At 71.4% G+C, this 56,033-nt stretch carries 54 protein-coding genes and 1 pseudogene (2 of these 55 running past the window's edge); 19 read left to right on the forward strand and 36 right to left on the reverse strand.

The features are described from left to right. The 9 genes from IE178_RS24595 to IE178_RS24635 all read right to left on the reverse strand — a co-directional run. A protein-coding gene (locus IE178_RS24595; RefSeq protein ID WP_193513810.1) for a glycoside hydrolase family 43 protein crosses the window boundary here: on the reverse strand, positions 1 to 1,170 show its 5' portion. Its footprint begins 363 nt before the window's first position; 1,170 of the gene's 1,533 nt are visible here — the first part of the coding sequence; its start codon is at positions 1,168 to 1,170; its stop codon lies beyond the left edge, outside the window. Then, complete coding sequence (locus IE178_RS24600; protein ID WP_184763565.1) at positions 1,167 to 2,012, reverse strand: DUF6807 domain-containing protein; 846 nt, start codon at positions 2,010 to 2,012, stop codon at positions 1,167 to 1,169. The genes IE178_RS24595 and IE178_RS24600 overlap by 4 nt, the downstream gene beginning before the upstream one ends. Then, a complete protein-coding gene (locus tag IE178_RS24605; protein ID WP_193513811.1) occupies positions 2,009 to 3,190 on the reverse strand; it encodes a Gfo/Idh/MocA family protein in 1,182 nt (393 codons plus the stop codon). The genes IE178_RS24600 and IE178_RS24605 overlap by 4 nt, the downstream gene beginning before the upstream one ends. Further along, positions 3,187 to 4,083 (reverse strand): carbohydrate ABC transporter permease, encoded by an 897-nt coding sequence (locus IE178_RS24610; protein WP_193513812.1) that lies wholly within the window; start codon positions 4,081 to 4,083, stop codon positions 3,187 to 3,189. Before IE178_RS24610 ends, IE178_RS24605 begins: the two co-directional genes overlap by 4 nt. Continuing rightward, the gene (locus tag IE178_RS24615) at positions 4,080 to 5,015 is read right to left on the reverse strand and encodes a carbohydrate ABC transporter permease (RefSeq protein ID WP_184763562.1); all 936 of its coding nucleotides are present in this window, start codon (positions 5,013 to 5,015) and stop codon (positions 4,080 to 4,082) included. The genes IE178_RS24610 and IE178_RS24615 overlap by 4 nt, the downstream gene beginning before the upstream one ends. Before the next feature lie 97 nt (positions 5,016 to 5,112). Then, positions 5,113 to 6,855, reverse strand: coding sequence for an L-arabinonate dehydratase (gene araD, locus IE178_RS24620; protein WP_184763561.1), 1,743 nt, complete (start codon positions 6,853 to 6,855; stop codon positions 5,113 to 5,115). Then, the gene (locus IE178_RS24625; protein WP_193513813.1) at positions 6,852 to 7,760 is read right to left on the reverse strand and encodes a dihydrodipicolinate synthase family protein; all 909 of its coding nucleotides are present in this window, start codon (positions 7,758 to 7,760) and stop codon (positions 6,852 to 6,854) included. The genes araD and IE178_RS24625 overlap by 4 nt, the downstream gene beginning before the upstream one ends. Further along, positions 7,757 to 8,452: a GntR family transcriptional regulator gene (locus IE178_RS24630; protein WP_184763559.1), complete on the reverse strand. Its 696-nt coding sequence runs from the start codon at positions 8,450 to 8,452 to the stop codon at positions 7,757 to 7,759. Before IE178_RS24630 ends, IE178_RS24625 begins: the two co-directional genes overlap by 4 nt. Positions 8,453 to 9,177: 725 nt before the next feature. Continuing rightward, on the reverse strand, positions 9,178 to 9,765 hold the full coding sequence (locus tag IE178_RS24635) for a TIGR03086 family metal-binding protein (protein ID WP_184763558.1): 588 nt from the start codon (positions 9,763 to 9,765) through the stop codon (positions 9,178 to 9,180). A 172-nt stretch (positions 9,766 to 9,937) separates the two neighbouring features. On the opposite strand from IE178_RS24635, the gene IE178_RS24640 reads away from it, so the two are divergent. Further along, complete coding sequence (locus IE178_RS24640; RefSeq protein WP_193513814.1) at positions 9,938 to 11,188, forward strand: MFS transporter; 1,251 nt, start codon at positions 9,938 to 9,940, stop codon at positions 11,186 to 11,188. A 112-nt stretch (positions 11,189 to 11,300) separates the two neighbouring features. On the opposite strand, the gene IE178_RS24645 is transcribed toward IE178_RS24640, so the two are convergent. Both IE178_RS24645 and IE178_RS24650 read right to left on the reverse strand, forming a co-directional pair. Then, complete coding sequence (locus tag IE178_RS24645) at positions 11,301 to 12,464, reverse strand: hypothetical protein (protein WP_193513815.1); 1,164 nt, start codon at positions 12,462 to 12,464, stop codon at positions 11,301 to 11,303. Then, entirely contained in the window at positions 12,461 to 13,402 is a 942-nt protein-coding gene (locus IE178_RS24650) for a 5-dehydro-4-deoxyglucarate dehydratase (RefSeq protein ID WP_193513816.1), read from the reverse strand. Before IE178_RS24650 ends, IE178_RS24645 begins: the two co-directional genes overlap by 4 nt. Before the next feature lie 241 nt (positions 13,403 to 13,643). On the opposite strand from IE178_RS24650, the gene IE178_RS24655 reads away from it, so the two are divergent. From IE178_RS24655 to IE178_RS24685, 7 genes are all read left to right on the forward strand, one after another. Continuing rightward, positions 13,644 to 14,453, forward strand: coding sequence for an NAD-dependent epimerase/dehydratase family protein (locus IE178_RS24655; RefSeq protein ID WP_184763554.1), 810 nt, complete (start codon positions 13,644 to 13,646; stop codon positions 14,451 to 14,453). A 422-nt stretch (positions 14,454 to 14,875) separates the two neighbouring features. Further along, the gene (locus IE178_RS24660) at positions 14,876 to 15,646 is read left to right on the forward strand and encodes a DeoR/GlpR family DNA-binding transcription regulator (protein WP_184763553.1); all 771 of its coding nucleotides are present in this window, start codon (positions 14,876 to 14,878) and stop codon (positions 15,644 to 15,646) included. A gap of 98 nt (positions 15,647 to 15,744) precedes the next feature. Continuing rightward, positions 15,745 to 17,118, forward strand: coding sequence for an ABC transporter substrate-binding protein (locus IE178_RS24665; RefSeq protein WP_184763552.1), 1,374 nt, complete (start codon positions 15,745 to 15,747; stop codon positions 17,116 to 17,118). Continuing rightward, a complete protein-coding gene (locus IE178_RS24670; protein WP_184763551.1) occupies positions 17,115 to 18,056 on the forward strand; it encodes a carbohydrate ABC transporter permease in 942 nt (313 codons plus the stop codon). The genes IE178_RS24665 and IE178_RS24670 overlap by 4 nt, the downstream gene beginning before the upstream one ends. Beyond that, positions 18,053 to 18,904 carry a carbohydrate ABC transporter permease gene (locus IE178_RS24675; RefSeq protein ID WP_184763550.1) on the forward strand — a complete coding sequence of 284 codons (852 nt, stop codon included), beginning with the start codon at positions 18,053 to 18,055 and terminating at the stop codon, positions 18,902 to 18,904. Before IE178_RS24670 ends, IE178_RS24675 begins: the two co-directional genes overlap by 4 nt. Continuing rightward, the gene (locus IE178_RS24680; RefSeq protein ID WP_184763549.1) at positions 18,901 to 19,890 is read left to right on the forward strand and encodes a zinc-dependent alcohol dehydrogenase family protein; all 990 of its coding nucleotides are present in this window, start codon (positions 18,901 to 18,903) and stop codon (positions 19,888 to 19,890) included. The genes IE178_RS24675 and IE178_RS24680 overlap by 4 nt, the downstream gene beginning before the upstream one ends. A gap of 167 nt (positions 19,891 to 20,057) precedes the next feature. After that, positions 20,058 to 21,275, forward strand: a complete 1,218-nt coding sequence (locus IE178_RS24685; RefSeq protein ID WP_184763692.1) for a TerD family protein — start codon at positions 20,058 to 20,060, stop codon at positions 21,273 to 21,275. A gap of 48 nt (positions 21,276 to 21,323) precedes the next feature. Here the strand turns inward: IE178_RS24685 and IE178_RS24690 are convergent, their stop codons facing one another. The 4 genes and pseudogenes from IE178_RS24690 to IE178_RS24700 form a co-directional block, all read right to left on the reverse strand. Further along, the gene (locus IE178_RS24690) at positions 21,324 to 21,893 is read right to left on the reverse strand and encodes a TetR/AcrR family transcriptional regulator (protein WP_193513817.1); all 570 of its coding nucleotides are present in this window, start codon (positions 21,891 to 21,893) and stop codon (positions 21,324 to 21,326) included. 89 nt (positions 21,894 to 21,982) lie between these two features. Next, positions 21,983 to 22,143: pseudogene (locus IE178_RS36180) on the reverse strand (TROVE domain-containing protein); the annotation flags it as partial. Between the two features lie 69 nt (positions 22,144 to 22,212). Then, positions 22,213 to 23,670, reverse strand: a complete 1,458-nt coding sequence (locus IE178_RS24695) for an alkaline phosphatase PhoX (RefSeq protein ID WP_193513818.1) — start codon at positions 23,668 to 23,670, stop codon at positions 22,213 to 22,215. A 183-nt stretch (positions 23,671 to 23,853) separates the two neighbouring features. Next, positions 23,854 to 25,296 carry a hypothetical protein gene (locus IE178_RS24700; RefSeq protein WP_193513819.1) on the reverse strand — a complete coding sequence of 481 codons (1,443 nt, stop codon included), beginning with the start codon at positions 25,294 to 25,296 and terminating at the stop codon, positions 23,854 to 23,856. A gap of 215 nt (positions 25,297 to 25,511) precedes the next feature. On the opposite strand from IE178_RS24700, the gene IE178_RS24705 reads away from it, so the two are divergent. Continuing rightward, on the forward strand, positions 25,512 to 27,347 hold the full coding sequence (locus IE178_RS24705; protein WP_193513820.1) for a DUF8508 domain-containing protein: 1,836 nt from the start codon (positions 25,512 to 25,514) through the stop codon (positions 27,345 to 27,347). A gap of 19 nt (positions 27,348 to 27,366) precedes the next feature. Here the strand turns inward: IE178_RS24705 and IE178_RS24710 are convergent, their stop codons facing one another. The 3 genes from IE178_RS24710 to IE178_RS24720 all read right to left on the reverse strand — a co-directional run bounded on the left by IE178_RS24710 (position 27,367) and on the right by IE178_RS24720 (position 29,005). Then, entirely contained in the window at positions 27,367 to 28,068 is a 702-nt protein-coding gene (locus IE178_RS24710) for an antibiotic biosynthesis monooxygenase (protein ID WP_193513821.1), read from the reverse strand. A gap of 167 nt (positions 28,069 to 28,235) precedes the next feature. Then, a complete protein-coding gene (locus IE178_RS24715) occupies positions 28,236 to 28,592 on the reverse strand; it encodes a DUF3618 domain-containing protein (protein ID WP_221492182.1) in 357 nt (118 codons plus the stop codon). Beyond that, positions 28,589 to 29,005, reverse strand: coding sequence for a phage holin family protein (locus IE178_RS24720; protein ID WP_184763543.1), 417 nt, complete (start codon positions 29,003 to 29,005; stop codon positions 28,589 to 28,591). The genes IE178_RS24715 and IE178_RS24720 overlap by 4 nt, the downstream gene beginning before the upstream one ends. A gap of 131 nt (positions 29,006 to 29,136) precedes the next feature. Between IE178_RS24720 and dapA the strand changes: the two genes are divergently transcribed. After that, a complete protein-coding gene (dapA, locus tag IE178_RS24725) occupies positions 29,137 to 30,021 on the forward strand; it encodes a 4-hydroxy-tetrahydrodipicolinate synthase (RefSeq protein WP_193513822.1) in 885 nt (294 codons plus the stop codon). 158 nt (positions 30,022 to 30,179) lie between these two features. Here dapA and IE178_RS24730 read toward each other — a convergent pair whose 3' ends face one another. From IE178_RS24730 to IE178_RS24780, 11 genes are all read right to left on the reverse strand, one after another. Beyond that, positions 30,180 to 30,419: a hypothetical protein gene (locus IE178_RS24730; RefSeq protein ID WP_229876411.1), complete on the reverse strand. Its 240-nt coding sequence runs from the start codon at positions 30,417 to 30,419 to the stop codon at positions 30,180 to 30,182. 133 nt (positions 30,420 to 30,552) lie between these two features. Continuing rightward, positions 30,553 to 31,542 (reverse strand): 2,3,4,5-tetrahydropyridine-2,6-dicarboxylate N-succinyltransferase, encoded by a 990-nt coding sequence (dapD, locus tag IE178_RS24735; RefSeq protein WP_193513823.1) that lies wholly within the window; start codon positions 31,540 to 31,542, stop codon positions 30,553 to 30,555. Between the two features lie 184 nt (positions 31,543 to 31,726). Next, positions 31,727 to 32,047 (reverse strand): DMT family transporter, encoded by a 321-nt coding sequence (locus IE178_RS24740; RefSeq protein ID WP_184763540.1) that lies wholly within the window; start codon positions 32,045 to 32,047, stop codon positions 31,727 to 31,729. Between the two features lie 91 nt (positions 32,048 to 32,138). Continuing rightward, positions 32,139 to 32,471, reverse strand: coding sequence for a metal-sulfur cluster assembly factor (locus IE178_RS24745; RefSeq protein ID WP_129797254.1), 333 nt, complete (start codon positions 32,469 to 32,471; stop codon positions 32,139 to 32,141). After that, positions 32,468 to 32,932 (reverse strand): Fe-S cluster assembly sulfur transfer protein SufU, encoded by a 465-nt coding sequence (gene sufU, locus IE178_RS24750; RefSeq protein WP_184763539.1) that lies wholly within the window; start codon positions 32,930 to 32,932, stop codon positions 32,468 to 32,470. The genes IE178_RS24745 and sufU overlap by 4 nt, the downstream gene beginning before the upstream one ends. 11 nt (positions 32,933 to 32,943) lie before the next feature. Beyond that, entirely contained in the window at positions 32,944 to 34,200 is a 1,257-nt protein-coding gene (locus tag IE178_RS24755) for a cysteine desulfurase (protein ID WP_184763538.1), read from the reverse strand. Further along, on the reverse strand, positions 34,197 to 34,961 hold the full coding sequence (gene sufC, locus IE178_RS24760) for a Fe-S cluster assembly ATPase SufC (protein WP_184763537.1): 765 nt from the start codon (positions 34,959 to 34,961) through the stop codon (positions 34,197 to 34,199). Before sufC ends, IE178_RS24755 begins: the two co-directional genes overlap by 4 nt. 7 nt (positions 34,962 to 34,968) lie before the next feature. Beyond that, positions 34,969 to 35,286, reverse strand: a complete 318-nt coding sequence (locus IE178_RS24765) for a non-heme iron oxygenase ferredoxin subunit (RefSeq protein WP_184763536.1) — start codon at positions 35,284 to 35,286, stop codon at positions 34,969 to 34,971. Beyond that, a complete protein-coding gene (sufD, locus tag IE178_RS24770) occupies positions 35,283 to 36,503 on the reverse strand; it encodes a Fe-S cluster assembly protein SufD (protein ID WP_193513824.1) in 1,221 nt (406 codons plus the stop codon). The genes IE178_RS24765 and sufD overlap by 4 nt, the downstream gene beginning before the upstream one ends. Before the next feature lie 56 nt (positions 36,504 to 36,559). Beyond that, the gene (gene sufB, locus IE178_RS24775) at positions 36,560 to 37,981 is read right to left on the reverse strand and encodes a Fe-S cluster assembly protein SufB (RefSeq protein WP_184763534.1); all 1,422 of its coding nucleotides are present in this window, start codon (positions 37,979 to 37,981) and stop codon (positions 36,560 to 36,562) included. Further along, positions 37,978 to 38,691, reverse strand: coding sequence for a helix-turn-helix transcriptional regulator (locus IE178_RS24780; protein ID WP_184763533.1), 714 nt, complete (start codon positions 38,689 to 38,691; stop codon positions 37,978 to 37,980). Before IE178_RS24780 ends, sufB begins: the two co-directional genes overlap by 4 nt. Positions 38,692 to 38,851: 160 nt before the next feature. Here IE178_RS24780 and IE178_RS24785 point away from each other — a divergent pair, with 160 nt between their 5' ends. The 4 genes from IE178_RS24785 to IE178_RS24800 are packed head-to-tail and all read left to right on the forward strand — an operon-like array spanning position 38,852 to position 42,472. Continuing rightward, positions 38,852 to 39,664 carry an AAC(3) family N-acetyltransferase gene (locus IE178_RS24785; RefSeq protein ID WP_184763532.1) on the forward strand — a complete coding sequence of 271 codons (813 nt, stop codon included), beginning with the start codon at positions 38,852 to 38,854 and terminating at the stop codon, positions 39,662 to 39,664. Positions 39,665 to 39,695: 31 nt separating this feature from the next. Beyond that, complete coding sequence (locus IE178_RS24790; RefSeq protein ID WP_193513825.1) at positions 39,696 to 40,619, forward strand: ABC transporter ATP-binding protein; 924 nt, start codon at positions 39,696 to 39,698, stop codon at positions 40,617 to 40,619. Continuing rightward, positions 40,616 to 41,386, forward strand: coding sequence for an ABC transporter permease (locus IE178_RS24795; RefSeq protein ID WP_193513826.1), 771 nt, complete (start codon positions 40,616 to 40,618; stop codon positions 41,384 to 41,386). Before IE178_RS24790 ends, IE178_RS24795 begins: the two co-directional genes overlap by 4 nt. A gap of 57 nt (positions 41,387 to 41,443) precedes the next feature. Further along, entirely contained in the window at positions 41,444 to 42,472 is a 1,029-nt protein-coding gene (locus IE178_RS24800; protein WP_221492180.1) for a COX15/CtaA family protein, read from the forward strand. On the opposite strand, the gene IE178_RS24805 is transcribed toward IE178_RS24800, so the two are convergent. From IE178_RS24805 to IE178_RS24820, 4 genes are all read right to left on the reverse strand, one after another. Beyond that, complete coding sequence (locus tag IE178_RS24805; RefSeq protein ID WP_193513827.1) at positions 42,427 to 43,164, reverse strand: nucleotidyltransferase domain-containing protein; 738 nt, start codon at positions 43,162 to 43,164, stop codon at positions 42,427 to 42,429. The two genes, IE178_RS24800 and IE178_RS24805, sit on opposite strands and share 46 nt — an antisense overlap. 49 nt (positions 43,165 to 43,213) lie before the next feature. Continuing rightward, entirely contained in the window at positions 43,214 to 44,320 is a 1,107-nt protein-coding gene (locus IE178_RS24810; RefSeq protein WP_193513828.1) for an amidohydrolase family protein, read from the reverse strand. Positions 44,321 to 44,470: 150 nt separating this feature from the next. Further along, the gene (locus tag IE178_RS24815) at positions 44,471 to 44,791 is read right to left on the reverse strand and encodes a hypothetical protein (RefSeq protein ID WP_184763527.1); all 321 of its coding nucleotides are present in this window, start codon (positions 44,789 to 44,791) and stop codon (positions 44,471 to 44,473) included. 93 nt (positions 44,792 to 44,884) lie between these two features. Continuing rightward, on the reverse strand, positions 44,885 to 45,838 hold the full coding sequence (locus IE178_RS24820; protein WP_184763526.1) for a heme o synthase: 954 nt from the start codon (positions 45,836 to 45,838) through the stop codon (positions 44,885 to 44,887). 341 nt (positions 45,839 to 46,179) lie between these two features. Here IE178_RS24820 and tkt point away from each other — a divergent pair, with 341 nt between their 5' ends. From tkt to pgl, 5 genes are read left to right on the forward strand one after another with little or no spacing between them, the layout of a single operon-like run. After that, positions 46,180 to 48,267 carry a transketolase gene (gene tkt, locus IE178_RS24825; RefSeq protein WP_184763525.1) on the forward strand — a complete coding sequence of 696 codons (2,088 nt, stop codon included), beginning with the start codon at positions 46,180 to 46,182 and terminating at the stop codon, positions 48,265 to 48,267. 34 nt (positions 48,268 to 48,301) lie between these two features. After that, a complete protein-coding gene (gene tal / locus IE178_RS24830; protein WP_193513829.1) occupies positions 48,302 to 49,420 on the forward strand; it encodes a transaldolase in 1,119 nt (372 codons plus the stop codon). Positions 49,421 to 49,424: 4 nt separating this feature from the next. Continuing rightward, complete coding sequence (gene zwf / locus IE178_RS24835) at positions 49,425 to 50,948, forward strand: glucose-6-phosphate dehydrogenase (RefSeq protein WP_184763523.1); 1,524 nt, start codon at positions 49,425 to 49,427, stop codon at positions 50,946 to 50,948. Then, positions 50,945 to 52,009, forward strand: a complete 1,065-nt coding sequence (gene opcA, locus IE178_RS24840) for a glucose-6-phosphate dehydrogenase assembly protein OpcA (RefSeq protein WP_193513830.1) — start codon at positions 50,945 to 50,947, stop codon at positions 52,007 to 52,009. Before zwf ends, opcA begins: the two co-directional genes overlap by 4 nt. Further along, a complete protein-coding gene (gene pgl, locus IE178_RS24845) occupies positions 52,006 to 52,791 on the forward strand; it encodes a 6-phosphogluconolactonase (protein WP_193513831.1) in 786 nt (261 codons plus the stop codon). Before opcA ends, pgl begins: the two co-directional genes overlap by 4 nt. 127 nt (positions 52,792 to 52,918) lie before the next feature. Here pgl and IE178_RS24850 read toward each other — a convergent pair whose 3' ends face one another. The 3 genes in view from IE178_RS24850 to IE178_RS24860 are tightly spaced (at most 5 nt apart) and all read right to left on the reverse strand, a layout consistent with a single transcriptional unit that may run on beyond the window. Continuing rightward, the gene (locus tag IE178_RS24850; protein WP_184763520.1) at positions 52,919 to 53,758 is read right to left on the reverse strand and encodes a carbohydrate ABC transporter permease; all 840 of its coding nucleotides are present in this window, start codon (positions 53,756 to 53,758) and stop codon (positions 52,919 to 52,921) included. After that, positions 53,755 to 55,119, reverse strand: coding sequence for an ABC transporter permease (locus tag IE178_RS24855; RefSeq protein WP_193513832.1), 1,365 nt, complete (start codon positions 55,117 to 55,119; stop codon positions 53,755 to 53,757). Before IE178_RS24855 ends, IE178_RS24850 begins: the two co-directional genes overlap by 4 nt. 5 nt (positions 55,120 to 55,124) lie before the next feature. Then, on the reverse strand, positions 55,125 to 56,033 hold the 3' portion of the coding sequence (locus IE178_RS24860; protein WP_193513833.1) for an ABC transporter substrate-binding protein. It continues 420 nt past the right edge of the window; the window shows 909 of its 1,329 coding nt (coding positions 421–1,329); its start codon lies off the right edge, out of view; the stop codon is at positions 55,125 to 55,127.

A 56,033-nucleotide genomic window follows, 5' to 3' on the forward strand; every position in this document is an offset into this window, starting at 1 on the left:
GGCGCGCGCCCCCGGCTCCTCGCTGTCGAGCCGCAGCTCCACCTCGACGGTGCACGGCGTGCCGGGCAGCCGCTGGGTGAGCACGTTGGGCACCTTGCGCAGGTCGTGCGCCTCGGCGGAGCGCACGCAGGTCAGCCGCAGTCCGTCGGCGGAGTGCTGGGTGGCCCAGCCGTCCCTCGGGTTGGCGGCCCACTGCCACTGGCGGCCGTGCCGTCCGCCGGGGAAGTCGTCGTCGGTGGCCGGCGCGGCCGGCGGCTGCGCCGGCAGGTCCGGGCGGCGGTGGACGGCGACCGGGGCGCCGTCGTCCCCGAGCACCGGCCACCCTCCCTCACCGTCCCAGCGCATCGGCTGGAGGTGGACCACCCTGCCGTACGCCCCACGCTGCTGGAAGTGCAGGAACCAGTCCTCGCCGGACGGGGTGCGCACCCAGCCGCCCTGGTGGGGGCCGTTGACGTCGGTGTCCTTCTGCTCCAGGACGACCTTCTCCTCGTACGGCCCGAAGAACGCGCGGGAGCGGAAGGCGCCCTGCCAGCCGGTCTCCACTCCCCCGGCGGGGGCGAGGATCCAGAACCAGCCGTCGTGCCGGTAGAGCTTGGGCCCCTCCAGGGTGAACCAGCCGGGGATCCGGTCGCCGTCGACGATCACCTTGCCCTCGTCGAGGAGTTCGGTGCCGTGGGGGTGCATCCGGTGGCCGGTGAGGCGGTTCTTGACACCGCTGCGGGACTTGGCCCAGGCGTGCACGAGATACGCCTCGCCGGTCTCCTCGTCCCACAGGGGGCACGGGTCGATCAGTCCCTTGCCGGCCTTCACCAGGAGCGGTCGCGTCCACGGGCCGCGGATCTCGGGGGCGTTGACCTGGAAGATGCCCTGGTCGGGGTCGCCCCAGAAGATCCAGAAGCGGTCGTCGTGGTGGCGCAGGGACGGGGCCCACACGCCGCAGTCGTGGCGGGGCACGGCGAACTCGGCCTCGGGTTCGAGGCGGTCCAGGGCGTGCCCGACGAGGGTCCAGTTGACCAGGTCCCGGGAGTGCAGCAGGGGCAGTCCGGGGACGCGGCCGAAGCTGGAGGCGGTCAGGTAGAAGTCGTCGCCGACACGGATCACGTCCGGGTCGGACCAGTCGGCGTTCAGGACCGGGTTGCGGTAGGTGGACTCCGTCTGTCCGGCGGTCACGGGCTCACCGCCTTGCGGACCAGGGCGGCGGCGTCGTCCCGGCCGAGGCGGCCGTCGGCGACGACGGTGACGATGCGGCGGACCACGGTCTCGCCGGGCGGGACCGTCAGCCGTGCCTCGTGGGCGAGGGAGGAGCCGACGCCCGGGTATGCGGCGGTGCGCACGAACCAGGGGTCGCGCCGGGTCGGTGCGGTGACCCCGGCGAAGACCAGGGTCCAGGTGGATCCGGCGAGCGCGAGCCAGTCGGCGGGGCGGCCGTGGACCTCGCTCTCCCCCTCGGCGCCGGCGGTGAAGACGTCCGGTGCCGTCTCCTCCTTGCGGGCCCGCCAGAAGAAGCCGCCGTAGGCCGCGCCGGGGCGGCCGTTGGTGGCCGGGCTGCCGAGGGAGAGCGGGGCGGAGGTGATGTTGGTGAGGGAGAAGGTGAAATCCAGCGCCCAGGCCGTGTCGGTGAGTTCGGTGGCCGCCACCGTGCGGCGTTCGCGCAGCAGCTCGCCCGGCGCGGCCACCCAGCGCAGCTCCTCCACGAACCCGTCGGGGTCGCGCAGCTGGTAGGCGGTGTGCCGCTGGGAGCCGTGGTTGTCCAGCTCGGTCGGGCCCCGGTCGCGGACGTAGGTGCGCCCGCCCCAGAAGTTGAACCCCTCGACGTCGGGAACGGCGACACCGACGCCGAGGTGGTGTGCGTGGTCGGCGGGGCTCAGCTCGGTGACCGCCGTACCGGCCAGGGTGGTGACGGGGTGCAGATACGGCCGCGGGGAGAGCCGGGCCGGCAGTTCGGGCCGGGTGACGTACCGGCCGACGGGCCGGCCCGCGACGCGCAGGACCACGGAGTCGTTGCCGGTCATCGGGTGCTCACCTCTTTCGGCAGGTGGTGCAGGGGCGGCGCCCAGGGGGCGCCCAGCTCGGAGTAGAGGGACAGGGTGTCGGCGGCGGCCGTGACGAGGCCGTCGATGCCGGGCACGACACGGCGGTTCTCACCGGGGACGCGGTGCCAGGCACCGGCCGGCAGCGGGGCCGGGTCGGGGGCCTGCCGGATCGCCTCGACGACCTTCATGAAGGCGCCCGTCCCGTCCGGGGTGACCAGGAGCGGGGTGCCGTCGGTGAGGTGGGCGACGAGGTTCGCCAGCAGGTCGGTGCGGCCGAACCGCATCTCCTCGGGGCCGTGCTCCGCGCGCTGGAGCAGCACGCGGTCCTGCTTGTACCAGAGGGTGATCCGGCCGCGGGTGCCGTGCACCACGACGTACGGCTCGTCGGCCCGCTCGGCGCACAGCGTCGCGGCGACGGTGACCGGCCCGCCCCGCGCGGTGGTGATCCGTACGCAGGAGGTGTCGTCGGACTCGATGTCGTTGGCGCGCAGCAGTTCGGTCTCGATGCCGGTGACGTCCTCGGCGCGGGTGCTGTCGCCGAGCGCGAGGGCGGTGGCGACGGCGTGGGCGAGCGGGTTGGTCAGCGCCCCGTCGATCACGTCGACGCCGTTCAGCCGCCGCCGGCCCGCCCAGGGCGCCCGCCGGAAGTACTCCTCGGGCCGCACCCAGGCACCGGCCCCGCCGATCCCCTGCACCCGGCCGACGGCGCCCTGCGCGACCAGTTCCCGGATCGCGGGCACGGCGTGCGAGCCGAGCGACTGGAATCCGATCTGGCAGGCGACCCCGGCCGCGGCGACCCCGTCGGCCATCCGGCGGAACTCGGCGTACGACGGAGCCGGCGGCTTCTCCAGCAGGAGGTGCACGCCCCGCGCCGCCGCCGCGAGGGCCAGGTCGGTGTGGGTGGGGATCGGGGTGCAGATCACCGCGACGCGGGCGCCGGTGGAGTCCAGCAGCGCGCCGAAGTCGGCGGACTGCTCGGGGAGCTCCCCGCCGAACTCCTCCTCGGTGAGCGGGGTGAGCTCGCAGATGCCCACGAGCCGTACGAGGCCCTCCGCCTGGAGCCGGCGGATGTTCGCCACGTGCCAGCGGCCGTGGCCGCGGGCGCCGGCGAGGACGACGGGGACCGGGTCGCCGGGTGCGGTCCGGGGTTCCGTCATCCCTTCACCGCCCCCGCGCTGAACCCGGTGATCAGCCACTTCTGGATGAAGGCGAAGACGATCACGACGGGGACGGCCGCGATGATGCCGCCCGCGGCGAGGGCGCCGAGGTCGACGCTGTCCGCGCTCATGAGGGTGTTGAGGCCGACCGGGATGGTCTGCTTCTCCTGGTTGTTGAGGAACATCAGGGCGAACAGGAAGTGGTTCCAGGAGTGGACGAAGGCGAAGGAGCCGACGGCGATCAGACCGGGCCGCAGCAGCGGCAGGACGACGATCCTGAACGACGTCATCCGGTTGCAGCCGTCGACCCAGGCGGCCTCCTCCAGGGTGTACGGCACGTTCTTGATGAAGTTGCTGATCAGGATCATCGACAGCGGCAGCTGGAAGACCGTCTCGGCGATGATGACGCTGCCGAGGGAGTTGATCATCTGCAGCCCGGCGAAGATCTCGAACAGCGGGACCAGCAGCAGCGCGCCGGGCACGAACTGGGAGCACAGCAGGCCCAGCATGAACGCCCGCTTGATCTTGAAGTCGAACCGGGCGAGGGCGTAGCCGCCGGCCAGGGCGACCAGCGTCGTCATGATCAGGGTGGCGACGCCGACCAGCACGCTGTTGTAGAAGAAGGTGCCGAAGCTGCGGTCCGTCCACACCTTCTCGAAGTGGACGAAGGTCATCGGCCAGGGCACCAGCGAGGTCGAGCCGGCCGGGCGCAGCGCGAAGAGCAGGATCCAGTAGAAGGGGATGAGGGTGAAGACGAGGTAGATGCCCAGGGGCAGGTAGATCTGCCAGCGGGGTGCCTCGTCCCAGGCCCGGCGCCGCTTCGTCGGGCGGGGCGCTGCGGGGGCGGCGTGCGCGGGAGCGGGGGCGGCCTTGGTGGCCTCGGTGGTGATCACTTGCTTTCGCCTCCGAACTTGCTCAGCCGCAGGTAGACCATCGAGCAGAAGAGCAGGATCACGAACGCGACCGTGGTGAGGGCCGACGCGTAGCCGAAGTTGTGGGCGTCGATCGAGGTGTTGGCGATGTACAGCGGCAGCGTCGTGGTCTCGCCCGCGGGTCCGCCGCCGGTCAGCGTGTAGAGCAGGTCGACGTTGTTGAACTCCCACACCGCGCGCAGCAGCGTGGACAGGATGATGGCGTCCTTCAGGTGCGGCAGCGTGATGTGCCAGAACTGCTTGATGCGGCTCGCCCCGTCGACCTCGGCGGCCTCGTAGAGGTCCTTCGAGACGGACTGGAGGTCGGCGAGGATGAGGATGGCGAAGAAGGGGACGCCCCGCCACAGGTCGGCGACGACCACCGCCGGGAAGACCGTGGAGGTGTCCGACAGCCAGCTGACGCCGTAGTCGCCGACGCCCATGTCCGCGAGGTAGCGGGTGATGCCGGTCTGGGAGTTGTAGAGCAGCACCCAGATCGCGGAGGTCAGCACGCCGGAGACGGCCCACGGCGAGAAGACGAGGGCGCGCCCCATGGCGCGGCCGACGAAGGTCTGGTTGACGATGAGGGCGAGCGCCAGGCCGAACAGCAGTTGCAGGCCGACCTCGACGAACACCCACTTGGCGCTGAAGACCAGCGTGTCCCAGAACAGCGGGTCGTCGGTGAAGATGCGGGTGAAGTTGTCGAAGCCCGCGTAGCCGTTCCGCCAGGGTTTGGTGGGGTTGTAGTTCTGCAGGCTGTAATAGAAGACGCTGATGACCGGGTATGCGATGAAACCCAGCATGAGCAGGGCGGCCGGCGCGATCAGCAGGTAGGGAAGCCTGCGGGGCGTGGCGGAGGCACGGCGCCGCCGGGGTGGCGCGGGCGGTTTCGCCACGGCTGCGGCATGGGCCATGACTGTTCTCCGTTTCTCGGTACGTCGTGCTGTGTGGTGCGTGAGCGGGTGAAGCGCTTTCTTCGTAGGTGTGCGGTTGTCCGGACGCGGCGGCGGATCAGCCGGCGTAGGGGTCCTGGACGGTGCCCGGGCGGGCGAGGAACTCGAAGTCGCAGCCGGTGTCGGCCTGGGTGATCTGTTCGTTGTAGAGCGCGCCGTATCCGCGCTCGTAACGGACGGGCGGCGCCGTCCACTGCGCCCTGCGACGCTCCAACTCCTCGTCGTCCACGTTGAGTTGCAGCAGGCGGTGCTCGACGTCGAGGGTGATGGAGTCCCCGGTGCGCACCAGGGCCAGCGGGCCGCCGACGTACGACTCGGGGGCGACGTGCAGGACACAGGTGCCGTAGCTCGTCCCGCTCATCCGGGCGTCGGAGATCCGCACCATGTCCCGCACCCCCTGCTTGAGCAGATGGTCGGGCAGCGGCAGCATCCCGTACTCGGGCATGCCCGGGCCGCCCTTGGGGCCGGCGTTGCGCAGGACGAGCACACTGTCCGCCGTGATGTTCAGCGCCGGGTCGTTGATGGTCCGCTGCATCTGCTTGTAGTCGTCGAAGACGACGGCGGGACCGGTGTGCCGCAGCAGATGGGGTTCGGCGGCGATGTGCTTGATGACGGCGCCGTCCGGGCAGAGGTTGCCGCGCAGTACGGCGACCCCGCCCTCGTCCGCGACCGGGTTGTCCCGGGGCCGGATGACGTCGTCGTTGTGGACCTGCGCGCCGGCGATCTGCTCGCGCATCGTGTCGTGGGAGACGGTGGGCCGGTCCAGGTGGAGCAGGTCCGGGATCCGGGAGAGGAACCCGGGCAGACCGCCCGCGAAGTGGAAGTCCTCCATCAGGTACGTCTGTCCGCCGGGCCGGACGTTGGCCAGCACCGGGACGGTGCGGGCGATGCGGTCGAAGTCGCCGAGGGTGAGCTTGACGCCCGCGCGTCCCGCCATGGCGATCAGGTGGATCACGGCGTTGGTGGAGCCGCCGAGGCCGAGGACGGTCGTCACCGCGTCCTCGAACGCGTCCGCGGTGAGGATGTCGCTCAGCTTCCGGTCCCTGTGCACCAGTTCGACGATGCGCAGTCCGGCCGCGGCGGCCATCCGGTCGTGCCCGGAGTCGACGGCCGGGATGCTGGACGCGCCCGGGACCGTGACGCCGAGGGCCTCGGCGGCGGCGGTCAGCGTGGACGCCGTGCCCATCGTCATGCAGTGGCCGGGCGAGCGGGCCAGGCCGCTCTCCAGTTCCTGCATCTCGCAGTCGCCGATGACGCCGGCCCGCTTGTCGTCCCAGTACTTCCACATGTCGGTGCCGGAGCCGAGGACCTCGTTGCGCCAGTGTCCGGGGAGCATCGGCCCGGCGGGCACGAACACGGCCGGCAGGTCGACGCTGGCCGCGCCCATCAGCAGGGCGGGCGTGGACTTGTCGCAGCCGCCCATCAGCACCGCCCCGTCGACCGGGTAGGAGCGCAGCAACTCCTCGGTCTCCATGGCGAGGAGGTTGCGGTAGAGCATGGGCGTCGGCTTCTGGAAGGTCTCACTCAGGGTGGAGACCGGGAACTCGAGCGGGAAGCCGCCCGCCTGCCAGACACCCCGCTTGACGGCCTGCGCGCGGTCGCGCAGATGCACGTGACAGGGATTGATGTCGGACCAGGTGTTGAGGATCGCGATGACGGGCTTGCCCAGGTGCTCCTCGGGCAGATAGCCGAGCTGGCGGGTGCGGGCGCGGTGGCTGAAGGAGCGCAGTCCGTCGGTGCCGTACCACTGGTGGCTGCGCAGTTCCTCGGGCCGCTTGCGCCGCTCGTCGGGGACGCTCATATGGACCACCCCGCGGCGATCGCGGCGACCTCGGCGCGCTCGCTCTCCGGCAGCGTCCTGCTCGGCGGGCGGACCTCGCGGCGGCACAGGCCGAGGGAGGCGAGGGCCTCCTTGACGACGGTGACGTTGTTGGCGGAGCCGTTGCCGGCGCGCAGTTCCTCGAAGCGGCGGATCTGCTCCCACACCTTCATGGCGGTCGGGTAGTCGCCGGAGCGCAGCGCCTCGATCATGTTCAGCGAGACCGACGGGGCGACGTTGACCAGGCCCGAGGTGAAGCCGGTGGCGCCCGCGGAGAAGTAGGAGGGGGCGTACGGCTCGGCGAGTCCGGCGACCCACACGAACCGTTCGAGTCCCGCGTCCCGGGCGAAGGCGGCGAACCTCGACGCGTCCGGTACGGCGTACTTCACGCCGATGACGTTGGGGCAGGCGTCGGCGAGTTCGGCGAGGCGGGCTCCGGTCAGCTGCGCGTTGCGGATGTAGGGGACGACGCCGAGCTCGGGCACGGCCTCGGCGATCGCGCGGTGGTAGTCGACCCAGCCGCTCTGCGAGACGTAGGGGTGGACGGGCTGGTGCACCATCACCATCTGCGCGCCCAGCTCACGGGCGTGCCGCGCGGAGGCGACGGCGGTGGGCACGTCGTGGCCCACACCGACGAGGATCACCGAGCGTCCGCCGGCCTCCTCGATGGTCAGCTCGGTGACCAGGCGGCGCTCTTCGGGCGTCAGGGCGTAGAACTCGCCGGTGTTGCCGTTGGGCGTGAGGGTCGTGATGCCACCGTCGAGGAGACGACGCAGCAGGGCCCGGTAGGTGCCGGGGTCGACCGTGCCGTCCTCGGCGAACGGGGTCACCGGGATCGCCACCACGTCGGCCAGGGCCGCCCGCTGGGTGTCGAACGTCGTTGTCATGCCTGACCGTCCTCTTTCTGGGCTTCCGGGGCGTCCCCGGTCCACGGGATGTCGAACCCCGCATCGGGGAACGCCCGCCGCACGAACGACGCGATGTGCGAGTGCAGGGCGCGCGCCGCGCCGTCCGCGTCCCCGTCCAGGGCGAGCCGCAGGATCTCCCGGTGCTCGCTCGCCTCCCGGTCCCAGGAGGGATCGGCGGCCCAGGCGACGGCCGAGACGAGGGCGGCTTGGTCGCGGACCTCGTCGAGCATCCGGCCGAGCAGCGGGTTGCCGCACGGGACGTACAGGGCGCGGTGGAACGCCCGGTTGGCCAGGGAGCGTTCGGCGGTGTCGGTGGCCCCGTCGGCCCTGGTCAGCGCCTCGCGTGCGGCGTCGAGGGAGGCACCGCGCCGGACGGCGCGCTTGAGTGCCTCGGGTTCGAGGAGCAGCCGCACGTCGTAGACCTCGCGCGCCATGTCCGCGTCGACCATGCGCACCGTGACGCCCTTGTACTGGCTCATCACGACCAGTCCGGTGCCGGCCAGGGTCTTGAGCGCCTCGCGCACCGGGGTCTTGGACACCCCGAACTGTGCGGCGAGGTCGGTCTCGACCAGGGCCTGGCCCGGTGTGAACCGGCCGGTGAGTATGCGGCGTTTGATCTCCTCCAGCACGTACTGCGTGCGGGAGGGGATCGGCGTGGGCACAGAGGTCATGCGCGCCTCTCGGATCTCGCGTATCTGATCTCGCGTATCGCGTCTCATATATGACGTACGAAGTACGACGCGATGACCGTAGGAGTGGCCCGAGGTTTCGTCAATGCTTCCGACAGGAGAAGTTGCCGTTGCTTCACACGGTGCGGGTGCGGCCCCGCCGGGCGGGGGCGGTGGGAAGGCACGCTCCCGCACACGGGACGACTTCGTTCGCAGTCGCGATGTCGTCGCTGCCGCGCCCGCGGGAGCACCGGACGGGAGCGCGGGTCAGGATGGCCAACGTGAGGCTATGAACAGCAGATTGGCGGCGTGACCGGCATGCGGACGGGAGATCCGTACGGCGATCAGCCGTTTCGGATCCGTGTGCCACCGCGATGCGGCGAACACGGCGAAGCCCGCCGCACCCACACCTCGGCGCCCGGTCCGCCCGGAAGGGGCACAACGCGCGCGTCCACGTCGGGCGGGCGCGGCGGGCTCGGGTGGGCGGGCTCGGGCGGGCGCGGGCGGGCTCGTGCGGGCGGGCGCGGCGGGCTCGGCGGGCGGGCTCGGGCGGGCTCGGGCGGGCTCGGGCGGGCGGGCGGGCGCGGGGGGCCGTGGAGCAGCGGTGCGCTATGCGGCGACCGCTCAGGGGGCGGAGGCCGCTCAGGGGGCGGCGACCGCTCAGGGGGTGGAGGCCGTCCCCGCCCCGGAACGGGTCCGCTTCGCCCCGGAACGGGTCCGCTTTGGGCTCAGACGGAGCGCGTCCAGTGGGGGTCGCGCCCGCTCAGTCCGACCGCGCGGTCCAGGAGCGGGGCGTCGGGCGGGACGGGTACGACGGGGCCGAAGGCGCCGCGGTCGGCTTCCCCGGCCGCCGCGTCGAGGAAGTCGTGCACGAGGCGGAGCGCGGCGGGGTCGGGCGCGTAGTCCTGGCCGGTCGCGCGGGCCAGGTCCCAGCCGTGGATCACCAGTTCGTCGACGGCGACGGCGCCGGCGACCTCGCCCGGCAGGTCCACGCCCCCGGCCCGGGTCATGCCGGTCCAGGCGGCCGGGTCCCGCCACGCGTCGGCCAGTTCGTCGAGCGCCTTGGGCAGTTCCTCGCGCCAGCCGGGCCCGATGTCCGGCACGGCGGATCCCGGACTGGTGTCGGTGGTGACGCCGAGCTTCTTGCGCCCGGCATCACGGAAGGCGACGGCCAGTCCGAGAAGGTGCCCCAGTACGTTGCGTACCGCGTAGTCCGGGCAGGGCGTGCCGTCGGCCAGCAGTTCGTCGGGGACGCCTTCGGCGAGGCGCGCCACGATCCGCGCCTGCGGTCCGAGGTCGAGGGCGGTGTCGGTCATCGGTTGCCTCCCGTCGTTCTGTCCCGGGGCCGTGTCTCCGGGCGGTGCCTGCGGGCGGTGTCGCCCTGGAAGGCAGACCGATACGGGCCGCGGAACTCATCGCTCGCCCGTCCCCCGTCTAAGGCACGTGCCCGATCCGGGCGGACGGTCCTTAGCTCCACGATGGCCAGGCATGACGACCAAGAAAGCCGACAAGGCCGGCGGGACCGTGGCGCGCGTGGTGCGGGACCGCAACGCCGGGCTCTGTCTCGCCGGGGTGGTGATCTCGGGCTTCGGCACCTCCGCGCTGTGGCTCGCCTCCGGCGTGTGGGTGAAGGACCTCACCGGATCGGACGGCCTCGCGGCCCTGTGCATGCTGGCGATGTGGGCGCCCACCCTGGCCGGCCCGCTGCTGGGCACGCTCGCCGACCGGGTCCGCCGAAAGCCGCTGCTGATCGGCGCGAGCCTGCTCATGGCGGCACTCCTGCTCACCCTCTGCGCCGTCGACTCACCGCGCGGCGTGTGGCTGCTGTACGCGGTGCTGTGCGTGTACGGCGCGGCGGGCGTCGTCCACGACGCGGCCGAGTCCGCGCTGATCGCCACCGCCGTGGACCGCTCCCTGCTCGGTGACTTCAACGGGCTGCGGATGACCGCCAACGAGGGCATGAAGCTGCTGGCCCCGCTGGCGGGCGCGGGCCTGTACGCCGCGTACGGCGGGGCGGGCGTGGCCCTCCTGGACGCGCTCACCTTCCTGCTCGCCGCGGTGGTGTACGCGTTCCTGCGCGTCCCGGGGGACCGTCCCGCGGCACCGTCGGGGAGCCGCCGGGCGCGGACCGCCGAGGGCGCCCGCTTCCTGTGGTCGCATCCGCGGCTGCGCCCGCTGGTGCGGGCGGGCGGTGCCACGATGCTGTGCGCGGGGCTGAGCGGGGCCCTCGTCTACGCCGTGGTCGACGACCTCGGTCACTCCCCCGCGTACGCCGGTGTGCTGTACGCCGTGCAGGGGGCGGGATCGGTGACCGTCGGACTGCTCTCCGGCCCGGCCCTGCGCCGCTTCGGCGCACGGCGCTTCGCGGCGTACGGCATCGCCCTGCTGGCCGTCGCGGTGGCGCTGCGCGCGGTGCCGGACGACGCGCTGGCGTGGGCGTGCAGCGCGGCGATCGGGGCGGGCCTGCCGGCCGTGCTGATCGCCGCGCTGACCGCGGTGCAGCACGAGACCCCGGGCCCGCTGCTGGGCCGGGTCACCGCCACCGCCAACACCGCGGTGTACACCCCGAACGTGCTCGGTCTGGCGGCGGGCGCGGCCCTGGTCGAAGTCGTCGACCACCGGCTGCTGCTGGCCGCCCTCGGATGCGCCCTGGCGGCGACGGCGACGGCCCTGCTGCACAGCCCGGCGAGCGCCGACCGCACCACCTCCGCATCCCCGTCCGACAACACCCCCACCTGATGCGCCCGCCCGGCGTACCTCGTCCGGCGCCCAACCCCGGTCACAGCCCGGCGAGCGCGACCGCACCCCCTCCGCGCCCCCACGTGACGCAGCCGCCCGGCGCACCTCGTCGTCAGAGCCCGGCGAGCGCCGAGCGCACCGCCTCCAGATCCCCGTCCGACGCCAGCCCCGCGTGATACAGCCGCAGTTCGGTGGCCCCCAGCCGGCGGGCCTCGGCCGCGTCCGCCGCGAGGGTGCCGGGGCTGCCGCCCATGCCGGAGACCACGGTGAGGTTGGCGGCGAGGACGGCGCCCCCGCGGCTCTCGCGCGCGAACGGCGTCAGCAGGCCGGCGCCCCCGGTGCAGGGCACGACCACACCGTCGGCGACGGAGAGGACGTGCGCGGGGTCGACGCCGGCGTTGGCGCCGCAGTGGTAGGAGACCGGGTCCGCGTGCAGCAGCACCTGGAACCCCTCGGGCGCGGCCTGCCGTACGGCCGTGACCGCCGCCTCCTGGAGCGTGCGGGCGGTGAGGTCGCGCCACGCGCGCGTCGCGTTCGCCGCAGTGGCGCCGAGGAGCTTCTCGACGCCCGCCCAGCCCCCGTCGGAGGGCGCGCCCCGCCACACGGGTTCCAGTGCGGTCCGTACGGCGGCGGCCAGTTCGCCGCCGTCCAGGCCCCGGGTGCCGTAGCCGTCACGGCAGGCCGGGCAGAAGCACAGGGACATCAGGTACTGCCCGGCGTCACCGAGCCCGACCCCGGCGATCTTGTCGTGGGCGTGCAGGTGGGCCAGCCCGTACCAGCCGAGGGACTCCAGCTCGGTGCCGCGCGCCCCGGGACGCACCGCCGCCTCGGCGGCCAGCTCCGTCAGGTACGCGCGCGTGGCGGGCTGCGCGATGCACGGCGCCCACGGGTAGCGGTCGCCGTAGGCGTTGACCACCGAGGTGTCGGGATGCTCGGCGCCCAGGCGGGAGTTGTGCGCGAGCACCACCCACGTGTGCACCTCCAGACCGGCGTCCGTCAGTGCGGCGGCGGCCTCGCCGAAGGCGTCGCCGGGCGCCCAGTCACCGGCCGGGTACGGGCGCAGGGAGCGGCCGGACCAGCGGTCGCCCGCCGGGTAGAGCACGGCCGCGTGTCCGGCGGTGACGATGCGGTGGCGCGGGTGGCGCGGGGTCAGCGCGCGCGTGGAGTGGTAGGCGGAGGCGAGCGTCACCTGCGCCGTGCCGAGCGCGGCGATCCGCGCGGGTGCCTCCGGGTCCCCGTTGACGTCCCAGGGGTAGACGAATGCCGACGCCTTCACCGGTCCTCCTCGAGCAGTGCCTGTCCCCGCTCGATCAGCCGAGCGAGCTGCTTGACATGATCCCCGCCCGGTTCGTGCAGCGGCGGCCGCACCTCCCCCACGTCGAGGCCGCGCATCCGTACCGCGGCCTTGACGAGGGACACGGCATAGCCGCGGCCCTTGTCGCGCAGTTCGACGAACGGCCGGTAGAAGCCGTCGATCAGCCGGTTCGCGGTGGCGTCGTCGCCGGTGCGGAAGGCGGTGTGGCAGGCGAGGGCGATCTCGGGCGCGAAGCAGAACGCCGCGGACGAGTAGAGGGTGATGCCGATGCCACGGTAGGCGAGCTGGGTCAGTTCGGCGGTGGGCAGCCCGTTGAAGTAGAGGAAGTCCCCGGGGACCTCGGTGCGGACGGCACTGACGATCCGCTGCATGAGGTCGAGGTCGCCGAGGCCGTCCTTGAAGCCGATGATCCCCTCGGTGCGGGCCAGTTCGACGACGGTCTCCGGGGTGAAGACGGCGTTGTCCCGCTGGTAGACGATCACCGGCAGGGAGGTCGCCGCGGCCAGCTCCCGGTAGTGCCGCAGCAGTCCCTCCTGCGCGGCGCGGACCAGGTACGGCGGCATCGCGAGCAGCCCGTCGGCCCCGGCCCGCTCGGCCAGCCGGGCGTAGCGCACGGCGAGCGCGGTGCCGTAGCCGGCGCCGGCGACGACGGGGACGCGCCCCTCGGCGGCCTCCACGGCGGCCCGGACGCAGCCCTCGAACTCCTCGGGCGTCAGCGCGTGGAACTCACCGGTGCCGCAGCAGGCGAACACGGCGGCGGCACCGGCCTCCACGCCGCGCCGCACATGGAGCCGGTAGGTGTCGAGATCGACGGCGCCGTCGGGCCCGTAGGCGGTGACCGGGAAGAACAACGGCCCGCTGGGGATACGGAGTCGGGCGGCGAGAGGGGCTGGCGTCACAAGCTCTCCCAGGTCCATATTCATGATTCACGTCCATATCTCTGAACATGTCCACGCTAAGATGCCCCGGGGACCACGGTCAAGCACTACAACCCGCCCCACGCCAGCCAATTCTCGCGTTCCACAGGAAGTCGCGGCACACTTGACGGGCCGCGCCCACCTCCTTAGCGTGTCCACGAATATGAATGTCGTGCGCACATATGTACGGTCGACACGGCCGGTGATGCAAGGAGACCCGAGGATGCCCGCTCCCCGCACCGTTCTGCTCACCGGCGCCGCCGGAGGACTCGGCACCCTGATGCGGGGCCTGCTCCCGGAGCACGGCTACGCGCTGCGCCTGCTCGACCTGCGCCCGATCGACGGCGAGCCGGACGCGGTCGTCGCGGACCTCGCCGACAAGGAGGCCGTGCGCGAGGCGGTCCGCGGCGTCGACGCGATCATCCACCTCGCGGGCATCTCCCTGGAAGCCTCCTTCGACAAGATCCTGAAGGCCAACATCGAGGGCACGTACAACCTGTACGAGGCCGCCCGCGAGGAGGGCGTCGGACGCATCGTCTTCGCCTCCTCCAACCACGCCGTCGGCTACACCCCGCGCCCGCAGGGCGACGACCCCCTCATCCCGATCGACACCCCCCGCCGCCCGGACACCTTCTACGGCCTGTCCAAGTGCTTCGGCGAGGACCTCGCCCAGCTCTACTGGGACAAGTACGGCCTGGAGACCGTCTCCGTACGCATCGGCTCCTGCTTCCCCGAGCCGACCAGCGTGCGCATGCTCTCGGTGTGGATGAGCCCCGCCGACGGCGCCCGCCTCTTCCACGCGGCCCTGACCGCCGAGAACGTCGGCCACACCGTCGTCCACGGCTCCTCCGCCAACACCCGGCTGTGGTGGGACCTCACCTCCGCGCGGGCGCTCGGCTACGACCCGCAGGACGACTCCGAGCCCTACGCCGGGAAACTGATCGCCGAGCAGGGCGAGTTGGACCCGGACAACCCGGCGCACGCCTGCCTGGGCGGCCACTTCGTCACCGACCCGCCCATCTGGCCGTACTGACGGCACCCACCGGCCGGACCGAAGCCACCCACCGGCCGGACCGACGACACGAACCGGCCGTACTAACGGCATCCACCGGCCGTACCGAAGGCACCCACCGGCCGTACCGGCGACGACGCGAACCGGCCGTACCGAAGGCATCCCACGCGCGCCCGGTCGGCGCGAAATGGACGTTCGCCAGGGCGTGCGGGCACCGAACGGGCCGCCCGCCACCCCATACGGGCACCCGCGTTGCCCGCTTCCACGTCTCGACCCGCCCCCTCCCTGGTCCCAGCCGGGCACGCTCCGGGTCGAACGGGCACAACCGGGCAGGACCGGGTTCCCAACAGGCCTGGTCAGCATCGAGCACCCGCTGTAGAACTTCCTGCATGGGTCCCACCGGGCCCGAACGGGCAGTGAGATCAGGAAGCAGGTGTTCGGCCATGAGCAACAGGACGGCCGAAGAGCGCCAGCGGGAGATCGTGCGGGTGGCGCGCGCCACCGGCTCGGTCGACGTCACGGCGCTCGCCGTCGAACTGGGCGTGGCCAAGGAGACCGTACGACGGGACCTGCGGGCCCTGGAGGACCACGGCCTGGTGCGCCGCACCCATGGCGGCGCCTACCCCGTGGAGAGCGCCGGCTTCGAGACGACACTCGCCTTCCGGGCCACCAGCCACGTTCCCGAGAAGCGGAGGGTCGCGGCCGCCGCGGCCGAGCTGCTCGGGGACGCCGAGACGGTCTTCGTCGACGAGGGCTTCACCCCCCAGCTCATCGCCGAGGCCCTGCCCACCGACCGGCCGCTCACCGTGGTCACCGCCTCCCTGCCGGTCGCGGGCGCGCTCGCGGAGACCGGCACCGTGTCCGTCCTGCTGCTCGGCGGCCGGGTCCGTTCCGGGACCCTCGCCACCGTCGACCACTGGACGACGAAGATGCTCTCCGGCTTCGTCATCGACCTGGCGTTCATCGGCGCCAACGGGATATCCCGCGAACACGGTCTGACCACGCCCGACCCTGCGGTCAGCGAGGTCAAGGCGCAGGCGGTGCGGGCCGCCCGCCGGGTGGTGTTTGCCGGCGTGCACACCAAGTTCGGAGCGGTCAGCTTCTGCCGGTTCGCCGAAGTCGGCGCGCTGGAGGCGATCGTCACGAGCACCCTGCTCCCGGCGGCCGAGGCCCACCGCTACTCCCTGCTCGGTCCCCAGGTCATCCGGGTCTGAGCCACATCAGTACACAGCACACCGTTTTTCACGTTCCCTCGGGGCGGAGCCATGCCCGGCGGCGCCCCACAATCCCCCTATATGTCCAGGAGCGATCCATGCGAACCCAGAGCCGACGGAGGCCGCCGCGAGCCACACTCGCCGCGGTCGCCGCAGGGACGCTACTCGCCCCGCTGCTCTCCGGCTGCTGGGTCGGGGCAGGCGGGGCCGGATCCGGCGGTGACTCCATCAACGTCCTGATGGTCAACAACCCGCAGATGGTCGAGCTGCAGAAGCTGACCGCGGACCACTTCACCAAAGACACCGGCATCAAGGTCAACTTCACCGTGCTGCCGGAGAACGACGTCCGCGACAAGATCAGCCAGGACTTCGCCAACCAGGCCGGCCAGTACGACGTGGCCACGCTGTCCAACTACGAGATCCCCATCTACGCCCGCAACGGCTGGCTGCACGAGATGGACTCCTACGTCGCCGAGGACAAGGCGTACGACGAACAGGACGTCCTCAAGCCGATGCGCCAGTCCCTCACCGGCGACGACGGCAAGCTCTACGGCCAGCCCTTCTACGGCGAGTCCTCCTTCCTGATGTACCGCAAGGACATCTTCGAGAAGGAGGGCCTGACCATGCCCGCCAAGCCCACCTGGCGGCAGGTGGCCGACCTCGCCGCCGAACTCGACGGCGCCGAGCCGGGCATGAAGGGCATCTGCCTGCGCGGCCTGCCCGGCTGGGGCGAGGTCATGGCCCCGCTGACCACCGTGGTCAACACCTTCGGCGGCACCTGGTTCGACAAGGACTGGAAGGCCCGGCTCGACTCCCCCGAGTGGAAGGAGGCCGTCGAGTTCTACGTCGGCCTGGTCCGCGAGCACGGTGAGGCCGGTGCCCCCCAGGCCGGCTTCGCCGAGTGCCTCAACAACATGACCCAGAGCAAGGTCGCCATGTGGTACGACGCCACCTCCGCGGCCGGCGCCCTGGAGGCGGACAAGTCCCCCGTGAAGGGCAAGCTCGGCTACGCCCCGGCGCCGGTCGAGAAGACGGAGTCCTCCGGCTGGCTCTACACCTGGGCCTGGGGCATCCAGGACGCCTCCCGCAATCCCGACAACGCCTGGAAGTTCGTCTCCTGGGCCTCCAGCAAGGGGTACGAGCAGCTGGTCGGCGACGAGTTCGGCTGGTCGAACGTCCCGGCCGGCAAGCGCGCCTCCACCTACGCCAACCCGGACTACCGGGCCGAGGCCGCCGCGTTCCAGGAGATGACCAAGGAGGCCATTGAGCAGGCCAGGCCCGACGACCCCGGCGTGCAGCCGCGCCCCGCGCCCGGCATCCAGTTCGTCGGCATCCCCGAGTTCACCGACCTCGGTCTGAAGGTCTCCCAGGAGATCAGCGCGGCCATCGCCGGACGCCAGTCCGTCGACGCGGCCCTGAAGAAGTCCCAGCAGCTCGCAGAAGAGATCGCCGAGGAGTACGAGGGACGATGACCGCCACGACAACGGCCCCCGTGGCCGCACCAGAGACACGACCGGCCCCTCGCCGGCCCTCCCCGCGGCTGCGCGCCTGGGCCACCCGGGCCCCGCTCCTGCCCGCCCTGATCTTCATGATCGCGGTCACCCAGCTGCCCTTCGTGGCGACCCTGGTGATCTCCTTCTTCGACTGGAACGCCCTCTACCCCGACGCCCGGAGCTTCGCCGGCCTCGGCAACTACCAGGAGGTCCTCACCGACGAGGCCCTGCGCAAGTCGGTGTGGACGACGATCCTGCTGACGGTGGCGGTCGTACTGGCCAGCCTCGTCCTCGGTCTGCTCCTCGCCCTCCTGCTGGACCGCAAGTTCCGCGGCCGGGGTCTGGTGCGCACCCTGCTCATCGCCCCGTTCCTGGTGGTCCCGGTGGCGGCGGCGCTGCTGTGGAAGCACGTCCTCTACAACCCCGAGTACGGCCTCCTCAACGGCCTGCTGCACTACGTGGGCGGCCCCCAGCCCGACTGGATCTCCGACACCCCGCTGCTCGCCGTCGAGGCGGCGCTGGTGTGGCAGTGGACCCCCTTCATGATGCTGATCCTGCTGGCCGGCCTGCAGAGCAGGGACCAGCAGCAGATGGAGGCCGCCCGGGTGGACGGGGCGAGCAACTGGCAGATCTTCCGCTACCTGACCCTGCCCCACCTGCGCCGCTACCTCGAACTGGGCGCCCTGCTCGGATCGATCTACATCGTGCAGAACTTCGACGCGGTCTTCACGATCACGTCCGGCGGTCTGGGCACCGCGAACCTGCCCTACACCGTCTACCAGACCTTCTACCAGGCTCACGAGAACGGCCTCGCCTCGGCGGCCGGCGTCCTGGTCGTCATCGGCTCGCTCGTCATCGCGACCCTCGCCCTGCGCGTGGTGTCGTCCCTGTTCCGTGAGGAGGCGTCCCGCGCATGAGCAACGTCGCCGTACGCACCAGCGGCCGGTTCCGGAGCGGAGCGGGCCTCGGCCTGGTCGCCTGGCTGGCCGGCATCGTGTTCTTCCTGCCCATCGCCTGGATGACCCTGACGTCCTTCCACTCCGAGGCGGACGCGGCCACCAACCCGCCGTCCTTCGCGGCCGCCCTCACCCTCGACGGCTACCGCGAGTTCTTCGGCGCGGGCGGCGGCGCGAGCCCCTGGCCGTCCCTGATCAACTCGCTGGTGGCGTCCGTCGCCTCGACGCTGCTGGTCCTGGTGCTGTCCCTCCCCGCGGCCTACGCCCTGTCCATCCGCCCGGTGAAGAAGTGGACGGACGTCCTGTTCTTCTTCCTCTCCACCAAGATGCTGCCGGTGGTGGCGGGCCTGCTGCCGATCTACCTGTTCGCCAAGAACACCGACATGCTGGACAACATCTGGCTGCTGGTCATCCTCTACACCTCGATGAACCTGCCGATCGCGGTGTGGATGATGCAGTCCTTCCTCGCCGAGGTGCCGGTCGCGATCATCGAAGCGGCGCGGGTGGACGGCGCGAAGCTGCCGACCATCCTGACCCGGGTCGTCGCGCCCATCGCGCTCCCCGGCATCGCCGCCACCTCCCTCATCTGCTTCATCTTCAGCTGGAATGAACTGCTGTTCGCCCGCGTGCTGACGGGTGTGGTGGCCGAGACCGCCCCCGTCTTCCTGACCGGCTTCATCACCAGCCAGGGCCTGTTCCTGGCCAAGGTGTGCGCCGCGTCGCTCGTCATCTCCCTGCCGGTGCTCGCCGCGGGGTTCGCCGCCCAGGACAAACTCGTCCAGGGCCTGTCGTTGGGAGCCGTGAAATGAAGGCCGCCGTCATCGAGTCCGTGGGCAAGGCCGTCGTCGCCGAGGTCCCGGACCCGACCCCGGGACCGCGTGACGTCGTCGTCGAGGTCGCGGCCTGCGGGCTGTGCGGCACGGACCTGCACATCCTGCAGGGCGAGTTCGCCCCGAAGCTCCCGATCGTGCCAGGGCACGAGTTCGCCGGCGAGGTGGTCGGCGTCGGCGCCCAGGTCACGGAGGTGGCGGTCGGCGACCGCGTCGCGGTGGACCCCTCCCTCTACTGCTACGAGTGCCGCTACTGCCGCACCGGCCACAACAACCTCTGCGAACGCTGGGCGGCGATCGGTGTCACCACGGCCGGCGGTGCGGCCCAGTACGCGGTGGCCCCGGTGGCGAACTGCGTCAAGCTCCCCGAGCACGTCCGCACCCAGGACGCGGCCCTGGTCGAGCCCCTCTCCTGCGCGGTGCGCGGCTACGACGTGCTCCAGTCCCGCCTCGGCGCCCATGTGCTGATCTACGGCTCCGGGACCATGGGCCTGATGATGCTGGAACTGGCCAAGCGCACCGGCGCGGCGAGCGTGGACATGGTGGACCTGAATCCGTCCCGTCTGGAGACCGCACGGCAGCTGGGGGTCTCGGCCTCGGCGGCGAACGCGGACGAGCTGGACCGGCCCCAGGGCTGGGACCTCGTCATCGACGCGACGGGCAACGCGGCGGCGATCCAGGACGGCCTGGACCGCGTGGCCAAGGCCGGCACGTTCCTCCAGTTCGGCGTCGCCGACTACGCGACACGTGTGACGATCGACCCGTACCGGATCTACAACCAGGAGATCACGATCACGGGATCGATGGCCGTCCTGCACAGCTTCGAGCGGGCGGCGGAACTCTTCGCGGGTGGCGTCCTGGACCCGGACGTCTTCATCAGCGACCGCATCCCGCTGGACCGCTACCCGCAGGCACTGGAGCAGTTCGCGGCGGGCGTGGGCCGGAAGATCGTGGTGGTGCCGTAGGTTTTCCACCCCCGCCGCCCCTTCCCGTCCCCCTTCCCCGGGGGCAGCGCCCCCGGGACGCGACGGGCGAGGGCGGCGGGGGCGAGCACAGCACGATCCACTGGTCCGATCGGGCTGAGGTAAGGGAACGGCAAAACGCCCCCGCTCGTTCACCCGGCATGACAGCTATGACCCCCGGCTCGAACATCCCTCTCCCCACCGCCCGCGTGACGGTGGACGTCGCCGCCCCCGTGCGGCTCGACGTTTCGGGCCTGCTGCTCACCGCCGACGGCAAGGTGCGCTCCGACGACGACTTCATCTTCTACAACCAGCCCGCCGGCCCCGGCGTGACCTACCGCTCCGGCGGCGGCACCGCCCCCGACGCCATCACGGTCGACACCACGGCCGTCCCGCCCGGCATCGAGAAGATCGTCGTCACCGCTAGCCCCGACGCCGCGGGCCAGACCTTCCAGGGCTTCGAACCGACCGCCACCATCCGCAGCGCGGACGACAACGCGGTCCTGGCCACGTTCACACCGCCGAGCCTCGGCGCCGAGACCGCCCTGGTGGTCGTCGAGATCTACCTGCGCAACGGCGCCTGGAAGGCCCGCGCCGTCGGCCAGGGATACGCCAACGGCCTGGCCGGCATCGCCACCGACTTCGGCGTCACGGTCGAGGAACCGGCCGCCCCGGCCCAGCCTGCCACCGCACCGCAGCAGCCGGCCGCCGTGCAGCCCCCGGTGGCCCCGCCCGCCCCGCCGATGTCCGCCCCGCAGGCACCCCCCGCCCCCGCCGCGCCCCCGGCCCCGCCCGCCGTCCCCGGCACCGGGAAGATCAACCTCGACAAGGGCCGGGTCAGCCTCCAGAAGAACCAGACCGTCTCCCTGGTGAAGGGCGGCCGCCCGCTGCTGTCCCAGGTCAAGATGGGCCTCGGCTGGGAGCCGGCCTACCGGGGCAAGGACATCGACCTCGACGCCTCGGTGATCGCCTACGGCCCGCAGCGCAACCACATCGACAGCTGCTACTTCGGCAAGCTCCAGATCGTGAACGGCGCGATCCGGCACTCCGGCGACAACCTCACCGGCGAGGGCGGCGGGGACGACGAGGTGATCACCGTGGACCTCGGCCGCCTCCCCCAGGACGTCAGCGGCCTGGTCTTCACGGTCAACTCCTTCTCGGGGCAGAAGTTCACCCAGGTCGCCAAGGCGTACTGCCGTCTGCTGGACGCCACCACCGGCGAGGAACTGGTCCGCTTCGACCTCACCAGCGCCGAACCACAGACGGGCGTGATGATGGCGAAGCTGATCCGCCAGTTCTCCGGCGAGTGGGAGATGACCGCGATGGGCGACTTCGTGAAGTCCCGCACGGTCCGCGGAATGGTGAAGCCGGCCGCGCAGGCACTGTAACGGCACCCGGCAAGCCGTCAGGCGCCCCCGATACCGGGGGCGCCCGGCCTACACCCGCAGCCCCGTCATCACCAGCTCCAGGTACCGGCGCAGGTACGCGCCCTCCCCGCCCGCCAGCTCCGAAGCCGTGGCCACCCCGTGGGCCAGCCGCAGCACATCGACCGGCTCGACGTCCCCCCGCAGCGCACCCGCCTCCTGAGCCGCCCCGACCAGCCGGGCCACGGCCCGCATCAACGGATCGCAGCAATCGGTGCCGTCACCCGCGGTCCCGCCGCCGCCGACGGCCGAACCGAGCAGCGCCCTGAGCCCGCGGATCTGGATCATCCCGGCGCCGAGCTCGTTCAGCCACTCCACCAGTGCCTCACCGGGCGGCAGCCGTTCGCCCAGCTCACCGGCGCGCGCCGCGATCGACGCGATCCGGTCGACATAGGCGGCCTCCAACAGCGCCCGGCGCGTCGGGAAGTGCCGGTAGAGCGTGCCCGAACCGACGCCGGCCCGCTTCGCTATGTCATCGAGCGAGGCACCCTCACCATGCGCGGCAAAGGCCTCCACCGCCACCTTCAGCAACCGCTCGTGATTCCGCCGAGCGTCCGCGCGCATGGTCCTGACCTGCGCCATCCGCCACTCCTCGCACCCGGGGACCCTCCCCGTACCCTACCGAGCGGGGGACGCGGAGGGGCCCGGACCGGACGCACCGCCTCAGGCGGCCACGGCCGGTCGGCGTTCCGGCCGGCCTCGAGCAGCGGGACCATCCGGAAGGCGGCGTCCGACAGGCCCCCGGCGGTTGCCGGTTGGCGGTGCCCGAGGGGCCGTGGCCCGCCCGGTAGCCGGCGAGGTTCCGGGTGTGGACCGGCACGTCGGCCGGGACAGGTCCTGCCTTCGCACCTGGACGTGCATCACTCCAAGGGGGCGGTCCTCGCTCGGGCGAGCGAATTGATCACCGGCGCTTCTGCCGCTTCCAGGGCCCCGTGATGGCGAGCATGATGCCCGGTTCCTGGATGTTGGCGTAGAGGGTCCTGCCGTCGGGCGAGAAGGTGACGCCGGTGAATTCGCTGAACTCCGGCTCCTCCTCGGTGCCGATGTTCAGTTCGTTGCGGGCGATGGGGTAGGTGCGTCCGCTGTCGGTGGCGCCGAACAGGTGCTGCACGCCCTCGCCGTCCTCGGCGATGATCAGGCCGCCGTACGGCGAGACGGTGATGTTGTCGGGTCCGTCGAAGGCGCCGTCCTCGGACGGATCCCGGTTGACGCCGAGCAGGACCTTCAACGTCAGCGTGCGGCGCTTGGGGTCGTAGAACCAGACCTGGCCGTCGTGCTGGACGGGGCTCTCGTCCCGGGCGTACGAGGCGACGATGTACGCCCCGCCGTCGCCCCACCACATGCCCTCCAGCTTGCGCGCGCGGGTGACCTCGCCGGCCTGGAACTGCTCGCGGACCGCGACCTCGCGGGCGTCGCGGTCGGGCACGTCCACCCAGTCGACGCCGTACACCGTGCCGGTCCTCGTGGCGCGGGAGAGGTCGTCGACGTACCGGCCGCCGGAGTCGTAGCACTTGGGCGCCTGGAGGACGCCGGCGTCGTCGGGGAGGTCGCGGAGGGTGCCGGGGCCGTAGCGGAAGCCCTCCGGCGGGGTCCAGCGGTAGAAGAGGCCGTTGGGCTCGTCGGCGTCCTCGGTGAGGTAGGCGTGGCCGCGCTTGGTGTCGATGACGACGGCCTCGTGGTCGTAGCGGCCGAAGAACTTCAGCGGCTTGGGGTCGCGGTTGGCGCGCCGGTCGGCGGGGTCGACCTCGAAGACGTAGCCGTGGTCCTTGGTCATGCCGTTCTCGCCGGCCCGGTCGGAGTTCTCCTCGCAGGTGAGCCAGGTGCCCCACGGGGTGCTGCCGCCGGCGCAGTTGTTGGCGGTGCCGGCGATGCCGACCCACTCGGCGACGCTGCCGTCGGGACGGACCTCGACGACGGTGCAGCCGCCGGGTGCGGCCGGGTCGTAGACGAGGCCCTCGACGAGCGGCACCGGGAACTCGGCCTCGTCGCGCGGGCCGTCCATCTCGTGGTTGTTGACCAGGAGGGTGCTGCCGCGCGGGCCGGGGAAGGCGGCCGTGCCGTCGTGATCGGCGGGCGTGAACTCGCCCGATTCCAGCCGGGTCCTGCCGGTGTGGGTGAGGACGCGGTACGTGAAGCCCGCGGGCAGGGCGAGGAGTCCGGCCGGGTCCGGGACGAGCGGCCCGTAGCCGATGCCCCCGTGCCGGCTCGCCGCGTCCTCGGAGTGCGCGTCCGCGGTCTCGGTGTCGGCGGACGCGAGGGCGTTGGGCGCGGAGGCGAGGGCGCCGACACTGCCCGCCAGCGCGACGCCGGCACCGGCGATCGCGGACGTTCTGGCGAAGTCCCTGCGGGTGAGCGACATGCTGTCTCCTGTGACGGTGGATAGGCCGTGGAGGGTGGCGGACCCCGTTCGCCCGCCACGCTCCCGCCCATCTCTGAACGCCGGTTGAACACCGAGGGTCCCAACGGTTCTCGCTTCCGTGAACCACACGGGTTCCCACCCGCCGGCCGGCCACAGGGCCTCGTCCCGTGGTCGGGACGAGCGTCAGCCGCCGTGCTGGGACTGCGACCGCGCCTTGAACGCCGCCTTCCGCGCTTCCTTCGCGATCTTCTTGTCCGGGTGCAGGCGGCCCATCGCCTCCAGTACGTCCGCCGTGGCCGGGTGGTCCACCCGCCAGACGGCGGCGAAGAAGCCGCTGTGCTGACTCGCCAGTCCCTCCACCAGGGAGCGCAGTTCCTCGGAGTTGCCCTCGGCCGCGAGCTGGGCGGCCACCGTGTCGATGGTCAGCCAGAAGATCATGGCCTCGGACGGCGGCGGCACGTCCCTCGCCCCGTGCTCGGCCAGCCACACCCGCGCCAGCCCGCCGAGTTCGGCGTCGTCGAGCACCTCGCGCAGCGCGGGCTCCGCCGAGGCTCCGACCAGCGACAGCGCCTGCTGGCACCGCAGCCGCCGCAGCGGCGCACCCTCGTCCGCCCCGCGTGCGGCGGCCAGCAACTCCCGTGCGGCGGCGAGGGGTTCGCGTCGGGAGAGCCAGTGCTCGGTCTCCGCGTGGGCCGCCGCGGGCGGGAAGACGGCCGTGCCGTCGAGCAGCGCGTCGGCGCCCTTGTCCGCGAGGTCGCCGACCGCCGGGGCCTCGAAGCCCGCCTCCAGCAGCCGGGCGCGCAGTCCGTACAGTCCGAGCGGCGTCAGCCGCACCATGCCGTAACGGGAGACGTCGGTGTCGTCCACCGGCGCCGCGGGCTCCTCGTCGGCGTCGGCCATCAGCGACTCGTCGACCGGCCGGTACTCCACGAGCCCCACCGGTTCCAGCATCCGGAACTGGTCGTCCAGCCGCATCATGGCGTCGGAGACCTGCTCGAGGACGTCGTTGGTGGGCTCCGCCATGTCGCCGGGCACGATCACCGACGCGGCCAGCGCGGGCAGCGGCACCATGGTCCCGCCGGGGCCCTCCTCGCCGACGGTCAGCAGGTACAGGTTGCCGAGCACTCCGTCGAGGAACTCCGCCTCGGCCTCCGGCTCCCAGTCCAGCGCGTCGAGGTCGAGCTCGCCCGAGCCGCCCTCCGCGGCGATGGCGTCGACCAGCCCGTCGAGATCGGGCACGCTCGCATCGGCGAGCACCGTCTCCAGGGCGGCGAGCCACACCCCGAGCACGTCCTGCGGCGAGCCCGCGGTGAGCACCGCCAGATCGGCTCCCGCGGCGACCCTCCCCTCCTGCTCGTCGACCACCTCGACGAGCCCGGTGTCCACGGCGACCCGCCAGGCCTCGCCGGCGTCGGCCGCGGCGTCCTCGCCGGTCAGCCCGAGCTCCGCGGCGGCGGCCGGTACCTGCTCCTCGACGAGGCTGCCGCCGGCGTCCACTCTGGTCTCCGGCCCGGCCCAGCGGGCGAGCCGGGCGGCCCGGGACAGTACCGGGGTGGACAGGGCGTCGCGCGCCAGCTCCGCCTCGGGGTGCAGCCGCGCCGGCGGCAGGATGGAGCTGTCTGACATCGGCTGTTTCTCCTATGGACGCCTCTTGCTACTCAGCCGCTCAGCCTAGACGGATTTCCACCCATGCGGCCCGCTTCATCTCCTCTTCGGCGGCCGTACATGGCCGAAACCTTGACAAGTGGCCTGACCAGGCTGGAGATTGACGCGCGTAGACCGGGAGTGGCCCACGCTCCACCTTCGTCCCGGCGCAGATCACGTCCCCGGAGGGAAATCCGTTGCCGAGCAAGTCGTCCGCGCGCCTCGCCGCGCTCACCGTCGCCGCCGTGTGCTGCGCGTCCGCCACCCAGATCGTCGTCCTCCCCACGCCCGCGCACGCGGACACCGTGCGCATCCATGACGTCCAGGGCGACACCCGCGTCTCGCCGTACGCCGGCCGGCAGGTCACCGACGTGACCGGAATCGTCACCGGCATCCGCGCCTACGGCTCGTCCCGCGGCTTCTGGATCCAGGACCCCGCCCCGGACGCCGACCCCGCCACCAGCGAGGGCGTCTTCGTCTTCACGAGTTCCACCCCGAAGGGGGTGGCGGTCGGCGACGCCGTCACCGTCTCCGGCACGGTCTCGGAGTACGTCCCCGGCGGCACGTCCTCCGGCAACCAGTCCCTGACGCAGATCACGCGCCCGGCCGTCACGGTCGTCTCCAGCGGCAACCCGCTCCCCGCCCCCACCACCATCGACGCGAGCTCCGTCCCCGCCGCCTACACCCCGGCCGGCGACCCCGCCGCGAACGGCTCGATCAACGCCCTCCCGCTGCGCCCCGCCCGGTACGCCCTGGACCACTACGAGTCCCTGGAGGGCATGAACGTCCGCGTCGCCGACACCCGGGTGGTGGGCGCCACCGACCCGTACACGGAACTCTGGGTCACGGTGAAGCCCCGCGAGCACCGCACGCACCGCGGCGGCACGGTCTACGGCTCCTACGACGCCCAGAACACCGGCCGCCTCCAGATCCAGTCGCTGGGCAGGGCGGCCGACTTCCCCGACGCGAACGTCGGCGACACCCTCGCCGGCACCACCTCGGGCCCGCTGGACTACAACCAGTACGGCGGCTACACCCTCGTGGCCAACGAGCTCGGCACGCTCCGGGCCGCGCATCTCCGGCGCGAGACGACCCGCGAGCAGCGCACCGGCGAACTGGCGGTGGCGACCTACAACGTCGAGAACCTCGACCCCTCCGACGGCACCTTCGCCGCGCACGCCGCCGCGATCGTGCACAACCTGAAGTCGCCCGACATCGTGTCCCTGGAGGAGATCCAGGACAACAACGGCGCCACCGACGACGGCACGGTGGCGGCCGACCGGACGATGGCCGGGCTCATCGACGCCATCGCAGCGGCGGGCGGCCCGCGCTACGACTGGCGCTCGATCGACCCGGCCGACAAGTCCGACGGCGGCGAGCCCGGCGGCAACATCCGCCAGGCCTTCCTCTTCAACCCGGACCGGGTCTCCTTCACCGACCGGTCCGGCGGCGACGCCACCACCCCCGCCGACGTCACCAAGATCCACGGCAAGGCGGCCCTGACTCTCTCACCGGGCCGCGTCGACCCGGCCTCCGAGGCCTTCGAGAACAGCCGCAAGCCGCTGGCCGGCGAGTTCGTCTTCCGCGGCCGCACGGTGATCGTGATCGCCAACCACTTCGCCTCCAAGGGCGGCGACCAGGGCCTGACCGCGCAGTACCAGCCGCCGTCCCGCAGCTCGGAGGACCAGCGCCACCTCCAGGCCCGGGCCGTCCACGACTTCACCGCGAAGATCCTCAAGGCGCAGAAGAGCGCGGACGTCGTGGTCCTCGGCGACATCAACGACTTCGAGTTCTCCACCACGACCGACCTCCTCGAGGGCGACGGCACCCTCTGGTCGGCCGTCAAGTCCCTCCCCGAGGCGGAGCGTTACTCCTACGTCTACCAGGGCAACAGCCAGGCCCTGGACCAGATCCTGATCAGCCCGTCGATCCGCCGTTCCCGCGCCTTCAGCTACGACAGCGTGCACATCAACGCCGAGTTCCACGACCAGATCAGCGACCACGACCCGCAGGTCCTGCGCTTCCGCCCGTAGTCACGCCCGGGGCCGGCCGTCAGCCGGCCCCGCCGGGCACGAGCCCGAGAGCGTGCTCGTACCGCCGAACGGTGCTGCTCTTCAGGCCGGGCCAGCTCCGCACCCGCTGCCACGCGGCGGCCCCCGACCCGACCCCCTGCCCCGGCGCGGCCAGCGCCGCGGCATGCGCGCCGGCAGTCTCCCACTCGGCGTAGTTGAGCACGCGGTTCCCCTCGGCCCCGAGGTGAAAGTGTGCGGAGATGCCGCCGGCGGGCGGGTCGGGCTCACCCTCCAGAGCCTCGAAGACACCGTCGACCCACCCCCGCAGCCGCCCGAAGTCGCTCCCCTCGAACTCCACGTCGACGATCACGACACACCCGGGAACGGGTCCACCCTCCCGGACCCCGCTGCGATAGTGGCGGTACCGGTGCAGCGCCACCCGCTCGATCCCCGGCACGGCGGTGTCGATCTCGTCCACCCGCTCCTGCCGGTGCGTCTTCACGAACGACTCGTACGCCCCCTCACTCGCCCACTGCGAGTAATGCAGCAGCGTGTCCCCGTCCTCGCCGACGTAGACGTGGTACCCGAGCAGGTCACGGGCCGGCCAGGCCCGCCGCTCCCAGGTCCGCCCGATCGCCTCGACGGTCTGCGTCTGCCGTTCGGGCGTCCCCACCCGCCAGGTGCTGAAAAGGGACGCGCCGATCCGGGGATCGGCGGGATCGGGCTGCTGGGTCGTACGCATGGCTTACTTCCTCCGCTGGTGGGCGAACGCGACGACACCACCCTCCGACCTCAACCGTGCTTGAGGTCAAGGGGGTTCCGCGTACGTCCGCGAAGGGAGCCGGCCGGGTGCGCCCCCCGGCCGGCCCGGCCCCGCCCCACCCGCCGACCGTCGTCACCCGCGGCTGCTCAGCAACGATGATGCCGCCGCATCACCACACCCGCGGCGACGACCACCGCCACCACCGCGGAGGCGAGGAGAATCGGCTTCCGTTGCCGAGCCCCGACCTCGCCGGCATGCGCGGCACTGCTCCGCATCTGCACGGTCATCGCCCCGGCCCGGTCCCGAAGGTCGTCGGCCCGCGCCCGCGCCCGCCCCTTCACGTCCATCTTGCCCGCCAACTCCTCGACAGTGTCGCCGAGTTCGTGTCGCGTCTGCTCGATCTGCCGCCGCAGCTCGTCCGGCCCCTTGGCCCCCCGCCCCGCCGCGGCGCTCTCCGCGGCCGCGTCCACATGGGACCCCGCGCGCCTCACATCGTGCGTCATCGGTGCGCCCTTCCCTTGATTTCCTCCACATCGGCCTTCACGCTGCCCAGCGTCCGCTCGGGCTTGGGCGGTGTGGCCCGGCGCAACTGCCCGCGACCGGCGAGAGCCAGCAGGCCCGCGATGACGAACAGCACCCCGGTGATGATCAGCGCCGCCGCCCACAGGGGCAGCACCAGGTCGAGCGCGACGACACCCGTCGCGGCCAGCGCGAGCAGCCCCGCGTAGGCGAACGCCCCCGCCGCGCCCAGCATCCCGCCGCCGCGCCCGGCCCGACGGCCCTTCTCCGTCAGTTCCTCCTTGGCGAGGGCCACTTCCTGCCGTGCGAGCCGTGAGATCTGTTCGGTGGCCTGCCCCACGAGCTCACCCACGCTGTGCTCGTCGCGAACCCGCCGCTGTTCGATGGTTCCGGTCACGACGCTGCCTCCTCTCGGTCGGGACCCCCGGGTACCCCCAGCCACTCACCCTTATCCATGAAGCACCACTTACGAATACCCGACAGCACATTTAAGTGGAACTTCACGACCGCGCGGCCGACACTACCCCCATGACCCCACCCTTCGGCCGCACCCTGTGCGCGATGATCACCCCGTTCACCCCCACCGGCGCGCTCGACCTGGACGGCGCCCAGGAACTGGCCGACCACCTGGTCACGCGCGGCTGCGACGGCCTGGTCCTGTCCGGCACCACGGGCGAGTCCCCCACCACCACGGACGCGGAGAAGTCCGCTCTCGTCACGGCGGTACGCCAGGCGATCGGCGCCCGCGCGACGATCGTCGCGGGCATCGGCACCCCCGACACCCTCCACACCGTCGAGCTGGCCCGCGAGGCCGAGAAGTCCGGCGCCGACGGCCTCCTGGTGGTCGCCCCGTACTACAGCCGCCCCCCGCAGGACGCGATCGAGGCCCACTTCCGCCGGATCGCGGACGCCACGAACCTCCCCCTGGCCCTCTACGACATCCCGGCCCGCACCGGCACCCGCATCGAGCCCGACACCCTGCTCCGTCTCGCCGGGCACCCCCGGATCGTGGCGGTCAAGGACTGCTCGTACGACTTCCTGGCCGCCCAGAAGATCCTCTCCCGCACCGACCTCGCCTACTACGCGGGCTGCGACGAGCACAACCTCGCCCTCTACGCCGTCGGCGGCGCCGGCTGTGTCAGCACGGCCGCCAACGTCGCCCCCGGCCACGTCCGCGCCGTCCTGGACGCCTTCGACGCGGGTGAGACGGCCCGCGCGGCGCGCCTCCAGCAGCAGGTCACTCCCCTCATCGAGGCGATGATGTCGAACGGTCTCCCCGGCACCGTCACGGCCAAGGCCCTCCTCACCACCCAGGGCCTCCCCGCAGGCCCGGTCCGCCCACCCCTGAGGCCCGCCGACCGGGAGACGACCGACGGGCTCAGGGCGGCCTACGACGTGCTGACAGCCGCATGACGCGGCTCACCGCCGGACGAATTCCGGCTCCCACCGCCCCTGTGGACGCGTGCGGACCGCTCCCGCTGTGCCACCGCACGGCGCACGCACGAAAAAGCGGGCCGGAACCGCATCGCGTGTGACAACGCGTGTGGTCCGGCCCGCCGAAGCGAGGGCCTTCAGTCCCAGACGTAACCGTCCCCGACGAGCAGGAAGTGCTCCAGCACGTCCTCCGCGGGGTCGTCGATCTGCCCCGTGTTGGCGTTGAGCAGTCCGAACCGGTGACCGTTGTGGGAGCCCGTGTTGGTCTCGTCCGCGTGGGCGGAACCCGCCAGCGTCCCGCACAGCATCAGCACGGCCACCACCCCCATCACTCCGACCGCATAGCGGAGTACGCCCCACACCCACTCGTTCGTCATCGCCCGTCCCCATTTCTGTATGTCAGTCGTCCCGGCGTCTGATCGGACTCTGTGTCCACCCGTTCATCTGCCAAAACGACCCCGAAGTCACGGGGAGTAACCCATACGTGAGCGTGTGGGTGTGACGGCCGGGTCAGTTGTGGCTGTGGAGGACCTCGTTCAGGCCGCCCCAGACCGCGTTGTTCGGCCGGGCCTCGACCGTGCCGGTGACGGAGTTGCGGCGGAAGAGGATGTGGGAGGCACCGGACAGCTCACGGGCCTTGACGACCTGGCCGTCGGGCATGGTGACGCGGGTACCCGCGGTGACGTAGAGGCCGGCCTCGACCACGCACTCGTCACCGAGGGCGATGCCGACGCCCGCCTCGGCCCCGATCAGGCAGCGCTCACCGATGCTGATGCGCACGTTGCCGCCGCCGGACAGGGTGCCCATGGTGGAGGCGCCGCCGCCGATGTCCGAGCCGTCGCCGATCACGACACCGGCGGAGATGCGGCCCTCGACCATCGAGGTGCCGAGCGTGCCGGCGTTGAAGTTGACGAAGCCCTCGTGCATGACGGTGGTGCCCTCGGCGAGGTGCGCGCCGAGCCGCACCCGGTCGGCGTCGGCGATCCGCACGCCCTTCGGGGCGACGTAGTCCGTCATGCGCGGGAACTTGTCGACGGACGTCACGGCCAGGTGCAGGCCCTCGGCGCGGGCGTTGAGCCGCACCTTCTCGAGGTCGTCGACGGCGACCGGGCCGAGCGAGGTCCAGGCGACGTTGGCGAGGAAGGCGAAGATGCCGTCGAGGTTCTGGCCGTGCGGCTGGACCAGGCGGTGGGAGAGCAGGTGGAGGCGCAGGTAGACGTCGTGCGCGTCGATCGGCTTCTCGTCCAGCGAGGAGATGACCGTGCGGACCGCGACGACCTCGACCCCCCGGCGGGCGTCCGGACCGACCGCCGCGGTCGCGCCGCCGCCCAGCAGTTCCGCGGCCCGCTCGGCGGAGAGCCGCTCCGTGCCGGACGGGCCGGGGTCGGCGGCCAGTACGGGGGCGGGGAACCAGGTGTCGAGAACGGTGCCGTCGGCGGCGAGGGTGGCGAGGCCGGCGGCCACCGCGCCGGTGGTGCTGTGAGCAGTCGTGTCGGTCATAAGGGCAACCTAACCGCCTGGTGGCCACGGACGCGAACCGGTCCGGGCCATGTCTCAGGGGGCGGTCCGTCAGGGCGAGCCGTCAGCACGATCCGGCGGTGCGAGCCGTCAGCACGCGCCGTCGGTGCGGTCGCGTCAGTGCACCCGGCAGTGCGGTCGCGTCCATGGGATCCGCCCACGACGGTCAGTGCGCCCCGCCCATGTTCAGCACCACCACCCCGGCGATGATCAGCCCGATGCCCGCGGCCTTGGCGAGGGTGAGTCCCTCACCGAGGAACATCGTCCCGATCGCCGCGATGACGGCCGTCCCCGCCCCGGACCAGATGGCGTACGCCGTCCCGACCGACAGGGACTTCAGGGTCTGCGCGAGCAGCGCGAACGCGATCAGGTACCCGACGACGGTGACGAGCGAGGGCCACGGACGGCTGAACCCCTCGCTGTACTTCATGGCGGTCGTACCGACGACTTCGGCTGCGATGGCTCCGGCGAGCAGTGCGTACCCCATGACGGCGATCGTAGCCAGCGGGCCGAAACGCGAGTGGCCCCCGGCAAGAGGTGCCGGGGGCCACCGCACGCATCCCACGCCGCAGGGACGCTCAGACGTTGAAGCCGAGCGCCCGCAGCTGTTCCCGGCCGTCGTCGGTGATCTTGTCGGGGCCCCACGGCGGCATCCAGACCCAGTTGATCCGCAACTCGCTGACCAGGCCGTCCGTGGCGGACTTGGCCTGGTCCTCGATGACGTCGGTCAGCGGGCAGGCCGCCGAGGTCAGGGTCATGTCGACGGTCGCCACATTGGAGTCGTCGATGTGAATGCCGTAGATGAGGCCGAGGTTGACGACGTCGATGCCCAGCTCGGGGTCGACGACGTCCATCAGGGCCTCGCGGAGTTCCTCCTCCGAGGCCGGCTTCATCTCCAGGGTCTCGCTCATGCCGTAGTCCTTTCGGCGTCGGCGCCCAGCGCCTGGGCCGTCGCGTCCTTCCACGCCATCCAGCTGAGGAGGGCGCACTTGACCCGGGCGGGGTACTTGGAGACACCGGCGAACGCGACCGCGTCCTCCAGCACCTCCTCCATCGCGTCGTCGGGCTCGATCTTTCCCTTGGACTGCATCAGCTCAAGGAAGGTCTCCTGGATCCGCTGCGCCTGGGCGAGGTCCTTGCCGACCAGCAGTTCGTTCAGCACGGAGGCGGAGGCCTGGCTGATGGAGCAGCCCTGACCCTCGTAACTCACGTCGCTGATGGTCGTGCCGTCGTACTTCACACGCAGTGTGATCTCGTCACCGCACGTCGGGTTGACGTGGTGCACCTCGGCGTCGCCATCCCGAAGACCCCGCCCGTGCGGGTTCTTGTAGTGGTCCAGGATGACGTCCTGGTACATGGAATCCAGCTTCACGCCTCAGCCCCTCATCCGAAGAAGTTCCGTACGTGCTCCAGGCCGTCGACCAGTGCGTCGATCTCGGCCGGCGTGGAGTACAGATAGAACGACGCTCGCGTGGTCGCAGGAATTCCGTACCGCAGGCAGACCGGCCGCGCGCAGTGGTGGCCGACCCGTACCGCGATGCCCTGTTCGTCCAGGACCTGGCCCACGTCGTGCGGGTGGATGTCACCCAGGGTGAACGAGATCGCGGCGCCGCGCTCCTCGGCCGTGGCGGGGCCGATGATGCGCAGGTCCGGAACCTCGGTGAGGCGCTTGACCGCGTACTCGGTGATGGCGTGCTCGTGGGCGAGGATCTTGTCCATGCCGATGGCCGACAGGTAGTCGATCGCCGCGCCGAGGCCGACCGCCTGGGCGACCGGCGGGGTGCCCGCCTCGAACTTGTGCGGGGCGGGCGCGTACGTCGACGAGCTCATCGACACGGTCTCGATCATCTCGCCGCCGCCGAGGAACGGAGGCAGGTCCTCCAGCAGCTCCTGACGGCCCCAGAGGACGCCGATGCCGGTCGGGCCGCACATCTTGTGGCCGGTGAAGGCCACGAAGTCGGCCTGGAGGGCCTGGACGTCCATCGGCATGTGCGGCGCGGCCTGGGAGGCGTCGATGCAGACGAGCGCGCCGACCTCCTGGGCGCGGCGCACTATCGCCTCGACCGGGTTGACCGTGCCCAGGATGTTGGACACCAGCACGAAGGAGACGATCTTCGTCTTCTCGGTGATGACCTCGTCGATGTCGGACAGGTCGAGCCGGCCGTCGTCGGTGAGGCCGAACCACTTCAGCTTCGCGCCCGTGCGCTGCGCGAGCAGCTGCCACGGCACGATGTTGGAGTGGTGCTCCATCTCCGTGATGACGATCTCGGTCTCGTGGTCCACCCGGTAGGGCTCGTCGGCCCAGCCGAGCATGTTGGCCACGAGGTTGAGCGACTCGGAGGCGTTCTTGGTGAAGATGACCTCGTCACGGCTGGGCGCGTTGATGAACTCCGCGACCTTGTCGCGCGCGCCCTCGTACAGTGCCGTGGCCTCCTCGGCGAGCACATGCACACCGCGGTGGACGTTGGCGTTGTAGCGCTCGTAGTACTCGCTCAGGGCGTCCAGCACCTGGCGCGGCTTCTGCGAGGTCGCCGCGTTGTCCAGGTACACGAGCTTCCGGCCGTCGTGGACCTGGCGGTCCAGGATGGGGAAGTCCTTGCGGATCGCCTCGGTGTCGAGGAGGCCCGGCAGCTGTGTCACGCGGATGCGCCACCCTTCGTGTATGCCTCGTAGCCCTCTTCCTCCAGCTTGTCGGCGAGCTCGGCGCCGCCGGACTCGACGATGCGGCCGGCCGAGAAGACGTGGACGTAGTCGGGCTTGATGTAGCGCAGGATGCGCGTGTAGTGCGTGATCAGCAGGGTGCCGACCTCACCGGTCTCGCGGACGCGGTTGACGCCCTCGGAGACGACGCGCAGCGCGTCGACGTCCAGGCCGGAGTCGGTCTCGTCGAGGATCGCGACCTTCGGCTTGAGCAGCTCCAGCTGAAGGATCTCGTGGCGCTTCTTCTCACCGCCGGAGAAGCCCTCGTTGACGTTGCGCTCGGCGAAGGCGGGGTCCATGTTGAGCCGCTCCATGGCCTCCCTGACCTCCTTCACCCAGGTGCGCAGCTTGGGGGCCTCGCCGCGGATCGCGGTGGCGGAGGTGCGCAGGAAGTTGGAGACGGAGACGCCGGGGACCTCGACCGGGTACTGCATGGCGAGGAACAGGCCGGCGCGCGCCCGCTCGTCGACGGACATCTCCAGGACGTCCTCGCCGTCGAGCGTGACGGTGCCGCCGGTGATCGTGTACTTGGGGTGACCGGCCAGGGAGTAGGCGAGGGTCGACTTGCCGGAGCCGTTCGGGCCCATGATGGCGTGCGTCTCGCCCTGCTTCACGGTGAGGTCGACGCCCTTGAGGATCTCCTTCGTGGCGTTGTCGGCCTCGACGGTGACGTGCAGGTCTCGGATTTCAAGCGTTGCCATGGGTGCCTCAGGACTCCTGGGTGAGGGAGACGAGCACGTCGTCCCCTTCGATCTTTACGGGGTATACGGGGACGGGGCGCGTCGCCGGAAGGGCGTCGGGCTTGCCGGAACGGAGGTCGAAACGCGAGCCGTGCAGCCAGCACTCGATGTGGCAGTCGTCCACCTCGCCCTCCGCGAGGGAGACGTTCGCGTGCGAGCAGATGTCGTGGATGGCGAACACCTCCCCCTCGGTCTGCACGATGGAGACCGGCGTGCCGTCGAGTTCCACCCGTTTCGGGGTGTCCTCCTCCAGCTCGCTCAGCCCGCAGGCGCGTCGGAAGGTCATGAGACCGCCGCCTCCAGCTCCTCCTCGATCTTGGCGATCAGGCGCTCCTCGATGTCGGGGACGCCGATCTGCTGGACGAGCTCGGCGAAGAAGCCGCGCACCACCAGACGGCGGGCGTCCTGCTCCGGGATGCCGCGGGCCATCAGGTAGAAGAGCTGCTCGTCGTCGAAGCGGCCGGTCGCGGAGGCGTGTCCGGCGCCGACGATCTCGCCGGTCTCGATCTCCAGGTTGGGCACGGAGTCGACCCGGGCGCCGTCGGTGAGGACCAGGTTGCGGTTCATCTCGTAGGTGTCGGTGCCCTCGGCCTTGGCCTCGATGAGCACGTCACCGATCCACACGGCGTGCGCGTCGTCGCCCTGCAGGGCGCCCTTGTAGACGGCGTTCGACTTGCAGTGCGGCACGTTGTGGTCGACGAGGAGGCGGTGCTCCTGGTGCTGGCCCTTGTCGGTGAAGTACAGGCCGAACAGCTCGGCCTCGCCGCCGGGACCGGCGTAGGTGACGCGCGGGTGCAGCCGGACCAGGTCGCCGCCGAAGGTGACGACGACCGACTTGAAGGAGGCGTCCCGGCCGACCAGGGCGTCGTGCTGGGCGACGTGCACCGCCTTGGCGTCCCAGTCCTGGACGGAGACGACGGTCAGCTTGGCGCCGTCGCCGAGGACGTACTCGACGTTGGCGGCCAGCACCGCGTCACCGGTGTGGTCGATGACCACGAGGGCCTCGGCGAAGGCGCCGAGCTCGATCACCTGGTGGGCGTACGCGGTGCCGCCCTCGCCGTGGACCGCGATGCGGATCGGCTCGGTGAGGACGGTCTCCTTCGGCACGGTCACGACCGAGGCCCGCTCGAAGGCGGAGTACGCCTGGGCGGCGACGCGGTCCACCGGCGTACCCGCGCGGCCGAGCCGCGCGTCGTCGCGGCCGACGGTCTCGACGACGACGCCCTCGGGCGCCTCGACGGCGACCTTGACGCCCTCGGCGGTGGCGGTGGCGGTGCCGTCGTGCAGGCCGCGCAGCCGCTCCAGCGGGGTGAACCGCCATTCCTCCTCGCGGCCGTGGGGGACGGGGAAGTCCGCCACGTCGAAGGAGGGGCGCGCGCTCATGCGGGTGGCGACGGTCGACTCGGCGGCGACCGCGATCGAGCCCGCGGTGGTGGAACCCACGGGTGGGGGTCCCCCCGCTCGAGCGGAGCCGAGAGTGGGGGAGTTCTGAGCCTCAGCCATGGCTGTCGTAGTGCTCGCTTTCCTTTGCGTAAGGGGTTTGACGGAACGGCGTGGTGTCAGCCGACCGCGCCTTCCATCTGGAGCTCGATCAGCCGGTTGAGCTCGAGGGCGTACTCCATGGGCAGTTCCTTGGCGATCGGCTCGACGAAGCCGCGCACGATCATCGCCATCGCCTCGAACTCGCTCAGGCCGCGGCTCATCAGGTAGAAGAGCTGGTCCTCGGAGACCTTGGAGACGGTCGCCTCATGGCCCATGGACACGTCGTCCTCGCGGACGTCCACGTAGGGGTAGGTGTCCGAGCGGGAGATGGTGTCGACGAGCAGCGCGTCGCACAGCACGTTGGACTTGGAGCCCGGGGCGCCCTCGCCGATCTCGATCAGACCGCGGTAGGACGTACGGCCGCCACCGCGCGCCACCGACTTGGAGACGATGTTGGACGAGGTGTTCGGGGCCATGTGGACCATCTTGGCGCCCGCGTCCTGGTGCTGGCCCTCGCCCGCGAAGGCGATGGACAGCGTCTCGCCCCTGGCGTGCTCGCCCATCAGGTAGACGGCCGGGTACTTCATCGTCACCTTGGAGCCGATGTTGCCGTCGACCCACTCCATGGTCGCGCCCTCGTAGGCCACGGCACGCTTGGTGACCAGGTTGTAGACGTTGTTCGACCAGTTCTGGATGGTCGTGTAGCGGCAGCGGGCGTTCTTCTTGACGATGATCTCGACGACCGCGGAGTGCAGCGAGTCGCTCTTGTAGATCGGGGCGGTGCAGCCCTCGACGTAGTGCACGTAGGCACCCTCGTCGACGATGATCAGGGTCCGCTCGAACTGGCCCATGTTCTCGGTGTTGATCCGGAAGTAGGCCTGGAGCGGAATCTCCACGTGCACGCCCTTCGGCACGTAGATGAAGGAGCCGCCGGACCACACGGCGGAGTTCAGCGACGCGAACTTGTTGTCACCGACGGGGATGACGGTCCCGAAGTACTCCTTGAAGAGCTCCGGGTGCTGCTTCAGCGCGGTGTCGGTGTCCAGGAAGATGACGCCCTGCTCCTCCAGGTCCTCGCGGATCTGGTGGTAGACGACCTCCGACTCGTACTGGGCGGCGACACCGGCGACGAGGCGCTTCTTCTCCGCCTCGGGGATGCCCAGCTTGTCGTAGGTGTTCTTGATGTCCTCGGGCAGGTCCTCCCAGGACTCCGCCTGCTTCTCCGTGGAGCGCACGAAGTACTTGATGTTGTCGAAGTCGATGCCGGAGAGGTCGGAGCCCCAGTTCGGCATGGGCTTCTTCTCGAACAGGCGCAGGCCCTTGAGGCGGAGCTTGGTCATCCACTCCGGCTCGTCCTTCTTGGCGGAGATGTCCCGGACGACGTCCTCGTTCAGGCCGCGGCGCGCCGACGCACCGGCCTCGTCACGGTCGGCCCAGCCGTATTCGTACGTGCCCAGGCCCTCGAGCTCGGGGTGGGCAGTCTCCGTGGGGAGAGTCATGCGGGGTTCCTCCCGGACGTGCTTTCAGATGCGTGGTGGGAAATCTTGGGGATGAACGTCGTGCAGACGCCGTCGCCGTGCGCGATCGTCGCCAGCCGCTGTACGTGCGTACCGAGAAGCTCGGCGAAGAATTCCGTCTCCGCCTCGCACAGTTGCGGGAACTGTTCGGCGGCGTGGGCGACCGGGCAGTGGTGCTGGCAGAGCTGCTCGCCGACCGGTGCGTGACGCGCCGTCGCAGCGTACCCGTCCGCGCTGAGGGCCTTGGCGAGGGCTTCCGTCCGCTCCTCGGGGGCCGCGGCCTCGACCGCCTTGCGGTACGCGTCCGCCTGGGCGGCGATCCGGGCGCGGGCGAACGCGGCGATCGCCTCGCCGCCGCCTTCCCGCTCGCCGATCCAGCGCAGGGCGTCCACGGCGAGTTGGTCGTACGACTGGTCGAAGGCGTCCCGCCCGCAGTCGGTCAGGGCGAACACCTTGGCCGGGCGCCCGCGCGTGCGCGCGCCGTAGACCCGCCGCTCGCGCGCCTCCACGACGTTGTCGGCGGCCAGCGCGTCCAGGTGCCGGCGGACGGCCGCCTGGGTGAGCCCGAGTCGCTCGGCGAGCTCGGCGACGGTCGACGGGCCGTGGTCCAGGATGGAGCGGGCGACGCGGTTGCGGGTGGACCGCTCACCGGTTGCCAGTTCCTCGTGGGGAGCCTCGCCAACGTTTTTCACAACGCCATTGTTGCGTAATTCATCCGAGCCGGGCAAGCCGCGCCCGGACGGCCCGAAGTGCGCTGCATCACTTAGGCATACCTAATGTGACCTGCGGAAATGATCTTTGATCGATCAAATCGGTGGCGCCGGGCGATGGCTTCCGCAACACTCCGGGAGCATGCCCACACCCCCTCCGACCGGCCCTCTTGTCACCCGCGACACCCTCACCGCGCAGCTGCGCGAGCTCGGTGTGCGGCCCGGTGAGACCCTCCTCGCGCACTCCTCGCTCAGCTCCCTGGGCTGGGTCAACGGCGGACCGGTCACGGTCGTCCGGGCGCTGCTGGACGCACTGGGCCCGGAGGGCACCCTGACGGTCCCCACCCAGTCCGGCGACCTCTCCGACCCGGCGCTGTGGCAGGCACCGCCGGTGCCCGAGGAGTGGTGGGAGACCATTCGGGCGACCATGCCCGCCTACGACCCGCTCACCACCCCCTCGCGCGGGGTCGGCGTGATCCCGGAGACCGTGCGGACCTGGCCGGGCGCGCTGCGCAGCGCGCACCCCCAGACGTCGTTCGCCGCGGTGGGCCCCCGCGCGGCGGAGATCGTCGCGGGGCACGCGGCCGACTGCCGGCTCGGCGGGCGAAGCCCGCTGGCGACGCTGGAGCGGCTCGGCGCGCGGGTGCTGCTGCTCGGTGCCGGATACGACAGCTGCACCAGCTTCCACCTCGCCGAGTACCGCATCCCGTCCCCGCGCGTGACGGTGGGCCGCCCCGGTCCGGACGGCTGGGAGACGGTGACCGAGGTGTCGATCACCTCCGAGCGCTTCGACGAGCTGGGGCACGACTTCGAACGGGACCGCCCCGTCGTACGCGGCCGGGTCGGGGCGGCCGAGGCGCGGCTGTTCCCCGTGGCGGACGCGGTGGCCTACGCCGAGCGGTGGCTGCCGGTGCACCGGTCCCGCGAGGAGGAGTTCCAGCACCCCACGGTCTGACGCCCCGGTCGTCTCCCTAGACTCGTGACCCATGCGAAGTGAGCCCGTGGTCCAGGTCCAGGCCCTGGTGAAGCGGTACGGCACGAAGACCGCGGTGGACGGCCTCGACCTGGTGGCCCGGCGGGGTGTGACCGCCGTACTCGGTCCGAACGGGGCGGGCAAGACGACCACGGTCGAGACCTGCGAGGGGTACCGGCGGCCGGACTCCGGCACGGTGCGCGTCCTGGGCCTCGACCCGGTGAGGCAGTCGGCGGCGCTGCGGCCCCGCGTGGGTGTGATGCTCCAGTCCGGCGGCGTCTACTCGGGCGCGCGGGCGGACGAGATGCTCCGGCACGTGGCGAAGCTGCACGCGCGTCCACTGGACGTGGACGCGCTGATCGAACGGCTCGGGCTCGGCTCCTGCGGCCGTACGGCCTACCGGCGGCTCTCCGGCGGCCAGCAGCAGCGGCTCGCCCTGGCGATGGCCGTGGTCGGGCGCCCGGAGCTGGTCTTCCTGGACGAGCCGACCGCCGGTCTCGACCCGCAGGCCCGCCGCGCCACCTGGGACCTGGTCCGTGAACTGCGCGCCGACGGCGTCTCCGTCATCCTCACCACCCATTACATGGACGAGGCCGAACAGCTCGCCGACGACGTGGCGATCATCGACGCCGGCCGGGTCATCGCCCAGGGCTCGCCCGAGGAGCTGTGCAGGGGCGGCGCCGAGAACACGCTCCGCTTCTCGGGGCGGCCGGGTCTGGACGTGGCCGCCCTGCTCAAGGCCCTGCCCGCCGACTGCTCGGCCTCCGAGGTGGCCCCGGGCTCGTACCGGGTCGTCGGCAGGGTCGACCCTCAGCTGCTCGCCACGGTGACCTCCTGGTGCGCGCAGCACGGGGTGATGCCGGAGCGGATCTCGGTCGAGCGGCACACCCTGGAAGACGTCTTTCTCGAACTGACCGGCAAGGAGCTGCGCGCGTGACGGCCACCGGCACCTACTCACCCGCGCCGGGGGCCGCTCCCCTGGCCCGCATGATCACCGCACAGGCCGCGCTCGAGACCAAGATGCTGCTGCGCAACGGCGAGCAGCTGCTGCTGACCGTGATCATCCCCACGCTGCTGCTGGTGCTCTTCAGCACCGTGGACGTCGTGGACACCGGCGGCGGCGAGGCGGTCGACTTCCTCGCCCCGGGCATCCTCGCGCTCGCGGTGATGTCGACGGCGTTCACCGGGCAGGCCATCGCGACCGGCTTCGAACGCCGCTACGGGGTACTGAAGCGGCTGGCCGCCTCGCCGCTGCCGCGCTGGGGCCTGATGACCGCGAAGACGCTGTCGGTGCTGGTCACCGAGGTCCTCCAGGTCGTCCTCGTCGCGGCGATCGCCCTCGCGCTCGGCTGGTCGCCGCGGGGCAACCCGTTCGCGGTACTCCTGCTGCTGGTGCTGGGCACGGCCGCCTTCTCCGGGCTCGGGCTGCTGATGGCGGGCACCCTGAAGGCCGAGGCGACGCTCGCCGCCGCCAATCTGGTGTTCCTGCTGCTGCTCGTCGGCGGCGGGGTGGTGGTTCCGCTGGACGAGTTCCCGGACGCGGCCCAGAGCGTGCTGGGCCTGCTGCCGATCTCCGCGCTGTCGGACGGGCTGCGGGACGTGCTCCGGCACGGGTCCGGGATGCCGTGGGGCGACCTCGGGATTCTGGCCGTCTGGACGGTCGGGGGGCTGGCGGCGGCCGGGAAGTTCTTCCGCTGGGAGTGAGCCCGGAGCGGGCGATGCGCGACCCTCGTGAAAGCGTGCACAAGCGGGCCGCCTACGATGGGACGCGTGCCAAACGTGACCCGCGCGGACGCCCAGGCGGCTCTGCGCAACCCACTCGACTTCATCGCCGCACGCTGGACCCCGGATCCCCGGACCGTCCGGCGCGCGGCCCTCGCCGCGCTCGTCATGTCGGTGATCATCGTGATCACCGGCGGTGCCGTCCGCCTCACCGGTTCCGGGCTCGGCTGCCCGACCTGGCCGAAGTGCACCGACGACTCGCTCACCACCACCAGCGAGATGGGCCTGCACGGGGTCATCGAGTTCGGCAACCGCCTGCTGACGTACGTCCTGTCCGCGGCGGTCGGCTGGGCGATCATCGCCGCGCGGTCGCAGAAGCCGTACCGGCGCAGCCTCACCCGGCTGGGCTGGGCGCAGTTCTGGATCGTGATGAGCAACGCCGTCCTCGGCGGCATCGTCGTGCTCGTCGGCCTCAACCCGTACACGGTGGCGGCGCACTTCGTGGCGACCTCGGCGCTCATCGCCGTGGCCGTCGTGATGTGGCAGCGCACCCGGGAGGGCGACGCGGCACCGCGCCCCCTGGTCGGCACGGCCGTCCGGCAGCTGGTGTGGGCGATGGTCGCCGCCTCCGTGCTGCTCATCCTGGTCGGCACGGTGGTCACCGGCGCGGGCCCGCACGCGGGCGACTCCAGTGAGGTCGAGCGGATGCCGGTCGACTGGGAGACGGTGAGCAAGGTCCACGCCGTGCTGGCGTGGATCGTGGTGACGCTGGCGTTCGCCCTGTGGTTCGTCCTGAAGGCGGTCGACGCCCCCAGGGCCCCGCTGGCCCGCACCCGCGAACTCTTCGTGATCCTGCTCGCACAGGGCGCCATCGGCTACGTCCAGTACTTCACCGACCTCCCCGAGGTCCTGGTCGGCCTGCACATGTTCGGCTCGTGCGTGATGTGGATCTGGGTGCTGCGGGTGCTGCTGTCACTGCGCGAGCGGCCGGAGACGGACGCGGACCTGACGGTGCCGGCGGCTCAGGCCTCCCGGGCCACGAGCGCGTCGATCGCCGGTCCCAGGTAGTCCCGGGTCAGCTCGCCCCGGCGCACGGTCCACTCCTCGGTCGGCGGCGCGGGATCGCCGTAGCGCCGCCGCCTGATGTCCGCGACGACCTCGCCGGGGGCGCCGAGTCCGGGCAGGACGTCGAGGGCCTCCCGCTTGGAGATCAGCCGTCCCTCGCGCAGGGTGACGGTGGCGCGGGCGAAGGTCAGCAGGCCCAGGTCGACCCACACGTCCTGCGTCCAGTTGGTGGCCCGGTCCACCTCACGCCGCCAGAAGTCGCGCTGGTCGCGCACCACGAACGCGGCCAGTTCGCCGTCCGGCACCGGTGGCAGTACCTCCGCGGGCGGCGCCCCGTGCAGGACCCGCCCGAAGCGGTGCAGCTCGGTCCGGGTGACCGGGGTGACCGAACGCCTGAAGAGCTCCTCGTGCGCCCAGGTGAGGTGGCGCCGTTCGGCGTCTGCCGCGGTGTCCGGCGTCAGATAGGTGCAGTGCAGCAGACGGGCGAGCGGCTCCGCCCGCAGCCGGGCGTGCAGCAGGGCGAGCCGCCACACCGTCCGCGCGCCGACCGGGTGGTCCAGGACCGCGATCAGGTCCAGGTCGCTGCGGCCTTCCTGGTAGTCGCCGCCGGCCAGTGATCCGTGCGCCCAGACGGCGACGGGGGTGAGCGGTAACAGGCCGGTGAGGAAGCGGTCGAGCAGGTCGTCGGTCAGCATCCGCCCAGTCTTCACGTCCTGGGCCAGTCCGTACACCCGGCCCGCGGTATCAGGCCAGTCCGTACACCCGGCCCGCGTTCGCCGAGGCGATCATGCCGGCCACCCGCTGCGCGTCCTCGAGCGACCACGCCCCCTCGGCCACCCAGGTGCCGAGCACCCGGCCGAGTGCCTCGCGGAACAGGCGGGCGCCGACGACATGCAGCTCGGGCAGGCCCCGGGCACCACTGGAGAAGAGGATCTTGCCGAAGGGGGCGAGTTCCAGGATCTCCGCGAGGACGGTCGCCGCGCGGGCGCCGGTGCGGACCAGGGCGGCGCCCGAGTCGGCGTAGACGTGGGGGAAGACGCCGGCGAGGTGGGCGGCGTGGCGGTGGTACGGGTAGCCGTGCAGCAGCACGAGGTCGGTGCCAAGTCCGGCGGTGGCCCGGACGAAGTCGGTCAGCAGGACCGGGTCGGTACGGTCGATGCGCGCGCCCGGCGCGCCCAGACCCGCGTGGAGCTGGAGGGGCAGGCCCGAGGCGACCGCGATCCACAGCAGATGCCGCAGCAGCACCGGGTCGCTCAGCTCGTCCCCGACCCGGCGTGCGGCCAGCCAGCGCCCGGCCGCGCCGCGCACCTCCCCCGGTCCGGGCGGCTCGGGGGTGAGCGCCGGCCCGTGCCGCAGGCCGGCCACGGAGGTGAAGGCGACGGCGTGCGCCGCGGCCGCGTGCACGGACTCGGCGAGGTTGGCGAGGAACGACTCGACGGTGCCGGAGGTGTCGGCGACCTGTTCGGCCAGCTGTTCCAGGCGGACGATCTCATGGGCCTCGGCGTCCCCGGCCCGGCCCAGCTCGCCGGGTCCGGTGAGGTCGCCGGGCAGCCCGGTGTCGACCAGGTAGGCGGTGATGCCGCTGCCCCGCAGCAGCCGGCGTCCCGCCTCGATCACGCCCAGTTCGCGGCGCCGGGCGAGATACCGGGCGGGCGGGCAGTGCGGCTCCAGGCCGAGCAGGGGCGGGCACCAGCGGCGTACGGCGAAGCCGGTCTGGGTGTCGAAGAGGGTGGTGCCGGGGGCGGGCGGGCCCTCGGTGCGGGCCAGCTGGGCCTCGAAGGTGCCGAGGCCCAGCTCCGTGCGGAGCACTCCGTGGCAGTACTGGTCCACCAGAGAGGGTGTGTCGATCATCCGGAGCTCCCCGGGACGGGACCGTGTGCGTCACAGGTCCTAACGGGTGAACCCCGCAAGAGGTCGCGCTCCTGCCGGGTGCCGGTTGCCCGAGGGGGCGCGCCGTCGTGGGCCGGCCGCGAGCTCCCCGCACCTCTCAGGGGCGTCCGCTCAGCCGCCCACCTGGATGCCGGCCATCCTCTTCCACTCGTACGGGCCGGTCTTCACCTTGGCCGCGAACTCGCCGTCGAAGTCCTCGTGGACGGTGATGCCGGCCTTCTCGACGGCCTTCTGGGCGATCTCGTAGGAGGGAGCGACCAGGTCGCCCCAGCCGCCGTCCGCACCGACGAGCACGATCCGGGCGCCGCGCTGTCCGATGTACGCGACCTGTCCCTCGGCGCCGCCGTGCGCCTTGGCGAAGCCGCTGATCTGCTGGGCGAGCCGGGCCGCCTTCTGCGCGGCCTTCGGGTCCACCTGCTGCGTGTCTGCCATGACCAGGATGCTACCGATGGGTAGGCCAAACGGCGACGGGCGGGGTCCGTGGCCTTGACCACGCACCCCGCCCGCGTCCGGGTGCCGGAGGGCCTACCGCAGGAAGGGGTCCACCGCGACGGCCACGAAGAGCAGCGACACATAGGTGATGGACCAGTGGAACAGGCGCATCTCCTTGAGCTTGCCGCCCGTCACCTCCGCCTTCGCGCGGTTCAGCAGCGCGTGCGCCTCCCACAGCCACCAGCCGCCGGCGGCCAGCGCGACCGCGGTGTAGAACCAGCCCGTGTAGCCCAGCGGGGTCAGCAGCAGGGACACCACGACCATGACCCAGCTGTAGAGCACGATCTGCTTGGCGACCGCCTTGTTGCCGGCGATCACCGGCAGCATCGGCACGCCGACGCGCGCGTAGTCGTCCTTCACCTTCATCGACAGCGGCCAGTAGTGGGGCGGCGTCCAGAAGAAGATGACGAGGAAGAGGATGACCGGCGCCCACGCCATCGAGCCGGTGACCGCGCTCCAGCCGATCAGGACCGGCATGCAGCCGGCGATGCCGCCCCACACGATGTTCTGCGACGTGCGCCGCTTGAGGATCATCGTGTAGACGACGACGTAGAAGAGGAGTGCGCCGAGGGCGAGCCAGGCGGACAGCCAGTTGACGGTGAGGCCGAACAGCAGGGTCGAGACGACGGCGAGGGCGATGCCGAAGACCAGGCACTCGCGCGGGCTGACCATGCCGGTCACCAGCGGGCGCTGCGAGGTGCGGTCCATCAGCGCGTCGATGTCGCGGTCGATGTACATGTTGAGCGCGTTGGCGCCGCCCGCGGACAGATAGCCGCCCACGCAGGTCAGCAGCACCAGCGTCAGGTCGGGCACGCCGCGCTCCGCCAGGAACATCACCGGGACGGTGGTGATGAGCAGCAGCTCGATGATCCTCGGCTTGGTGAGAGCCACGAACGCCATCGCACGGGCCCCGAACGGCCGATGGGCAGGGCTCTGACTGGTCCCCACTACCCCCGCTGGACGGGATTCAACGGCCGTCACGCACACCCCTACAGAGACATCCCAGCAAGCCTCCCCCTGGTGAAGTGGCGGTAAAGGCTCGCGCGTACCACGCCACTGTAGACGTTGCCCAGACCCGGACATTCGCGGGGGTCGGGTCGTGTTGGACGGCGCCCTCCGAGGGGCGCCCGCGAGCTCGATTGAGCACCCGGATGAGCGGCCCCGTATTCATCTGCCGAACGGGGAAACGAACCGGTCAGGAGGCAATTACACGGCAGTGCCCGCAGTCTGTTACGACTCGAAAAAACGCACGTCCTACGGGGGTAGGCTCGACAACGCCGGTGGGCAGTCATCGGCATCCGACATGTGGAGAGGAGCCCTGACTCAGGGTGAGCACCAAGCCGACCACCACAGACCTCGAGTGGACCGAGTTGGACCAGCGGGCCGTGGACACCGCCCGCGTCCTGGCCGCCGATGCCGTACAGAAGGTCGGTAACGGCCATCCGGGTACGGCGATGAGCCTGGCGCCTGCCGCCTACACCCTCTTCCAGAAGGTGATGCGGCACGACCCGGCGGACGCCGACTGGGTCGGGCGCGACCGTTTCGTGCTGTCCGCCGGCCACTCGTCCCTGACCCTCTACACCCAGCTGTACCTGGCCGGCTTCGGCCTGGAGCTGGACGACCTGAAGGCCTTCCGCACCTGGGGCTCGAAGACGCCGGGCCACCCGGAGTACGGGCACACCACGGGCGTGGAGACGACGACCGGCCCGCTGGGCCAGGGTGTCGCCAACGCCGTGGGCATGGCCATGGCCGCCCGCTTCGAGCGGGGCCTGTTCGACCCGGAGGCCGCCGAGGGCGAGTCCCCCTTCGACCACTTCGTCTACTGCATCGCCGGTGACGGCTGCCTCCAGGAGGGCATCTCCGCCGAGGCGTCCTCGCTGGCCGGGCACCAGAAGCTCGGCAACCTGGTCCTGCTGTGGGACGACAACCACATCTCGATCGAGGGCGACACCGAGACGGCCGTCTCGGAGGACACCTGCAAGCGGTACGAGGCGTACGGCTGGCATGTGCAGCGCGTCGCCCCGAGGCCGGACGGCGACCTGGACCCGAGCGCGATCTACGACGCGATCCAGGAGGCGAAGAAGGTCACGGACAAGCCGTCCTTCATCGCCATGCGGTCGATCATCGCCTGGCCGGCGCCGAACGCGCAGAACACCGAGGCCGCGCACGGCTCGGCGCTGGGCGACGACGAGGTCGCGGCCACCAAGCGCGTGCTCGGCTTCGACCCGGAGCAGGCGTTCGAGGTGACCGACGAGGTCATCGGACACACCCGCAAGGCGCTGGAGCGGGGCCAGGCGGCCCGCGCGGTGTGGGAGAAGTCCTTCCAGCAGTGGCGGGACAACAACCCCGAGCGCGCCGCCGAGTTCGACCGCATCGCCGCGGGTGAGCTGCCCAAGGGCTGGCAGGACGCCATCCCGGTCTTCGAGCCGGGCAAGGGCGTGGCCACCCGTGCCGCGTCCGGCAAGGTCCTCCAGGCGCTCGGCGCGGTGGTCCCGGAGCTGTGGGGCGGCTCGGCCGACCTGGCGGGCTCCAACAACACCACGATCGACAAGACGTCGTCGTTCCTCCCGGCGGGCAACCCGCTGCCGGAGGCGAACCCCTACGGCCGCACGATCCACTTCGGCATCCGCGAGCACGCGATGGCCGCGGAGATGAACGGCATCGCGCTGCACGGCAACACCCGCATCTACGGCGGCACCTTCCTGGTGTTCTCCGACTACATGCGCAACGCGGTGCGCCTGTCCGCGCTGATGCACCTGCCGGTGACGTACGTGTGGACGCACGACTCCATCGGTCTGGGCGAGGACGGCCCCACCCACCAGCCGGTCGAGCACCTGGCCTCGCTGCGCGCCATCCCGGGTCTGAACGTCGTCCGCCCGGCGGACGCCAACGAGACCGCGATCGCCTGGCGGGAGATCCTCACCCGCTGGACGAAGGAGTTCGGCAAGGGCGCCCCGCACGGTCTGGCGCTCACCCGCCAGGGCGTGCCGACGTACGCGCCGAACGAGGACGCCGCCCGCGGCGGCTACGTGCTGTTCGACGCCGACGGCGGTGAGCCGCAGGTGATCCTGATCGCGACCGGTTCCGAGGTGCACGTCGCCGTCGGGGCCCGCGAGCAGCTCCAGGCCGCCGGTGTCCCGACCCGCGTGGTGTCGATGCCGTCGGTGGAGTGGTTCGAGGAGCAGGACCAGGGGTACCGGGACAGCGTCCTGCCGCCGTCCGTGAAGGCGCGCGTCGCCGTCGAGGCGGGCATCGGCCTCACCTGGCACAAGTACGTGGGGGACGCCGGCCGCATCGTGTCGCTGGAGCACTTCGGTGCCTCCGCCGACGGCAAGGTCCTCTTCGAGGAGTTCGGCTTCACCGCCGAGAACGTGGCCGCCGTCGCCCGGGAATCGATCGCCGCCGCCCGGCGCTGACGCTCATACACGACACGTAGGAGATGGAATTTCCATGACAGACGCACTGAAGCGCCTCTCCGAGGAGGGCGTCGCGATCTGGCTGGACGACCTGTCGCGCAAGCGCATCACGTCCGGCAACCTCGCCGAGCTGATCGACCAGCAGCACGTCGTGGGCGTCACCACCAACCCGACGATCTTCCAGAAGGCGATCTCCGAGGGCGACGGCTACGACCAGCAGCTGACCGACCTCGCCGCCCGCAAGGTCACCGTCGAAGAGGCCATTCGGATGATCACCACGGCGGACGTCCGCGACGCCGCCGACATCCTGCGCCCGGTCTTCGACGCCACCGGCGGCCAGGACGGCCGGGTCTCGATCGAGGTCGACCCGCGTCTGGCGCACAACACCAGGGCGACGGTGGCCGAGGCCCGGCAGCTGGCGTGGCTGGTGGACCGGCCCAACACCCTGATCAAGATCCCGGCCACCAAGGCGGGCCTGCCGGCGATCACCGAGGTGATCGGTGCCGGGATCAGCGTCAACGTCACGCTGATCTTCTCGCTGGAGCGCTACCGCGAGGTCATGGACGCCTACCAGGCGGGTCTGGAGCAGGCGAAGGCCAAGGGCCTGGACCTCTCGAAGATCCACTCGGTGGCGTCCTTCTTCGTGTCCCGCGTGGACACCGAGATCGACAAGCGCATCGACGCACTCGGCACCGCCGAGGCCACGGCGCTGCGCGGCAAGGCCGCCATCGCCAACGCCCGCCTCGCCTACCAGGCGTACGAGGAGGTCTTCTCCACCGACCGCTGGAACGCGCTGGAGCGCGAGGGCGCCAACAAGCAGCGTCCGCTGTGGGCGTCGACCGGTGTGAAGGACAAGGCGTACAAGGCCACGATGTACGTCGACGAGCTGGTGGCGCCGAACACGGTGAACACCATGCCGGAGGCGACGCTGGTGGCCACCGAGGAGCAGGGCGAGATCCGGGGCGACGCCGTCGCCGGCACCTACGAGCAGGCGCGCGCCGACCTCGACGCGGTCGAGGCACTCGGCATCGCCTACGACGACGTGGTGCGGCTCCTGGAGGACGAGGGCGTCGACAAGTTCGAGACGTCCTGGAACGACCTGTTGAAGTCGACCGAGGCGGAGCTCCAGCGCCTCGCCCCCTCGGAGGGCTGAGACCTTGTCGAGCAGCAACCCGCTGCGTGACCCGGCGGACCGACGGCTCCCGCGTATCGCGGGGCCGTCGGGCCTGGTCATCTTCGGTGTGACGGGCGACCTGTCCCGCAAGAAGCTGATGCCGGCCGTGTACGACCTCGCCAACCGCGGCCTGCTGCCGCCGGGCTTCTCGCTGGTGGGCTTCGCCCGCCGCGAGTGGGCGCACGAGGACTTCGCCCAGGAGGTCCACGACGCGGTCAAGGAGCATGCCCGCACCCCCTTCCGCGAGGAGGTCTGGCAGCAGCTCATCCAGGGCATGCGCTTCGTGCAGGGCACCTTCGACGACGACGACTCCTTCGAGCGGCTGCGCGGCACGATCGAGGAGCTGGACAAGGCCCAGGGCACGGGCGGCAACTTCGCGTTCTACCTGTCGGTGCCGCCGCGCTCCTTCCCCGTGGTCATCCAGCAGCTGAAGAAGCACGGGCTGGCCGACCAGGCCGACGGCTCCTGGCGGCGCGCGGTCATCGAGAAGCCCTTCGGCCACGACCTGAAGTCGGCCGAGGAACTGAACGCGATCGTCCATGAGGTGTTCGCCCCGGACCAGGTCTTCCGGATCGACCACTACCTGGGCAAGGAGACCGTCCAGAACATCCTGGCGCTGCGCTTCGCCAACACGATGTTCGAGCCGATCTGGAACCGGTCCTTCGTCGACCACGTGCAGATCACCATGGCCGAGGACATCGGCATCGGCGGCCGGGCCGGGTACTACGACGGCATCGGCGCCGCCCGCGACGTCATCCAGAACCACCTCCTCCAGCTGCTCGCGCTGACCGCCATGGAGGAGCCCGCCTCCTTCGACGCGGACGCGCTGGCCGCGGAGAAGACCAAGGTGCTCGGTGCCGTGCGGCTGCCGAAGGACCTGGGCCGGGACACCGTGCGCGGGCAGTACGCGGCCGGCTGGCAGGGCGGCGCGAAGGCGGTCGGCTATCTGGAGGAGGAGGGCATCGACCCCTCCTCGAAGACCGACACCTACGCGGCGATCAAGCTGGGCATCGACAACCGCCGCTGGGCGGGCGTCCCCTTCTATCTGCGCACCGGCAAGCGGCTCGGCCGCCGGGTCACCGAGATCGCGGTGGTGTTCCAGCGGGCGCCGCACTCCCCCTTCGACACCACGGCCACCGAGGAGCTGGGCTCCAACGCGATCGTCATCCGGGTCCAGCCGGACGAGGGCGTCACGGTGCGCTTCGGTTCCAAGGTGCCGGGCACGTCGATGGAGATCCGGGACGTGTCGATGGACTTCGCCTACGGCGAGTCGTTCACCGAGTCCAGCCCGGAGGCGTATGAACGGCTGATCCTCGACGTGCTGCTCGGCGACTCCAACCTCTTCCCGCGCACGGAGGAGGTCGAGCTGTCCTGGAAGATCCTCGACCCGATCGAGGAGTACTGGGACGAGAACGGCAAGCCCGCCCAGTACCCCGCCGGTACCTGGGGGCCCGTCGAGGCGGACGAAATGCTCGAGCGAGACGGACGGAGCTGGCGCCGGCCATGAAGACAGACCTCACGGACACCACCGCCAGCAAAATCAACAAGGCGCTGGTGCAGGGCCGCCGGGCCATCGGCACGCCGGCCGTCGGCATGGTGCTGACGCTGGTCATCGTGACGGACGAGGAGAACGCCTACGACGCGCTGAAGGCGGCCGGCGACGCCTCGCGCGAGCATCCCTCGCGCACGCTGGTGGTCATCAAGCGTGTCTCCCGCTCGCCCCGTGACCGTACGCAGTCCCGCCTCGACGCCGAGGTGCGGGTGGGCGCGGACGCGGGCACCGGCGAGACGGTGGTGCTCCGGCTGTACGGCGAGGTCGTCGACCACGCCCAGTCGGTGGTGCTGCCGCTGCTGCTGCCGGACGCCCCGGTGGTGGTGTGGTGGCCGGTCAACGCCCCGGTGGACCCGGCGAAGGATCCGCTGGGCGCACTGGCCCAGCGCCGGGTGACCGACACCTACGCCTGTGAGCAGCCGGTGCGGGAGCTCGCCGCCCGGGCGGACGCCTACACGCCGGGCGACACGGACCTGTCGTGGACCCGCATCACGCCGTGGCGTTCGATGCTGGCGGCGGCGCTGGACCAGGTCGACTGCGAGGTGCGGGGCGTCGAGGTGGAGGGCGAGGAGTCCAACCCGAGCTGCGAGCTGCTGGCGATGTGGCTCGCGGACCGGCTGGACGTTCCCGTGAAGCGGTCGGCGTCGAACGGCCCCGGGCTCACGGCGGTCCGCATGGACACCGACTGCGGTCCGATCGTGCTGGACCGTGCCGACGGTTCGCTGGCGACGCTGTCCATCCAGGGTCAGCCCAAGCGTGCGGTGGCGCTCAAGCGCCGGGACACGGCGGAGCTGATCGCGGAGGAACTGCGGCGCCTGGACCCGGACGACACCTACGCGTCGGCGCTGCGCTACGGCGTGCAGCGGCTGAAGGGTGCGGACGGGCCGTCCGGTGAGCCGCCGGCCAAAGGAGGCCCGGCACGCGAAGCCGTCCCCGCGCCCGTCGAGTCGGCTGCGAAAGCTCCCGCGGCCGAGGCGACGGCGCCGGCACCGGTGAAGAAGGCGGCGGCGAAGTGAGTACGGCACCGCAGCTGGTCGTGCACCGGGACAAGGATCTGATGGCGCAGGCCGCGGCGGCCCGGCTGATCACCAGGATCGTGGACGCGCAGGCCTCGCGGGGTTCGGCGTCCGTGGTCCTGACCGGCGGCCGCAACGGCAACGGCCTGCTGGCCGCGCTGTCGGCGGCTCCGGCGCGGGACGCGATCGACTGGGGCCGGCTCGATCTGTGGTGGGGTGACGAGCGGTTCCTGCCGGAGGGTGATCCGGAGCGCAATGTCACCCAGGCCCGTGAGGCGCTGCTCGACGCGGTGCCGCTGGACCCGAAGCGCGTGCACGCGATGCCCGCGTCCGACGGCCCGCACGGCACGGACGTGGACGCGGCGGCGGCGGCCTACGCGGAGGAACTGGCCGCCGCCGCGGACCCGGAGAACCACGGCCCGGTCCCCACGTTCGACGTCCTGATGCTGGGCGTCGGCCCGGACACGCATGTGGCCTCCCTCTTCCCGGAGCTGCCGGCCGTCCGGGAGACGGAGCGCACGGTGGTCGGCGTCCACGGCGCCCCCAAGCCGCCGCCGACCCGGGTGACCCTCACCCTCCCGGCGATCCGTGCGGCGCGCGAGGTGTGGCTGCTGGCCGCCGGCGAGGACAAGGCCGAGGCCGCGGCGATCGCCCTGTCGGGCGCGGGCGAGATCCAGGCTCCCGCGGCGGGCGCCCAGGGCCGCGCCCGCACCCTGTGGCTGCTGGACGCGGCGGCGGCCTCACAGCTGCCCAGGTCGCTGTACCCGCCGGCGTCGGCCTGATCAGCCCGTCCGGCGCTTGAGGACAAGGCCCGTCCAGGGCCGAAGGAGGTCCGGGGGCACAGCCCCCGGGGTCGGGAACGGGAAGGGGCGGCGGGGGCGAGAACCCCCACCGCCCCGCCGGGGCCCGCTACTTCACGGACCCCGCCATGACCCCCTGTACGAAGTGCCGCTGGAACGCGAAGAACACGACCACCGGAACGATCAGCGACAGAAACGCCCCCGGCGCCAGCACATCGATGTTGCTGCCGAACTGCCGGATCTGCGACTGCAGCTGCACCGTCAGCGGCTGCGCGGAACTGTCCGCGAACAACAGCGCCACCAGCATGTCGTTCCACACCCACAGGAACTGGAAGATGGCGAGGCTGGCGATGGCCGGCCGTCCCACCGGCAGCACCAGCCGGGTGAAGATCCGCCACTCGCTGCCGCCGTCCATCCGCGCGGCCTCCAGCATCTCCTTCGGCATCTCGGCGAAGTAGTTCCGCAGCAGGAACACCGCGAACGGCAGTCCGTACGCCACGTGGAAGAGCACCACGCCGGGGATCGTCCCGAACAGGCCGAGCTGCCCGAAGAGTTTGGCGACCGGCAGCAGCCCGATCTGTACGGGCACCACGAGCAGCGCCACCACCAGGAGGAACACCGGCTCACGCCCCGGAAAGTCCAGCCACGCGAAGGCGTATCCGGCGAGCGCGGCCACGACCACGACCAGCACGGTCGTCGGCACCGAGATCAGCACGGTGTTCCAGAACGCCTGGGTGATGCCCGAATTCTCCAGCAGCGCCGAGTAGTTGTCGAAGGACAGCTGCCCGGGGCCGGTGAACACGGTCCACCAGCCGCCCTCGGCCGTGTCCTCGGCGGACCGCAGCGAGGACAGGAACAGACCGGCCAGCGGGGTCATCCAGACCAGGCCGATCACGACCAGGAAGGCCTGCACCACCGCGTTGCTCAGGCCGCGCCGGATCGCCTTCATCGCTGACTCCTTCGAAAACGGCGGACGTTGAACACCATGGCCGGGATGACCAGGAGCAGGAGCAGCACACCGAGCGCACTGCCGAGGCCCTGGTTGTTGCCGCCGCCGAACGACACCAGCCACATCTGCGTCGCGAGCACCGTCGCGTCCTCCTGCACGGGACCCGGCGCGATGATGTAAACCAGGTCGAAGACCTTCATGACGTTGATCACCAAGGTCACGAAGACGACGGTGAGGACGGGGGCGAGCAGTGGGACGGTGATGCGCCGGAAGATCTGCCACTCGTTGGCACCGTCCATACGTGCCGCTTCCAGCGCGTCCCGGGGCAGCGTGGCAAGGCCCGCGCCGATCAGCACCATCGCGAAACCGGTCCATATCCATAGGTACGCTCCGATGATCGCCGGCGTGACGAGCGCCGGGCCGAGCCAGGAGATGCCGTCGTAGGGTGCCGCGAAGTTGGAGGAGGGCAGCTTCATCGCGTAGGAGCCGCCGTCCAGACCGGTGAAGCGGAAGGAGCCGTCGGCCGCGGTGGTCGTGCTCGCGACCGTCCTGCCGTCGCGGACCGCCTCGACCTTCATCCCGGGCAGTCCGCTCTCGCTCCGGTCGACCACGCCCGGCTTCCCCCCTCCGCCGGGGGTGAAGTCGAGGTACACGACGCCGCCGATCTCGTCGGGTCCGGCCTCGCGGGACGCCGCCATGCGGGCGGGTCCGGCGTCGCCCGGCAGGTCCTTGGGGGCGACACCGACCAGGCCGAGCACCGCCGTACCGCCGGGCGAGACGTCGGCGCCGGTGACGTACGAGCCGTCCGCCTCCTTGGTCAGGCCCTCGTCGTCACGGGCGCGCGCGGTCGGGTAGGAGGAGGCGTCCTTGAAGGCGTCGTGGACGGAGACGACGGCGGCGTTGAGCACGCCCTTGTCGGGGTCCTCGTCGTAGGCGAGCCGGAAGATGATGCCTGCCGCGAGGAAGGACACCGCCATCGGCATGAACAGCAGCAGCTTGAAGGCGGTGGCCCAGCGGACCTTCTCGACCAGCACGGCCAGGATCAGGCCGAGCCCGGTCAGCAGCGTCGGCGCCACGACGACCCAGATCGCGGTGTTCCTGATGGCCGTGAGGGTGGCCGGGTCCCGGAACATCTCGGCGTAGTTCTCGCCGCCCACGAACTCGTTGCCGGTGGCGTCGAAGAAGCTGCGGCCGACGGAGAACAGCACCGGGTACACGACCAGGGCGCCCAGCAGGAGCAGCGCGGGGAGCACGAACAGCAGGGCGATGATCCGCCCCCGCCGGCGCAGGCGCCGGCCGCGCGCGCCGTCGGGGTGCGCGGGCGTCGGGGGGCTCGCCTCTTTGACCAGTGTGGCGGTCACGGCCGTCAGTTCCCGTAGGCCTTGGCCGCGGCGTCCTCGAGCTCGGCCGCGGTCTTCCGCGGGTCGGCCGGGTCGCGCAGGAAGTCCTGGAGGATCTTCCACTCACCGGTGCCCTTGGTGCCGCCGAAGGCGGCGGGGGCCTGGTCGGACATGTCGAAGCGGACCGAGTCGCCGGCCTCGATCAGGGACTCGGCGGTGGCGCGGGTGACGTCGTCGCCGTAGGAGGAGAGGTCGAGCTCCTTGTTCGGGGAGAGGAAGCCGCCCGCCTCGGCCCACACGGCGGCGGCCTCCGGGGTGGCCAGGTACTCCACGAGTGCCATGCCCGCCTTGCTGTTCTTGCCGTCCTTCAGGACGACGGCCGCGTCACCGCCGCTGACCACGGGCGCCTTGCCGTCGCCGACCGGCGGGAAGGGGAAGAAGTTCGCGTCGGTGCCGATGGTCCTGCCGAACTGGTCCTTGGCGACACCGGCGACGAAGTCGCCCTCGTAGACCATGGCGGCCTCGGCCTTGGGGCCGAAGACCTTCTCCACCGAGCCGGGGAAGTCGGTGTTGAGGGCCCCCTTCTGGCCGCCCGCGACGAGCTGCTTGTCCTTGAACAGCTTGCCGAGGGTGGTGAGCGCCTCGACGACCGTCGGGTCGGTCCACTTGATCTCGTGCGCGGCGAGGGCGTCGTACTTCTCGGGCCCGGCCTGGGAGAGGTAGACGTTCTCGAACCAGTCGGTCAGCGTCCAGCCGTCCTGTCCGGCGACGGAGAAGGCCGCGAGGCCGGAGTCGGAGATGGTCCGCCCGTCCTTCAGCATGGCGTCGTAGGTCTTCGGCGGGGTGACGCCGGCCTGTTCGAGGGCCTCGGGGTTGTACCAGACGGTCGACTTGTGGGCGGCCTTGAAGTAGAGGCCGTACAGGGTGCCGTCGAC

This window comes from Streptomyces griseoloalbus, from assembly GCA_014650015.1.
GTDB classification, from domain to species: Bacteria; Actinomycetota; Actinomycetes; order Streptomycetales; family Streptomycetaceae; genus Streptomyces; species Streptomyces griseoloalbus.

Coding starts and splice junctions, on each gene's coding strand:
- IE178_RS24600 (WP_184763565.1), bottom strand. CDS start 2,012: ATGACCGGCAACGACTCCGTGGTCCTGCGCGTCGCGGGCCGGCCCGTC.
- IE178_RS24605 (WP_193513811.1), bottom strand. CDS start 3,190: ATGACGGAACCCCGGACCGCACCCGGCGACCCGGTCCCCGTCGTCCTC.
- IE178_RS24615 (WP_184763562.1), bottom strand. CDS start 5,015: ATGGCCCATGCCGCAGCCGTGGCGAAACCGCCCGCGCCACCCCGGCGG.
- araD (WP_184763561.1), bottom strand. CDS start 6,855: ATGAGCGTCCCCGACGAGCGGCGCAAGCGGCCCGAGGAACTGCGCAGC.
- IE178_RS24625 (WP_193513813.1), bottom strand. CDS start 7,760: ATGACAACGACGTTCGACACCCAGCGGGCGGCCCTGGCCGACGTGGTG.
- IE178_RS24630 (WP_184763559.1), bottom strand. CDS start 8,452: ATGACCTCTGTGCCCACGCCGATCCCCTCCCGCACGCAGTACGTGCTG.
- IE178_RS24635 (WP_184763558.1), bottom strand. CDS start 9,765: ATGACCGACACCGCCCTCGACCTCGGACCGCAGGCGCGGATCGTGGCG.
- IE178_RS24640 (WP_193513814.1), top strand. CDS start 9,938: ATGACGACCAAGAAAGCCGACAAGGCCGGCGGGACCGTGGCGCGCGTG.
- IE178_RS24655 (WP_184763554.1), top strand. CDS start 13,644: ATGCCCGCTCCCCGCACCGTTCTGCTCACCGGCGCCGCCGGAGGACTC.
- IE178_RS24660 (WP_184763553.1), top strand. CDS start 14,876: ATGAGCAACAGGACGGCCGAAGAGCGCCAGCGGGAGATCGTGCGGGTG.
- IE178_RS24665 (WP_184763552.1), top strand. CDS start 15,745: ATGCGAACCCAGAGCCGACGGAGGCCGCCGCGAGCCACACTCGCCGCG.
- IE178_RS24670 (WP_184763551.1), top strand. CDS start 17,115: ATGACCGCCACGACAACGGCCCCCGTGGCCGCACCAGAGACACGACCG.
- IE178_RS24675 (WP_184763550.1), top strand. CDS start 18,053: ATGAGCAACGTCGCCGTACGCACCAGCGGCCGGTTCCGGAGCGGAGCG.
- IE178_RS24680 (WP_184763549.1), top strand. CDS start 18,901: ATGAAGGCCGCCGTCATCGAGTCCGTGGGCAAGGCCGTCGTCGCCGAG.
- IE178_RS24685 (WP_184763692.1), top strand. CDS start 20,058: ATGACCCCCGGCTCGAACATCCCTCTCCCCACCGCCCGCGTGACGGTG.
- IE178_RS24690 (WP_193513817.1), bottom strand. CDS start 21,893: ATGGCGCAGGTCAGGACCATGCGCGCGGACGCTCGGCGGAATCACGAG.
- IE178_RS24695 (WP_193513818.1), bottom strand. CDS start 23,670: ATGTCGCTCACCCGCAGGGACTTCGCCAGAACGTCCGCGATCGCCGGT.
- IE178_RS24700 (WP_193513819.1), bottom strand. CDS start 25,296: ATGTCAGACAGCTCCATCCTGCCGCCGGCGCGGCTGCACCCCGAGGCG.
- IE178_RS24710 (WP_193513821.1), bottom strand. CDS start 28,068: ATGCGTACGACCCAGCAGCCCGATCCCGCCGATCCCCGGATCGGCGCG.
- IE178_RS24715 (WP_221492182.1), bottom strand. CDS start 28,592: ATGACGCACGATGTGAGGCGCGCGGGGTCCCATGTGGACGCGGCCGCG.
- dapA (WP_193513822.1), top strand. CDS start 29,137: ATGACCCCACCCTTCGGCCGCACCCTGTGCGCGATGATCACCCCGTTC.
- IE178_RS24730 (WP_229876411.1), bottom strand. CDS start 30,419: ATGACGAACGAGTGGGTGTGGGGCGTACTCCGCTATGCGGTCGGAGTG.
- dapD (WP_193513823.1), bottom strand. CDS start 31,542: ATGACCGACACGACTGCTCACAGCACCACCGGCGCGGTGGCCGCCGGC.
- IE178_RS24740 (WP_184763540.1), bottom strand. CDS start 32,047: ATGGGGTACGCACTGCTCGCCGGAGCCATCGCAGCCGAAGTCGTCGGT.
- IE178_RS24745 (WP_129797254.1), bottom strand. CDS start 32,471: ATGAGCGAGACCCTGGAGATGAAGCCGGCCTCGGAGGAGGAACTCCGC.
- sufC (WP_184763537.1), bottom strand. CDS start 34,961: ATGGCAACGCTTGAAATCCGAGACCTGCACGTCACCGTCGAGGCCGAC.
- IE178_RS24765 (WP_184763536.1), bottom strand. CDS start 35,286: ATGACCTTCCGACGCGCCTGCGGGCTGAGCGAGCTGGAGGAGGACACC.
- sufD (WP_193513824.1), bottom strand. CDS start 36,503: ATGGCTGAGGCTCAGAACTCCCCCACTCTCGGCTCCGCTCGAGCGGGG.
- sufB (WP_184763534.1), bottom strand. CDS start 37,981: ATGACTCTCCCCACGGAGACTGCCCACCCCGAGCTCGAGGGCCTGGGC.
- IE178_RS24785 (WP_184763532.1), top strand. CDS start 38,852: ATGCCCACACCCCCTCCGACCGGCCCTCTTGTCACCCGCGACACCCTC.
- IE178_RS24790 (WP_193513825.1), top strand. CDS start 39,696: ATGCGAAGTGAGCCCGTGGTCCAGGTCCAGGCCCTGGTGAAGCGGTAC.
- IE178_RS24800 (WP_221492180.1), top strand. CDS start 41,444: ATGGGACGCGTGCCAAACGTGACCCGCGCGGACGCCCAGGCGGCTCTG.
- IE178_RS24805 (WP_193513827.1), bottom strand. CDS start 43,164: ATGCTGACCGACGACCTGCTCGACCGCTTCCTCACCGGCCTGTTACCG.
- IE178_RS24810 (WP_193513828.1), bottom strand. CDS start 44,320: ATGATCGACACACCCTCTCTGGTGGACCAGTACTGCCACGGAGTGCTC.
- IE178_RS24815 (WP_184763527.1), bottom strand. CDS start 44,791: ATGGCAGACACGCAGCAGGTGGACCCGAAGGCCGCGCAGAAGGCGGCC.
- tal (WP_193513829.1), top strand. CDS start 48,302: ATGACAGACGCACTGAAGCGCCTCTCCGAGGAGGGCGTCGCGATCTGG.
- opcA (WP_193513830.1), top strand. CDS start 50,945: ATGAAGACAGACCTCACGGACACCACCGCCAGCAAAATCAACAAGGCG.
- IE178_RS24850 (WP_184763520.1), bottom strand. CDS start 53,758: ATGAAGGCGATCCGGCGCGGCCTGAGCAACGCGGTGGTGCAGGCCTTC.